This is a genomic window from Sphingomonas sorbitolis (assembly GCF_036663875.1).
Classification (GTDB): domain Bacteria; phylum Pseudomonadota; class Alphaproteobacteria; order Sphingomonadales; family Sphingomonadaceae; genus Sphingomonas.
This window is the reverse complement of the sequence record NZ_JAXOJS010000003.1, coordinates 54,913-111,387: the sequence shown is the minus strand read 5'-3', so window position 1 is coordinate 111,387 and position 56,475 is coordinate 54,913. Positions and strand designations below refer to the sequence as shown.

53 protein-coding genes and 4 tRNA genes (2 of these 57 cut by a window edge) are annotated in these 56,475 nt (G+C 65.2%); 30 read left to right on the top strand and 27 right to left on the bottom strand.

The genetic code is table 11. The features are described 5' to 3' along the window. The 3 genes in view from U1763_RS09790 to U1763_RS09780 are tightly spaced (at most 42 nt apart) and all read right to left on the bottom strand, a layout consistent with a single transcriptional unit that may run on beyond the window. Positions 1-205, bottom strand: the 5' portion of a protein-coding gene (locus tag U1763_RS09790; RefSeq protein ID WP_332755067.1) for a glycoside hydrolase family 43 protein. Its footprint begins 1,463 nt before the window's first position; the window shows 205 of its 1,668 coding nt (coding positions 1-205); its start codon is at positions 203-205; its stop codon lies beyond the left edge, outside the window. Between the two features lie 42 nt (positions 206-247). Further along, positions 248-2,050, bottom strand: a complete 1,803-nt coding sequence (locus U1763_RS09785; protein WP_443026908.1) for an IlvD/Edd family dehydratase — start codon at positions 2,048-2,050, stop codon at positions 248-250. A 25-nt stretch (positions 2,051-2,075) separates the two neighbouring features. Then, positions 2,076-3,221, bottom strand: coding sequence for an aldose epimerase family protein (locus U1763_RS09780; protein ID WP_332755066.1), 1,146 nt, complete (start codon positions 3,219-3,221; stop codon positions 2,076-2,078). A 134-nt stretch (positions 3,222-3,355) separates the two neighbouring features. Between U1763_RS09780 and U1763_RS09775 the strand changes: the two genes are divergently transcribed. From U1763_RS09775 to U1763_RS09765, 3 genes are all read left to right on the top strand, one after another. Beyond that, complete coding sequence (locus U1763_RS09775) at positions 3,356-4,681, top strand: sugar MFS transporter (protein ID WP_443026907.1); 1,326 nt, start codon at positions 3,356-3,358, stop codon at positions 4,679-4,681. Between the two features lie 473 nt (positions 4,682-5,154). Further along, positions 5,155-6,561: a hypothetical protein gene (locus tag U1763_RS09770; protein ID WP_332755065.1), complete on the top strand. Its 1,407-nt coding sequence runs from the start codon at positions 5,155-5,157 to the stop codon at positions 6,559-6,561. A gap of 501 nt (positions 6,562-7,062) precedes the next feature. Further along, complete coding sequence (locus U1763_RS09765) at positions 7,063-7,377, top strand: hypothetical protein (protein WP_332755064.1); 315 nt, start codon at positions 7,063-7,065, stop codon at positions 7,375-7,377. A gap of 434 nt (positions 7,378-7,811) precedes the next feature. On the opposite strand, the gene U1763_RS09760 is transcribed toward U1763_RS09765, so the two are convergent. Beyond that, positions 7,812-8,972: a hypothetical protein gene (locus U1763_RS09760; RefSeq protein WP_332755063.1), complete on the bottom strand. Its 1,161-nt coding sequence runs from the start codon at positions 8,970-8,972 to the stop codon at positions 7,812-7,814. On the opposite strand from U1763_RS09760, the gene U1763_RS09755 reads away from it, so the two are divergent. Further along, positions 8,962-9,393 carry a hypothetical protein gene (locus tag U1763_RS09755; RefSeq protein WP_332755062.1) on the top strand — a complete coding sequence of 144 codons (432 nt, stop codon included), beginning with the start codon at positions 8,962-8,964 and terminating at the stop codon, positions 9,391-9,393. The genes U1763_RS09760 and U1763_RS09755 overlap by 11 nt on opposite strands. 389 nt (positions 9,394-9,782) lie before the next feature. On the opposite strand, the gene U1763_RS09750 is transcribed toward U1763_RS09755, so the two are convergent. The 3 genes from U1763_RS09750 to moaA form a co-directional block, all read right to left on the bottom strand. Next, a tRNA-Asn gene (locus U1763_RS09750) sits at positions 9,783-9,857 on the bottom strand. 88 nt (positions 9,858-9,945) lie between these two features. After that, the gene (locus tag U1763_RS09745) at positions 9,946-10,725 is read right to left on the bottom strand and encodes an NAD kinase (RefSeq protein ID WP_132738563.1); all 780 of its coding nucleotides are present in this window, start codon (positions 10,723-10,725) and stop codon (positions 9,946-9,948) included. Next, positions 10,722-11,735 carry a GTP 3',8-cyclase MoaA gene (gene moaA, locus U1763_RS09740; protein ID WP_332755061.1) on the bottom strand — a complete coding sequence of 338 codons (1,014 nt, stop codon included), beginning with the start codon at positions 11,733-11,735 and terminating at the stop codon, positions 10,722-10,724. Before moaA ends, U1763_RS09745 begins: the two co-directional genes overlap by 4 nt. A 124-nt stretch (positions 11,736-11,859) precedes the next feature. Here moaA and U1763_RS09735 point away from each other — a divergent pair, with 124 nt between their 5' ends. Together U1763_RS09735 and U1763_RS09730 are read left to right on the top strand one after the other, a co-directional pair. Further along, positions 11,860-13,533 (top strand): bifunctional diguanylate cyclase/phosphodiesterase, encoded by a 1,674-nt coding sequence (locus U1763_RS09735; protein WP_332755060.1) that lies wholly within the window; start codon positions 11,860-11,862, stop codon positions 13,531-13,533. Beyond that, a complete protein-coding gene (locus tag U1763_RS09730; RefSeq protein WP_332755059.1) occupies positions 13,530-13,949 on the top strand; it encodes a YybH family protein in 420 nt (139 codons plus the stop codon). The genes U1763_RS09735 and U1763_RS09730 overlap by 4 nt, the downstream gene beginning before the upstream one ends. 25 nt (positions 13,950-13,974) lie before the next feature. Here U1763_RS09730 and U1763_RS09725 read toward each other — a convergent pair whose 3' ends face one another. Further along, positions 13,975-15,159: an alpha-hydroxy-acid oxidizing protein gene (locus U1763_RS09725; protein ID WP_332755058.1), complete on the bottom strand. Its 1,185-nt coding sequence runs from the start codon at positions 15,157-15,159 to the stop codon at positions 13,975-13,977. A gap of 98 nt (positions 15,160-15,257) precedes the next feature. On the opposite strand from U1763_RS09725, the gene U1763_RS09720 reads away from it, so the two are divergent. The 3 genes from U1763_RS09720 (at position 15,258) to U1763_RS09710 (ending at position 20,418) form a co-directional block, all read left to right on the top strand. Then, positions 15,258-17,363 (top strand): prolyl oligopeptidase family serine peptidase, encoded by a 2,106-nt coding sequence (locus tag U1763_RS09720; RefSeq protein ID WP_332755057.1) that lies wholly within the window; start codon positions 15,258-15,260, stop codon positions 17,361-17,363. A 16-nt stretch (positions 17,364-17,379) separates the two neighbouring features. After that, positions 17,380-19,158, top strand: a complete 1,779-nt coding sequence (locus U1763_RS09715) for a DUF885 domain-containing protein (RefSeq protein WP_332755056.1) — start codon at positions 17,380-17,382, stop codon at positions 19,156-19,158. Positions 19,159-19,272: 114 nt separating this feature from the next. Beyond that, a complete protein-coding gene (locus tag U1763_RS09710; protein ID WP_332755055.1) occupies positions 19,273-20,418 on the top strand; it encodes a CaiB/BaiF CoA transferase family protein in 1,146 nt (381 codons plus the stop codon). A gap of 100 nt (positions 20,419-20,518) precedes the next feature. On the opposite strand, the gene U1763_RS09705 is transcribed toward U1763_RS09710, so the two are convergent. The 4 genes from U1763_RS09705 to U1763_RS09690 form a co-directional block, all read right to left on the bottom strand. Continuing rightward, the gene (locus U1763_RS09705; RefSeq protein WP_332755054.1) at positions 20,519-20,767 is read right to left on the bottom strand and encodes a hypothetical protein; all 249 of its coding nucleotides are present in this window, start codon (positions 20,765-20,767) and stop codon (positions 20,519-20,521) included. Between the two features lie 317 nt (positions 20,768-21,084). After that, positions 21,085-21,160: transfer RNA gene (locus U1763_RS09700), tRNA-Ile, on the bottom strand. 135 nt (positions 21,161-21,295) lie between these two features. Next, entirely contained in the window at positions 21,296-21,562 is a 267-nt protein-coding gene (locus tag U1763_RS09695; protein WP_031393308.1) for a hypothetical protein, read from the bottom strand. A 154-nt stretch (positions 21,563-21,716) separates the two neighbouring features. Beyond that, positions 21,717-23,120, bottom strand: coding sequence for a M20/M25/M40 family metallo-hydrolase (locus tag U1763_RS09690; RefSeq protein ID WP_332755053.1), 1,404 nt, complete (start codon positions 23,118-23,120; stop codon positions 21,717-21,719). 122 nt (positions 23,121-23,242) lie between these two features. On the opposite strand from U1763_RS09690, the gene ettA reads away from it, so the two are divergent. Further along, positions 23,243-24,922: an energy-dependent translational throttle protein EttA gene (gene ettA, locus U1763_RS09685; protein ID WP_056050793.1), complete on the top strand. Its 1,680-nt coding sequence runs from the start codon at positions 23,243-23,245 to the stop codon at positions 24,920-24,922. Between the two features lie 171 nt (positions 24,923-25,093). After that, positions 25,094-25,396, top strand: coding sequence for a CYTH domain-containing protein (locus U1763_RS09680; RefSeq protein WP_332755052.1), 303 nt, complete (start codon positions 25,094-25,096; stop codon positions 25,394-25,396). Here the strand turns inward: U1763_RS09680 and U1763_RS09675 are convergent, their stop codons facing one another. Further along, entirely contained in the window at positions 25,397-25,903 is a 507-nt protein-coding gene (locus U1763_RS09675) for a Uma2 family endonuclease (RefSeq protein WP_332755051.1), read from the bottom strand. Between the two features lie 149 nt (positions 25,904-26,052). Between U1763_RS09675 and U1763_RS09670 the strand changes: the two genes are divergently transcribed. Further along, on the top strand, positions 26,053-27,246 hold the full coding sequence (locus tag U1763_RS09670) for a sensor histidine kinase (protein ID WP_332755050.1): 1,194 nt from the start codon (positions 26,053-26,055) through the stop codon (positions 27,244-27,246). Between the two features lie 195 nt (positions 27,247-27,441). Here the strand turns inward: U1763_RS09670 and U1763_RS09665 are convergent, their stop codons facing one another. Next, positions 27,442-28,326 carry a diacylglycerol/lipid kinase family protein gene (locus U1763_RS09665; RefSeq protein WP_332755049.1) on the bottom strand — a complete coding sequence of 295 codons (885 nt, stop codon included), beginning with the start codon at positions 28,324-28,326 and terminating at the stop codon, positions 27,442-27,444. A gap of 91 nt (positions 28,327-28,417) precedes the next feature. Here U1763_RS09665 and hemB point away from each other — a divergent pair, with 91 nt between their 5' ends. The 3 genes from hemB to U1763_RS09650 are packed head-to-tail and all read left to right on the top strand — an operon-like array spanning position 28,418 to position 32,161. Next, positions 28,418-29,410, top strand: coding sequence for a porphobilinogen synthase (hemB, locus tag U1763_RS09660; protein ID WP_332755048.1), 993 nt, complete (start codon positions 28,418-28,420; stop codon positions 29,408-29,410). Then, complete coding sequence (locus tag U1763_RS09655) at positions 29,407-29,946, top strand: GNAT family N-acetyltransferase (RefSeq protein ID WP_332755047.1); 540 nt, start codon at positions 29,407-29,409, stop codon at positions 29,944-29,946. The genes hemB and U1763_RS09655 overlap by 4 nt, the downstream gene beginning before the upstream one ends. After that, entirely contained in the window at positions 29,939-32,161 is a 2,223-nt protein-coding gene (locus U1763_RS09650) for a spermidine synthase (RefSeq protein WP_332755046.1), read from the top strand. The genes U1763_RS09655 and U1763_RS09650 overlap by 8 nt, the downstream gene beginning before the upstream one ends. A gap of 142 nt (positions 32,162-32,303) precedes the next feature. On the opposite strand, the gene U1763_RS09645 is transcribed toward U1763_RS09650, so the two are convergent. Beyond that, entirely contained in the window at positions 32,304-32,813 is a 510-nt protein-coding gene (locus U1763_RS09645) for a hypothetical protein (RefSeq protein ID WP_332755045.1), read from the bottom strand. Between the two features lie 94 nt (positions 32,814-32,907). Here U1763_RS09645 and U1763_RS09640 point away from each other — a divergent pair. From U1763_RS09640 to U1763_RS09630, 3 genes are all read left to right on the top strand, one after another. Continuing rightward, positions 32,908-32,984: transfer RNA gene (locus tag U1763_RS09640), tRNA-Arg, on the top strand. A gap of 50 nt (positions 32,985-33,034) precedes the next feature. Further along, positions 33,035-33,111 (top strand) — tRNA-Arg (locus U1763_RS09635). Between the two features lie 294 nt (positions 33,112-33,405). Further along, positions 33,406-34,356, top strand: a complete 951-nt coding sequence (locus U1763_RS09630; RefSeq protein WP_332755044.1) for an alpha/beta fold hydrolase — start codon at positions 33,406-33,408, stop codon at positions 34,354-34,356. 225 nt (positions 34,357-34,581) lie between these two features. Here U1763_RS09630 and U1763_RS09625 read toward each other — a convergent pair whose 3' ends face one another. The 5 genes from U1763_RS09625 to yaaA form a co-directional block, all read right to left on the bottom strand. Continuing rightward, positions 34,582-34,932 carry a DUF952 domain-containing protein gene (locus tag U1763_RS09625; RefSeq protein ID WP_332755043.1) on the bottom strand — a complete coding sequence of 117 codons (351 nt, stop codon included), beginning with the start codon at positions 34,930-34,932 and terminating at the stop codon, positions 34,582-34,584. Further along, positions 34,929-37,694 (bottom strand): DNA gyrase subunit A, encoded by a 2,766-nt coding sequence (gene gyrA / locus U1763_RS09620; protein ID WP_332755042.1) that lies wholly within the window; start codon positions 37,692-37,694, stop codon positions 34,929-34,931. The genes U1763_RS09625 and gyrA overlap by 4 nt, the downstream gene beginning before the upstream one ends. Before the next feature lie 121 nt (positions 37,695-37,815). After that, the gene (locus U1763_RS09615) at positions 37,816-38,094 is read right to left on the bottom strand and encodes a hypothetical protein (RefSeq protein ID WP_332755041.1); all 279 of its coding nucleotides are present in this window, start codon (positions 38,092-38,094) and stop codon (positions 37,816-37,818) included. Positions 38,095-38,364: 270 nt separating this feature from the next. After that, a complete protein-coding gene (locus U1763_RS09610; RefSeq protein ID WP_332755040.1) occupies positions 38,365-39,051 on the bottom strand; it encodes an SDR family NAD(P)-dependent oxidoreductase in 687 nt (228 codons plus the stop codon). Beyond that, complete coding sequence (yaaA, locus tag U1763_RS09605) at positions 39,048-39,797, bottom strand: peroxide stress protein YaaA (protein WP_332755039.1); 750 nt, start codon at positions 39,795-39,797, stop codon at positions 39,048-39,050. Before yaaA ends, U1763_RS09610 begins: the two co-directional genes overlap by 4 nt. 163 nt (positions 39,798-39,960) lie before the next feature. Between yaaA and U1763_RS09600 the strand changes: the two genes are divergently transcribed. Then, entirely contained in the window at positions 39,961-41,253 is a 1,293-nt protein-coding gene (locus U1763_RS09600; RefSeq protein WP_332755038.1) for a hypothetical protein, read from the top strand. 224 nt (positions 41,254-41,477) lie between these two features. On the opposite strand, the gene U1763_RS09595 is transcribed toward U1763_RS09600, so the two are convergent. Next, a complete protein-coding gene (locus tag U1763_RS09595; RefSeq protein WP_055880606.1) occupies positions 41,478-41,945 on the bottom strand; it encodes an Lrp/AsnC family transcriptional regulator in 468 nt (155 codons plus the stop codon). Positions 41,946-42,112: 167 nt separating this feature from the next. On the opposite strand from U1763_RS09595, the gene U1763_RS09590 reads away from it, so the two are divergent. Both U1763_RS09590 and U1763_RS09585 read left to right on the top strand, forming a co-directional pair. Further along, positions 42,113-44,095: a sensor histidine kinase gene (locus tag U1763_RS09590; RefSeq protein ID WP_332755037.1), complete on the top strand. Its 1,983-nt coding sequence runs from the start codon at positions 42,113-42,115 to the stop codon at positions 44,093-44,095. Next, on the top strand, positions 44,092-45,075 hold the full coding sequence (locus U1763_RS09585; protein ID WP_332755036.1) for a polysaccharide deacetylase family protein: 984 nt from the start codon (positions 44,092-44,094) through the stop codon (positions 45,073-45,075). The genes U1763_RS09590 and U1763_RS09585 overlap by 4 nt, the downstream gene beginning before the upstream one ends. Positions 45,076-45,347: 272 nt before the next feature. On the opposite strand, the gene rpsI is transcribed toward U1763_RS09585, so the two are convergent. The 3 genes from rpsI to U1763_RS09570 form a co-directional block, all read right to left on the bottom strand. Further along, entirely contained in the window at positions 45,348-45,905 is a 558-nt protein-coding gene (gene rpsI, locus U1763_RS09580) for a 30S ribosomal protein S9 (protein ID WP_082441435.1), read from the bottom strand. After that, the gene (gene rplM / locus U1763_RS09575; RefSeq protein WP_060524218.1) at positions 45,905-46,384 is read right to left on the bottom strand and encodes a 50S ribosomal protein L13; all 480 of its coding nucleotides are present in this window, start codon (positions 46,382-46,384) and stop codon (positions 45,905-45,907) included. The genes rpsI and rplM overlap by 1 nt, the downstream gene beginning before the upstream one ends. Before the next feature lie 124 nt (positions 46,385-46,508). After that, on the bottom strand, positions 46,509-47,561 hold the full coding sequence (locus U1763_RS09570; RefSeq protein ID WP_132738490.1) for a COX15/CtaA family protein: 1,053 nt from the start codon (positions 47,559-47,561) through the stop codon (positions 46,509-46,511). A gap of 314 nt (positions 47,562-47,875) precedes the next feature. On the opposite strand from U1763_RS09570, the gene U1763_RS09565 reads away from it, so the two are divergent. Both U1763_RS09565 and U1763_RS09560 read left to right on the top strand, forming a co-directional pair. After that, positions 47,876-48,259, top strand: coding sequence for a MerC domain-containing protein (locus U1763_RS09565; protein ID WP_056047781.1), 384 nt, complete (start codon positions 47,876-47,878; stop codon positions 48,257-48,259). Positions 48,260-48,301: 42 nt separating this feature from the next. Continuing rightward, complete coding sequence (locus tag U1763_RS09560) at positions 48,302-48,769, top strand: Fur family transcriptional regulator (protein WP_132738487.1); 468 nt, start codon at positions 48,302-48,304, stop codon at positions 48,767-48,769. Positions 48,770-48,805: 36 nt separating this feature from the next. On the opposite strand, the gene U1763_RS09555 is transcribed toward U1763_RS09560, so the two are convergent. Then, positions 48,806-49,342: a GNAT family N-acetyltransferase gene (locus tag U1763_RS09555; protein ID WP_132738484.1), complete on the bottom strand. Its 537-nt coding sequence runs from the start codon at positions 49,340-49,342 to the stop codon at positions 48,806-48,808. A gap of 92 nt (positions 49,343-49,434) precedes the next feature. Between U1763_RS09555 and dxs the strand changes: the two genes are divergently transcribed. After that, positions 49,435-51,357 (top strand): 1-deoxy-D-xylulose-5-phosphate synthase, encoded by a 1,923-nt coding sequence (gene dxs, locus U1763_RS09550; RefSeq protein WP_332755035.1) that lies wholly within the window; start codon positions 49,435-49,437, stop codon positions 51,355-51,357. Next, positions 51,354-51,521, top strand: a complete 168-nt coding sequence (locus U1763_RS09545; protein ID WP_332755034.1) for a hypothetical protein — start codon at positions 51,354-51,356, stop codon at positions 51,519-51,521. The genes dxs and U1763_RS09545 overlap by 4 nt, the downstream gene beginning before the upstream one ends. 159 nt (positions 51,522-51,680) lie before the next feature. On the opposite strand, the gene U1763_RS09540 is transcribed toward U1763_RS09545, so the two are convergent. Further along, positions 51,681-52,352: an RBBP9/YdeN family alpha/beta hydrolase gene (locus U1763_RS09540; RefSeq protein WP_332755033.1), complete on the bottom strand. Its 672-nt coding sequence runs from the start codon at positions 52,350-52,352 to the stop codon at positions 51,681-51,683. Positions 52,353-52,568: 216 nt separating this feature from the next. On the opposite strand from U1763_RS09540, the gene U1763_RS09535 reads away from it, so the two are divergent. The 5 genes from U1763_RS09535 to U1763_RS09515 all read left to right on the top strand — a co-directional run bounded on the left by U1763_RS09535 (position 52,569) and on the right by U1763_RS09515 (position 55,868). After that, on the top strand, positions 52,569-53,369 hold the full coding sequence (locus U1763_RS09535) for a TlyA family RNA methyltransferase (RefSeq protein WP_332755032.1): 801 nt from the start codon (positions 52,569-52,571) through the stop codon (positions 53,367-53,369). 251 nt (positions 53,370-53,620) lie between these two features. Then, on the top strand, positions 53,621-54,139 hold the full coding sequence (locus U1763_RS09530; protein ID WP_443026917.1) for a TspO/MBR family protein: 519 nt from the start codon (positions 53,621-53,623) through the stop codon (positions 54,137-54,139). A 28-nt stretch (positions 54,140-54,167) separates the two neighbouring features. Next, positions 54,168-54,467, top strand: coding sequence for an accessory factor UbiK family protein (locus U1763_RS09525; protein WP_132738472.1), 300 nt, complete (start codon positions 54,168-54,170; stop codon positions 54,465-54,467). Between the two features lie 97 nt (positions 54,468-54,564). Further along, positions 54,565-55,071, top strand: a complete 507-nt coding sequence (locus U1763_RS09520) for a type III secretion system chaperone family protein (protein WP_165886520.1) — start codon at positions 54,565-54,567, stop codon at positions 55,069-55,071. 2 nt (positions 55,072-55,073) lie between these two features. Further along, positions 55,074-55,868 carry a pyrroline-5-carboxylate reductase family protein gene (locus U1763_RS09515; protein WP_443026906.1) on the top strand — a complete coding sequence of 265 codons (795 nt, stop codon included), beginning with the start codon at positions 55,074-55,076 and terminating at the stop codon, positions 55,866-55,868. A gap of 407 nt (positions 55,869-56,275) precedes the next feature. Here U1763_RS09515 and U1763_RS09510 read toward each other — a convergent pair whose 3' ends face one another. Next, on the bottom strand, positions 56,276-56,475 hold the final stretch of the coding sequence (locus tag U1763_RS09510; RefSeq protein ID WP_243643313.1) for a MarR family transcriptional regulator. The gene runs 289 nt beyond the window's last position; 200 of the gene's 489 nt are visible here — the last part of the coding sequence; its start codon lies off the right edge, out of view; the stop codon is at positions 56,276-56,278.

Here is a 56,475-nt window from a genome sequence, read left to right as displayed (position 1 = left end):
AGTCGTCGCCGACGCGCGTTACCGAGGGATCGGGATAATAGCCCGACAGGATAGGATTGCGGTACGCGTTCGGTGCCACAACGACGCGCTCCTGCGACCGGCCATCATAGCTGAAGCGGTCGAAGCGCGCAGTTTGCGCGGCTGCCGCCTGGGCCACAACCAGTGCTGACAGCGCCGTCACGAGGCGCGGTATGGATCGAGTCATAGGAACTCCTGGTCTGAACGGATCCGTACCGCGCGGGTGACCTCAGTGATTGTCGCGGGGCAGGCCCATGGTCTGTGCGATGCGCTGATATTTCTCGGCGCCTTCGAGGATCGCACCCGTCTCCATCTGGCCGACGGTGGCGCGCTGGATTTCCTGCCAGGGCGTCTGCGATCGGGGATACGCATAGCCGCCAGCTTCGGTGAGTGCCCGGCGACGCTCGGCGAGGTCCTCGTCGGAGATCAGGACGTTTGCCGATCCCTTGGCGAGATCAATGCGGACACGGTCGCCGGTGCGGATCAGCGCGAGGCCGCCCATTGCTGCGGCTTCGGGAGACGCGTTGAGGATCGAGGGGGAGCCCGACGTGCCTGACTGCCGGCCATCACCGATGCAGGGAAGGGCATGGACGCCTTCACGGATCAGATAGGCGGGCGGACGCATGTTCACGACCTCGGCTGCGCCCGGATAACCGATCGGGCCGGCGCCGCGCATGAACAACAACGTGTCGGTGGTGATGCCGAGCGAGGGGTCGTCGATCCGGTGGTGGTAATCCTCGGGGCCGTCGAACACGACCGCGGGGCCTTCGAACGCCTCTGGATCGGCGGGGTTCGAGAGATAGCGCGCGCGGAACTCCGGTGAGATCACGCTGGTCTTCATGATCGCGCTGTCGAACAGGTTGCCGCGCAGCACGATGAAGCCGGCATCTTCCAGCAACGGCGTGGCGAACGGACGGATGACGCGCTCGTCCTCGATCGTCGCGGTCCGGCAATTGTCGCCGATCGACTTGCCGTTCGCGGTCATCGCGTCTTCGTGGATCAGGCCCTGCTTCATCAGCTCGGCAACCACCGCAGGCACGCCGCCGGCATGATAATAGTCCTCGCCGAGATACTCGCCGGCGGGCTGCAGGTTGACCATCAGCGGCACCTTGTGGCCGTGAATCTGCCAGTCGTCGATCGGCAGGTCGACGCCGATGTGGCGTGCGATCGCGGCGAGATGGATCGGTGCGTTGGTCGAGCCGCCGATCGCCGAATTAACGACGATCGCGTTGTGGAACGCTTCCTTGGTGAGGATGTCCGAAGGCTTCAGATCTTCGGAAACCATGTCGACGATCCGCTTGCCGGTCTTGTACGCGACCTCCTGGCGGTCGCGGTACGGCGCGGGGATCGCGGCCGAGCCGGGCAGCTGCATGCCGAGCGCCTCAGCGAGGCTGTTCATCGTCGTCGCGGTGCCCATCGTGTTGCAGTAACCCGTTGATGGTGCCGACGAGGCGACGAGCTTGATGAAGCCCTCGTCGTCGATCGCGCCGGTCGCGAGCAGCTCGCGCGCCTTCCACACGATCGTCCCCGAACCGGTCCGCTCGCCCTTGTGCCAGCCGTTGAGCATCGGCCCCACCGACAGCGCGATCGCCGGGATGTTGACGGTTGCCGCCGCCATCAGGCAGGCGGGCGTGGTCTTGTCGCAGCCGATCGTCAGCACCACGCCGTCGAGCGGATAGCCGTAGAGCACCTCGACCAGCGCCAGATAGGCGAGGTTGCGGTCGAGCCCGGCGGTCGGGCGCTTGCCGGTTTCCTGGATCGGGTGGACCGGAAATTCGAGCGCGATCCCGCCGGCTTCACGAATGCCCTCACGCAGGCGTTCGGCGAGGACGAGGTGGTGGCGGTTGCACGGGCTTAGGTCGCTGCCGGTTTGCGCGATGCCGATGATCGGCTTGCCCGAGCGCAGTTCCTCCAAGGACAGCCCGAAGTTCAGATAGCGCTCGAGATAGAGCGCGGTCATGTCGATATTCTCGGGGTTGTCGAACCACGCGCGGCTTCGGAGCGGCTGGGGAAGCTTAGGCATGTCAGTCATCGGAGAGCTTTCTGGAGATCGACTATCAGCGCGCGACGGAGAGGCGGTAGATCATCGCATGGTGATAGGGTTTGCCTGGGTCGACGCGGGCGGAAATGAAACTGAGCTTGTTCGGCGCATCCGGGAATTTCTGTGGTTCGAGTGCGATGCCGTCGCCCATGCGATACAGATGGCCCTTCTTGCCGACGAACGTGCCGTCGAGGAAATTGCCGGTGTAGAACTGTACGCCGGGTTCGGTCGTGAGCACGTCGAGGACTCTTCCGGACACGGGATCCTCCAGCCGTGCGGCCAGTTCGGGTTTGGCCGTAAGGCCCTTGTCGAGCGCGAAATTGTGGTCGTAGCCATGGCCGTAGCGGATCTGCTGGTCTCGGCCGTCGCGAATACCCTCGCCGACGATCCGGCCGCTGCGGAAGTCGAATACCGTGCCTTGGACGGGTTGCAGCGCGCCGGTCGGAATCAGTTTATCGTCGACGGGTGTGATCGCCTTGGCGGGGATCGTCAGCCGGTGGCCGTTCGCGCCCATCGCCGAGCCCTCGCCGCCGAGATCGAAGATCGCATGGTTGGTCATGTTGACGATCGTCGGCGCGTCGGTCTTCGCGTCATACGCAATGCCGAGGTTGCCGGCTTCGTCGAGCGTGTAGGTGACGGTGACGTCGAGGTTGCCCGGATAGCCCGACTCGCCGTCGGGGCTGCGATGACCGAGCACGAGCGTCGCGGTCGGTCCGCTCTTCACCGACACGACCGTCCAGGCGACCTTGTCGAAGCCTTTGCCGCCGCCATGCAGCGAGTTGACCTTGTCGTTGAGCGGTAACTGGTAGGTCTTGCCGTCGAGCGTGAAGCGGCCACCGGCGATGCGGTTGGCGTAACGCCCGACCGTCACGCCGAAGAAATTGGGATGGTCGACATAGGAGGCGAGGTCGTCGTAGCCGAGCACGACATCGGCGATCTTGCCGGCGCGGTCGGGCCCCATCAACGATTGGAGCGTCGCGCCATAGGACAGGATCTTCGCGGAAACGCCGTGCGCGTTGCTGAGCGTCACCGCCTCGATCGCGGTGCCGTCCTTCAGCGTTCCGGCGGGCGAGCGCTTCGCCTCTGCCGCGTCGGCTGCGTGCGCCGAAAGCGCTGCCAGCAAGGTTGCCACGATGATCCCCGTCTTCCTGATTGCACGCATTCCGGTTCCCATCCCTGATCGCCGACGCCGTTGACGCGCCTTGTTCTGCTATATAGTCAGACAATATATTTCTGGGCAAGCCGTGCGGGAAAAGACTGTTCCAGTCACCGACATGGCGCGGAGGATGAACGAATATGGCCATGCCGATACAGCCGACACAGACGCAGACCGGCGCTGCACCCGTCACCGCGACGGGCAGCCCCAGTTACCGCTCCGCGCTGACGCTGCTCGCCAGCCTGTTCTTCATGTGGGGCTTCATCACCGTCATCAACAACACGCTGCTGCCGCACCTGCGCAGCGTGTTCGACCTCAGCTATACGCAGACGACGCTGATCGAGAGCGTCTGGTTCATCGCGTATTTCTTTGCCTCGATCCCGTCCGCCAAGCTGATCGAGCGGGTCGGCTATCAGCGCGCGATGGTGTTCGGCCTCGGCCTGATGGCGGTCGGCGCGCTGATGATGGTGCCCGCCGCGCGGTTGCCGAGTTACGGCGTGACGCTGTTCGCGCTGTTTGTGATCGCCAGCGGCATCACCTTGCTGCAGGTCGCCGCCAATCCCTATGTGGCCGTCGTCGGTCCTCCCGAGACCGCGTCGTCGCGATTGAACCTGGTGCAGGCGTTCAACTCGGCGGGCGCGACGCTCGCGCCGTTGTTTGGCGGCTATTTGATCCTGGGCCGCTCGACCTCTGGCACCGCGGTTGCTGGATCGACCGCGGTGCTGACCCCGGCCGAGCGGCTTGCCGATGCACAGTCGGTAGTGCTGCCGTATCTGATCGTCGCGGGCGTGCTGGTCGTGCTCGCGATCGTCATCGCGCGCTTCCCGCTGCCGGCGATGGGCGCATCGACGCAACGCTCGGCGAAGGCGGACCGCAAGGGCCTGTCGCTGTGGTCGCACCGTAACCTCGTGCTCGGCATCCCGGCGATCTTCATCTACCTGATCGCCGAGATCGGCGTCGCCAACCTGTTCATCAACTTCGTCAGCCAGCCGCAGATCGGCAATTTGACGCATGAACAGGCCTCGCATTACCTATTCGTCCTGTGGGGCGGGATGATGGTCGGCCGGTTGATCGGCAGCGTCGTGATGCGGACGATCCCGGCGGAGCGCGTGCTGGCGGTGGCGAGCATCGGTGCGTTCGTCGTCATGCTGATCGCGACCTTCACCACCGGCCATGTCGCGATGTGGGCGCTGATCTCGGTCGGGCTGTTCCACTCGATCATGTTCCCGACGATCTTCACGCTCGGCATCCGCGGCCTGGGACCACTGACCGAGGAAGGGTCGGGGCTGCTGATCATGGCGATCGCCGGCGGTGCGCTGGTGATCGTCCAGGGCTGGCTCGCTGACACATATGGGTTGCAGATCTCGTTCCTGCTGACCGCGGCTTGCGAACTCTACATCCTGTTCTACGCGGTGTGGGGCTCACGCGTGACCGACGCGCTGCCCGATCCCGTCACCATTCACTGATCTATCGGGGGATGCGGCGAACGCTTCGATGCGTGATTGCCGTGTCTCCGGATGCTCGGAGTAATCGTTCTAGCCGTACCCCGCGGAGCCGTACCTGGACGGTTCCGCGCGAGGCTTCGCGGTGGCGATTTTTCGGCTGTCGTATCTGCGCGGCATGATCCTGGTGTTTGTCAGGTGCCTTATCCTGGATGAACTCTCAGCGAAAATTTACCAACGGTTTACCCCGCAGCACTACTTCTCAGGTCGTGGGCCATCCTTAACCGGCGGGTAATCCGGGTCCATGGCTTGAGAAGGTTTGTTGCATGATCGCCTTGGATCACCAGGAAAATTTTGGGAATTTGGGTACAGCTGTGGAGCTGCCCGATTTCGATCGCAGGCAACTCCTCGCGTTTTTCTCGAGCGCGCCCATTCTGGCATTGGGGGGCTGTGGTGGCGGGAGCGGCGCAGCACCGGCCACAGATAGCGTGACGGTCGTGCCTGCTTCCGCCGTTGCGCCGGTCGCGACGCCGGTAGCGGTGGTGACACCAGCCCCATCAACGACTCCAGCGAGTTCATCGTCCAGCCTGTTTTCCGCGCAGTCGGCCTGGAACGCGACGCCGGTCAATCCCGTACTCGGCAGTGATACCCTGCCGAGCGCCAACCAGACCCCGTGGGTCGAGGAAGGCGCATACTCCTCCAAGATCTTCCGCGCGGTGGCCAGCGACAGTCCGATGACCGTCACCACGGACGATATCGCCAACCAGCTCGAAGCGGGCACCGTGACGATCCCCCGGTTTCCCGCAGCGACCATGCCGGCGACGGGGCAGGATGGCCATTGTGAGATCCTGGACACGATCGACGGTACGCTTCACAGCTTTTACCAATTGCGTAAGACAGCCGGTAGTTGGCACGCGGGCAAGTACGCGCGGTCATCGTGGCAGGGCAGCGGCTGGGGCACGGTCGCCAATCCGGACAATGTGCGCGCGGCTGGTTGCTCGACGGCCGGTGGCCTGTTGCTCGCGTCCGAACTTGGTCTCGACATCGTGCCCCACGCGCTTGCGATCGGGATGGACAAGAACGCCTTCATGCCAGGACCGATCTGGCCGGCGACCCTCGAGGATTATACCGGGGGAACCACCTATAAGGGTGTGGCGGGGCAGCGTTTCCCGATGGGGGCGCTTCTCATGCTCCCAGCCAGTTTCGACGTCGACAAGCTGGGCCTCGCGGAATCGAGGGCGATCGCGCGGACGTTGAAGAAATATGGCGGGTATATCGTCGACGCGACGGTCGGGTCGATGAACATCTACGCCGAGACCGGCAGCGGCTGGAACAAGAGCATGGTCGACGGCAAATACACCGCCGCGTTCAGTCCCGACATGCAGGCGATCAAGGCCGCGATGCGCCAGGTCGTGTCGCAGAGCGGCTATCTGGACCGAGATGGCACGCCGTTCACGTCGACCCCGTTCCGCGCGATGAACCTGCTGTCGATGCGCGGTCTTTGGCAGAGCTATAATGGCTCGAAGGTGTTCGGCCGGTACGATGCGGCGGCCGACCTCTTCCAAGCCGAGGCGACCGCCGACGCCCGCACCATTCGACAGATTCTCTACACGCACGACGACAACGATCCCGACCGCTTCAAATGGAAGAAGCAGAGCTGGAACCTCAATCCAGAGCCGGGTGCGAAATACAGCGTTCGCGCGATCGGTGACGGTGACATCATGGCGACGCTCAGCGTGAAGAAGAGCGACTACAAAGCCAATTACGGCACGACCGGAAAGCTGGCACCCGGACAGTCGGCGACGTTCACATGGCCTACCGATTCGGGCACCGTTACCGAAATCTATCTCGACAAGCCCGCCGGTGCCGCGGCCAACATCCGGCTCGAATTGGTCAAAGCCTGAGCGAAATTCGGCGGGCTGCAGGGGAGGGCGGTGACATCCAGCGCCTGACGGTTGCAGCGTAGCCGCGCCCGCCGCTTCACTTTCCGGGAACGGGAATCGGCAGGGTTTCCAGTCCTCCAGATTTCGGACTGTCTGGGCGGGCGTCTAAGTCGTCTGCATCCATGACATCGGGGTGACGCAAGGCATCGCTTTATCCGTAGCGCTCGCGGAGGGGACGGGTGGCGAACGAGACTGGCCAAGCGGGCTTCGGCGTCGTCGTCATCCTGGTAAGTTGCGCTGTGAAGCCGAAAAAAAAGTTTGATATGTGTTACATAGGCTGAAGAAGCCGTTTCAGAGCGGAGTCGGTATGGTGCCGTTAACCCGGCGGCGTGCATGGAAGCACGACCCGGCGGCGCGTAACCTGACGACGGTGCCTTCTTTGGGACAATTTACTACCACGAGGAATCACGGATGGGTCTGTTGCGTGCTATCTGTTCGATAGCGATTATCATATCCGCGTTGGTGGGCTACCGGCTGTACAGTAGCGGCGTTTCGATCTGGACGCTGGTCCCGCTGATGGTCGGCGTTGCTGCCCTGCTCGCGGTCGTACCCTTCGTCGCAAATACACGCCCACGGCGGACCCGCGTGATGAACGCGTGTTTGGTTTTTGCCGTCGGGGGTGGCGTTTCGTCCGTTCTCGCAATCGCGTCGCATCTGACGGCGACCAGCGTCCTGTCAGCGGTATTTCCGCTGTTCGGGCTCGCCTTGTCGGGCTGGGCATACCGGACCCGGGGTCGCTATCGCGTCGCGCGGTATGCAAACTATTACCAGGAATAGTCGGTCCAGATGAGGATCGCAGACTGTCCGATATGTCGGGAGGCCAGTGGAAACTGGCCAAGGTCTGCAGACCCGCGTCATCGCGAGATTGGCGCATCGAAGTGCGGCCGGTACACCTGATACAGTTCGGTGCCGACGCCACGTCAGCGAGAGACGCCGTGGCACTAATCTCGCTCGGGTCAATTCAGGGTGCCCTGCCAAGCCGGAACGGGATATGCCGTGCAGGTCGCGGCGAACTGTATTCAATCGTGCTCGTCACACGTGTTCGCCGCGACAATGCGTCAAAATGGGACCCGCGGGGGATTGATTACCGCATGGGGCAGTGGCAAATTACACCAATCGCAGCGGGTTGAGCTTTCCCAAGACGCCTCCCCGCTGCGGTGTCACCCTTATTAGCTCGTCCTTGGTCGCTGCGTCGTCCCCGGCCGCTTGAGCTAGGCCTTGACCAGTTCCAACCGGATGCTTGCCGTTGCACCGGCGGGCTTGTCGACGAAGATTTCGGTCACGGTCGCCGGATCGGTCGGCCAGGTGAACGCCACGGAACCACCGGGCGCAAGCTTTGTGGTCGCCGCATATCGTTTGAAACTCTTGGCGTTGACCGCGAGCGTGGCCGTTATGTCGCCCGCGCCGATCGCTTTCACGAGATACCGCACGCCGGGTTCGGGGTTGAGGTTCCAGCTTTGTTTCTTGTACCCGAACCGGTCGGCCTCATCATGTGTGCTCAATACCTGGCGGACGGTGCGCGACTCGGCGGTCGCCTCGGCCTGGAACAGATCGGTCGCCGCATCATACTTACCGAACGACTTCGACCCGTTATAGCTCTGCCACGGCCCGCGCATCGACAAGAGGTTCATCGAGCGGAACGGCGTGGGCGTGTAGGGCTTGCCGTCGCGATCGAGGAAACCGTCTTGCGCCAATAGCTGGCGCAATCCCGCCTTGATCGCCTGCATGTCGGGACTGAACGCAGCCGTGTACTTGCCGTTGACGTAGCTCTTGTTCCAACCGCTGCCGATCTCCGCGTAGAAGTTGAGCGAACCGACCGTCGCGTCGACGATATACCCGCCGTATTTTTTGAGAGTCCGGGCGATCGCCCTCGATTCCGGCAGGCCGAGTTTATCGACGTCGAAACTAGCGGGCAGCATCAACAGCCTGCCCATCGGGAAGCGTTGCCCCGGCACGCCCTTGTACGTGGTCGCGCCGGTATAGTCCTGGAGCGTTGCCGGCCAGACCGGCCCCGACAGGAACGCGTTTTTATCCATGCCGATCGCCAAGGCGTGCGGCACGATATCCAGTCCCAGTTCGGACGCGAGCAGAAGGCCGCCGGCCGTCGAGCAGCCAGCCGCGCGCACATTGTCTGGATTGGCCACCGTGCCCCAGCCACTTCCCTGCGCGGACGTACGGGCATACTTCCCCGCGCGCCATGTCCCCGCGGTCCGACGCAGTTGGTAAAAGCTGTGCAGCGTACCGTCGACCGGGTCCAGGATCTCGCAATGGCCATCCTGACCGGTCGCCGGCATGGTCGCTGCGGGAAACCGCGGGATCGTCACCGCACCGGCCTGAAGCTGGTTGGCGATGTCGTCCGCAATGACGGTCATCGGGCTATCGTTTGCCGCGGCGCGGAAGATCTTGGACGAGTATGCGCTCTCTTCGATCCAGGGAACCTGCTTCGCGGTCGGCAGGGTGTTGTTGCCGAGCCGGGGTTTGATCGGCGTCGAGTTCCACGGAGATTGCGCAGAAAACAAGCTGGGCGTTGTGCTCGTCTTCGAGGTCGTGGACGCTGCCACTGTCTTTGCCGCCGTTGCCGACACCGCGTTCTGTGTGGCGGGCGAACCGGTCACGACCGTTATGCCGTCCGTTGCGGAGGCTGCGCCCGTTGCAGGCGTTGCGTCGCTACCGCTACCGCTACCGGCCGACCATGCAAGAGCGGGGACGCTGGAGAGAAAGGCAAGTATGAGTCTGCGGTCCACATCGGGCAGATTTGCTGCGGTGCCCGAATCGTCAAAAACTTTGTCGTGATCCACACCGATCATGAAACGAACCTTCTCTTGCCAGAGGCCTGGATTTCTCGCGGACGACGTGAATGGCCCGTAGGCTTCGGGTAGGTGCTGGCGGGTTAACCCTCGGTAAATAAATGCAATAGCCGAGAGATCCGGCTTCAGTCTTGGACGCTGGCAAGTGTTTTGCGAAGAGCGGGCCGCGCGAGTTGTCGCTAGCGACGGTCATGCTGGCGCTAATTCCTTGGGCGCAGAGTACGGCGGAGCGGATGACAATCTGATCGTGCGGTGACAACAGACCGGCCGTATCAACGCGTGAGAACGAACCGCGAATGTCATAATGTGTGTAATAACGGCGGGGCGTTGCCACCATCCAATCTCAGCAAAGGCCGAGGATTTCCTGGCAAAAAATGGCTCCCTGAGTAGGATTCGAACCTACGGCCACTCGATTAACAGTCGAGAGCTCTACCGCTGAGCTATCAGGGAACGTTGCCGGAGGCGGCTCTATAAACGGCCAGTCGGACGATGCAAGCGGGTTTCTCCGCAAAAATGCAAAGCCCGCGATAAACCGCGGTCAGGAGACGAACTGCTCCATCGTGATCCGGTCGTCGAGCGCGTGCTCAGGATCGAACAACAGGGTGAGTTCGCGCGCGCGGTCCATGCAGATGTCGACCTGCGCGACGTCGCGGATCTCGCGCTGGTCGGCGACCGCGGAGACGGGACGCTTGCCGGGATCGAGCACGCGGATGCCGATGCGCGCCTTGTCGGGCAGGATCGCACCACGCCAGCGCCGCGGGCGGAACGGGCTGATCGGGGTCAGCGCGATCATCCCCGAACCCAGCGGCAGGATCGGACCATGCGCGGAGAGGTTGTACGCGGTCGAGCCCGCGGGGGTGGCGACGAGGATGCCGTCACAGGCGAGTTCGGGCAGGACGATGCGGTCGTTCACCGTTACTTCGAGGTTTGCGGTCTGGCGGGTCTCGCGCAGGAACGACACCTCGTTGATCGCGGGCAGCGTGTGCGTGCGCCCGTCGACACCGAGCGCGGTCATGCTCAGCGGGACGACCTTGAACGGTTTCGCGCGCTCCAGACGGTCTGTGAGGCCGTGGTGGCGCCATTCGTTCATCAGGAAGCCGACCGTGCCGAGGTTCATCCCGAACACGGGTACGGGCGGCTTGCGGCGCTCGAGCATCGCGTGGAGCGTCTGGAGCATGAAGCCATCGCCGCCGAGCGCGATGATTACGTCGGCGTCCTCGACAGGTACCCAGTCGGCCATGTCGGCGAGCTGAGCCTCGGCGGCACGAGCAGGCGGGGTGTTGGACGCGACCAGCGCCCGCCGCTCGTATCGGCTCATCCGCCGGTGACGCTCATGTGGCGTGCGACCGCGGGGCCTTCGCCCTGGCCGATGCGGAAGTCGTGCGCCTTGGGCTTGGCGAACAGGCCAGCGTCGATCGCTTCGTCGAGGCCAGCGGTGCCACCTTCGCGCAGCGCGGCCTTGAGATCGACTTGATCGTCATGGCCGAGGCACATGTAGAGCTTGCCTTCGGTGGTCAGGCGGACGCGGTTGCAGCCGTCGCAGAAATTGGCGGTCAGCGGCGAGATCAACCCGAGCCGCGTGCGCGTGCCGTCGACATTCCAATAGCGTGCCGGGCCGCCGGTCTTGTGCGCGTCGCGGGCGAGCGTGAACTGCTGGCCGAGGTCTTCGAACACCTTGGTCAGCGGCAGGAAGCGGTCGGTGCGGTCTTCGTCGATCGCGCCGAGCGGCATCGTCTCGATCAGCGACAGGTCGAAGCCCTCGTCGCGGCACCACGCCAGCATCGGCGCGATCTCGTCCTCGTTGAAGCCCTTCAACGCGACCATGTTGATCTTGATCGCCAGCCCTGCGTCGCGCGCCGCGTAAATGCCGCCGATCACCTGCGACACGTCGCCGTGGCGGGTGATGTAGCGGAAGCGCTCGGGGTCGCGGCTGTCCATGCTGACGTTGACGCGGCGGATGCCCGCATCGACCATCGCCTCGGCATGCTGCGCGAGGCGCGTGCCGTTGGTCGTCATCGTGAGCTCTTCCAGCCCCGATCCGATGTTGTGACCAAGCCGCTGGACCAGCTCGGCGACGTCCCGGCGCACCAGCGGCTCACCGCCGGAAAGACGGATCTTGGTCACGCCGCGCGCAATGAAGCGCTCCGCGATGATCGCGATCTCTTCGAGGCTCAACAGCTTCGATCGCGGCAGGAACGTCATCTTCTCCGACATGCAGTAGCGGCAGCGCAGGTCGCAGCGATCGGTGACCGAAATCCGCAGATACTTGATCGTACGACCATGCGTGTCGCGCAACGGCTTCTGGTTGAGGGCGGGCGCGAGCGTCATGCCTTCAGAGCTAGGACCGGACTGTCCCGGGAACAAGGCCGGATCGGCTGGTAATGGATTGGCGGGGGGCGATACGCCAGCTAGGCTCGCACCGATGGAGCAGGGTGCGACGGATATGGAAGACATGCAGACGGCAACGACGCTGTTCGCGGTATCGTTCCGTCAACGCGGTGAAATCGCAGAGATTTTGGCGTGCGCGGGGGGCGGCGCGGACTGGCACGCGCAGGTCGTGAGCGATGCCGAGGCGATCGAAAGCCGCTTTCTGGCGAGCGGTGCGGCGGTCGCGCTGATCGATGCGCGCGGGGCGTTCGAAGAGGGGCTGGCGGCGACGCTGTCGCTGGGCGGGCTGATCGCGACCAATGGCGCCGCGCTGCTGGTGCTGGTGTCGCGCGGCGACGTCGGCGCGGTCGGCGAGTTCTTCGATGCGGGCGCGACGCAGTTCCTCACGAGCCCGGCGAGTGACGGCGAACTCGTCCAGGCGTTGCGGTTTGCCGGCCGCCATGCGGTGCGCACCGCAGGCAGCGCGATCGATCGGCGCAGGATCCCCGGCGTGTCGTTGTACGACCGCGAGACCGGTGATGTCCGCCGCTGGATCGTCGGGCGTATCGCCGCCGACCTACCTGTTGCGGTGGTGCTGGTGTCACTGTCGCGGCTCGATATCGTCAATGCCGCGCATGGCCGGCCTGCGGTCGATGCGCTGATCGAGGCGGCGGTGCGACGGACCGAGACGATCGCGCATGCCGCGATCGGCGTCGATTCGATCGTCGCGCGGCTAGGCGGGTCCGAATTCGCGCTGGCGATCGAGGCGTCGGGGGCTGCGGTGACCGCGGCGATCACCGCGCTCGATGCGGCGCTCGCACGGCCGTTCCGGGTGGCGGATACGCGTGCGGTGCTCGGCTGCCGGTTTGGCGTGGCACAGCGCCAGCCGGGCGACGATGCGGCGGCGCTGCTGCGGCGGGCGAGCGAGGCGCTGGCGGAGGCGAAGGCGAGCGACGGATCGGTGCTGCACGTCGCGCTGCCCGATGGTGTCGCGCCGATCGATGCGCTCGCGATCGACCTGCACCACGCGATCGAGCGCGACGAGATTGATCTGCGCTGGCAGCCGCAGGTCGAGATTGCGAGCGGCAGGATCACCGGGGTCGAGGCGCTGGCACGGTGGAACCACGGGACCTTGGGGCCGCTCGGGGCGGATACACTGTTCGATGCCGCCGATCGCGCGGACCTCGGCATCGCGTTGTCGGATCATATCCAGCGGCTGGTGCTCGCGCGTGCGGTGGCGTGGCCGGAGGCTCTGGGAACGCTGCGCGTGTCGCTCAACCTGACTGCGGCGGATATCACGCGACCGGGGTTTGCGGCGCTGTTCCTCGCGCGGATCGACGAGAGCGGGTTTCCGCGGGGGCGGCTGACCGTCGAGATTACCGAGACGGGGCTGATCGAGGATCTGGCGACGGCGTCTGCCTTGCTTGCCAAACTGCGTGGGGCGGGGTGTCGCGTTGCGATCGACGATTTCGGGACGGGCTATTCTAGCCTCGCCTATCTCAAGTCGCTGCCACTCGATTACGTGAAGATCGACAAATCGCTGGTGCGCGATATCGACGGCAGCGCGCGTGACCGCGTGGTGGTGGCGGGCGCGATCACGATGGCGCGCTCGCTCGGCCTCGCAGTGGTGGCCGAGGGGGTGGAGACGCCGTCGCAACTCGAATTGCTCGCCGCGGGAGGGTGCAGCCTGTATCAGGGGTTCCTGCTGTCCGAACCGGTCGGCGAGGCGGGGTTGCTCGAACTGATGGCGAGGGAATGATGCAGGCCTTGATCGTTCCCTTCGCGCTGATCGCTGTCACGGCGGCGGCGCCGGTGCCCGCCGAGACCGCGATCCGCCAAGCGATGGAGGCAAGCGCGGCGGGGTGGAATGCGGGTGATCTCGCGCGGTTCATGGCGGTGTATGCCGATGATGCGGTGTTCGTGACGCCGAAGGGATTGCTGCGCGGCAAGCCGGCGATCGCCGATAAATACCGACCGAGTTTTCGCGGCGTCGGCAACGCGCGCGGCACGCTGTCGTTCGCATTCCTGGAGATGCGCGGGATCGATCCGCGTCACGCGATGCTGTTCGCGCGCTGGACGCTGACTGGGCCATCGACGACCGAAAGCGGCATGACGACGTTGGTCTTCGCGCGGCGTGGTACAGCGTGGCAGATCATCGCCGATCACAGTAGTTGATCCTCCCCCTGGCGGGGAAGATCGGTCAGCGCTGACGGATCGCACCGGCGGCGCGGACGTCGGCGATCGTCGGGTAGCCGTTGACCGCCATCAGCAGGTCCGCCTCCGCGAGCAGGCATTTCAACACATGCGCCGCGCCCGTCGCGCCGCCCAGCGCGAGGCCGTAAGCATAGGGGCGGCCGACGCCGACCGCGGTGGCACCGAGCGCGAGTGCCTTCACCATGTCGGTGCCCGATCGCACGCCGGAATCGAACAGCACCGGCGTCGAGCCCGACGCCGCTACGATGTCCGGCAGCATGTCGATCGCCGCGATCCCGCCATTCGCCTGCCGCCCGCCATGGTTCGAGCAATAGATCGCGTCGGCGCCCGCATCGATCGCGCGGCGTGCATCGTCGGGGTGGCAGATGCCTTTCAAGACCAGCGGCAATTTGGTCAGCGAGCGCAGCCAGGGCATGTCGGCCCAGGTCAGCACCTTGCCGAACACGCCTGCCCATTGCCGCACCGCTGCCGCGCCGTCCTCCTCGGGCGGGCGGTCGAGCATCGCGCGGAATACCGGGTCGCTGAAATAATTGGCGAGCACTTGGCCGCGGAGCTGCGGGAAGTTCGCGGTGTTGAGGTCGCGCGGGCGCCAGCCGGTCACCCATGTGTCGAGTGTGACGACGATCGCCTTGTACCCGGCAGATTCGGCGCGGCGCACGAGGCTTTCGGTCAGCGCATCGTTCTTCGGCGTGTAGAGCTGGAAGAACTCTGGCGTATCGCCGAACCGCGTGGCGACGTCCTCAAGCGGATCGTTCGACAGCGTCGACTGGCACAAGGGTACGCCGGTGATCGCCGCTGCCTGCGCTGCCGCGAGATCGCCATGGCCATCCTGCGTGCAGATACCGTTGATCCCGACCGGGGCCATGAACAGCGGCGTCGGCAGCATCATCCCGAACAGCTTGATCGACAGGTCGCGGTGGGTGCAGTCGACCATCATCCGCGGCGTCATGCCCCAGTGCGCGAACGCATCGGCATTGTGGCGCTGGGTATGCTCGTCGCCGCAGCCACCCTGGAGATAGGCGAGCGTCGCGGGGGGCAAGGCCGCGGACGCGCGTGCCTCCAGCGTCGCGAAATCGACCGGCACGCTCGGCACCACGCCGTTCAGCCCGGCGAAGTAGATCGCGTTCTGGTAATCGCCGAAATGCGGCGCAGTCTTCGGGGCCACGGCCATCATCCTCTCCTATGTTTTGCGGGCCTTATACGGCGCTACCGGTGACGAAGTCATTCCTTGTGCCTAAGGATGCGCGACCGATTACAGAAAGTCCGACGATGTCCCTTCGCCTGCCTCTTCTCGCTCTTCTCGCATTGTCGACGAGCGCGATCGCCCAGACGCCAGCCGCCGATCCGAACACGTATCTCGAGAATATTCACGGCGCGCGGGCACTGGGGACGGTGAAGCAGTGGAACACGCGGTCGCTCGCCGCGCTGGAGGCCAAGCCGGGCTTTGCGCGCTACCGCCAGCGTGCGCTCGACCTGTTGCAGGCCGACCGCCAGATCGCGACGCCCGACGACGTGGTCGGCGACCAGGTGCTGAACCTGTGGCAGGACAAGGCCAACGTGAGGGGCCTGTGGCGGGTCGCGTCGCTGGCGTCGTTCAAGAGCGGCAAGCCGGTGTGGCGGACGCTGATCGACGTCGATGCGCTGGGCAGGGCGGAGGGCAAGAGCTGGGTGTGGAAGGGCGTGACGTGTCGCTCGCCGTCCTATGACCGCTGCATGGTCGCGCTGTCGGACGGCGGCGGCGATGCGGTGGTCGAGCGCGAGTTCGACATTCCTTCGGGCAAGTTCGTGACCGACGGTTTCGTCGTGCCGATCTTCAAGACGCGGCTGAGCTGGGCCGGGCCGGACGCGCTGTATGTCGCGACCGATTACGGCGCCGACAGCCTGACCAAGTCGGGCTATCCGCGCACCGCAAAACTGTGGCGCCGCGGTACGCCACTGACCGCCGCGACCGAGATCGCCAGCGCGACGCAGGACGACGTAGGGATCAACGTCAGCGTGTTTCCGGATGGCGAGCAGCGCTATCCGCTGGTCGTCCGCGACACCGACTTCTTCCATTCGAAGCGAAGTCATATCGCGCAGGACGGTCGGCTCGTGCCATCGCCGCTGCCCGACGATGCGGTGATCAACACCGTGCTCGACGGCCGGCTGATCGCGACGCTCGCCTCCGACTGGCGCGGAGTGCCGGCGGGGGCGATCGTCGCCTACAGCATCGCCGACGTGCTGGCTGGCCGTGCGCCGACGATCGAGCGCGTGCTGGTGCCGACCGCGACACAGGCGGTGGAGCAGGTCGATTCGAGCAAGTCGGTGCTGTGGGTGAAGATGCTCGACGACGTGTCCGGCCGGCTGGTGTCGCTCGCGCGCGGTGCGGACGGCAGCTGGACGCAATCGGTCGCGGCACTGCCTGCATCCTCGACGATCCATCTCGATGCGACCGCGGGGAAAGACGATCTCGCCTTCGCGATGGTCGAGAGCTTTCTCAGCCCGCCCGCACTCTATGCGATCCGTCCGAACGCCAAGCCGGTCGCGGTCGATACGCTGCCGGCGCGGTTCGATGCGTCGGCGATGCAGGTCGAACAGCGGTTCGCCACGTCGAAGGACGGGACCAAGATTCCGTATTTCCTCGTCCGCAAGAAGGGCACGACCGGCCCGGTGCCTGCGCTCGTCCATGCCTATGGCGGGTTCCGCAATGCGCAGACGCCGACCTATCTGGTCGACCAGCCGTACCGGTCGGGCCCGGCGGGGCTGTTCTGGGTCGAGGAGGGCAACGCGTTCGTGCTCGCCAACATCCGTGGCGGCGGCGAATACGGGCCGCGCTGGCATCAGGCGACGCTGCGCGAGGACCGGCAAAAGGCGTATGACGATCTCCACGCGGTCGGCGACGATCTGGTTTGCACCGGTGTCAGCGCGAAACGGAAGATCGCGGTGTCGGGGCGGTCGAACGGCGGTCTGCTGGTCGGCGTTGCGATGGAGCAGCGGCCGGACCTGTATGGCGCGATCCTAATGGGATCACCGCTGCTCGATATGCAGAAATACTCGCATCTGTCGGCGGGGGCGTCGTGGATGGGGGAATATGGCGACCCGGACAAGCCGGCGGACTGGGCGTTCATCTCGAAATACTCGCCGTATCAGAACCTCACGCGCGGGGTGAAATACCCGGTGCCCTTCATCTACACCTCGACCGAGGACGACCGCGTCCACCCCGGCCACGCGCGGAAATTCGCGGCGCGCTTGGAGGCGTATGGTGATCCGTTCTTCTATTATGAGAACCCCGAGGGCGGCCATGCGGCGGGCGCCGACAAGATCGAGGACGCCAAGCGCGCGGCGCTCGTCACCGTCTATCTGAACTCGCAACTCGTCACCGCGCCGCAGCGCTGATCATCAGGAATTCATGATGCGTAATTTCCGTCTGCTACTCGGCGCCGCGATCCTGGCGCTCCCCGTTTTGTCGATCCCCGCGCCCGTGTTGGCCGCGCAACCCGAGACGAGCGCGTTCGCGTCGCTGTCGAAGCGCTATGTCGATGGCCTCGCCCGGCTCAATCCGTCGTCGGCGACATCGCTCGGCGATCACCGGTTCGATGCGCAGGTCACCGACATGTCGGCTGCGCGGCGCGCCAAGCGCGAGGCGTTCTCGAAGGCGATGCTCGCCGACCTCCAGCGGATCGACCGGAAAGCCCTGTCGCGCGAGGAGCAGGTCGATGCGGCGTTGCTCGACAATGCGCTGCGCTACGACATCTGGGACACCGAGACGCTCGGCGGGTGGGCGTGGGATCCGCAGGTCTATAACGACATCGCCGGCAGCTCGCTCTACTCCCTCGCCGCGCGCGATTTCGCGCCGTGGCCGCTGCGTTTGAATGCAGCGACAGCACGGATGGAGGCGCTTCCCGCACTGCTGGCGCAGGCGCGTGCGAACATCGTGGTGGCGCGCGTGCCCTCGATCTATGCGACGACGGTGGCGAAGCAGAACAGCGGCATCGTCGACATCGCCGAGAGCATGCTCGCGCCGCACAAGAGCGAGTTGTCGGCAGCGGAAGCCAAACGTTTCGACGCCGCGCTCGTGAAACTGAAGGCGGCGGTCGCCGAGCATCGGGTCTGGCTCGACAAGACGCTCGTCCCCGGTGCGAAGGGCGACTTCCGCCTTGGTGCGGCGCTCTACGACAAGAAGCTCCGCTTCGCGCTCCAATCCGACCTGACCCGCACCGAGATCAAGCGTCGTGCGCAGGCTGCGATCGTCGACACCCGCGCGCAGATGTACGCGATCGCGCGGCAGATATTCGGTGCCAAGAAGGACGCGCTCCTGCTCCCCGACACGCCGTCCGACGCGCAGCAACAGGCGGCGATCCAGCTCGCGCTCGAACTCACCTACGCCAAGCGGCCTGCACGCGACGGCATGATCGACGCCTCGACCAAGGCGCTGGCGCAGGCGACTGCCTTCGTCCGCGACAAGGGGCTGGTCGGGATGCCCGACGGTCCGGTGAAGATCATCACGATGCCCAAGTTCCAGCAGGGCGTCGCGGTCGCCTATTGCGATTCACCGGGCCCGCTGGAGAAGAATCTCGGCACGTTCTTCGCGGTGTCGCCGATCCCCGACGACTGGACCGAGGCGCAGGCGACGTCGTTCCTGAGCGAATATAACGACTATATGATCCACGACCTGGCAGTGCACGAGGCGATGCCGGGGCATTTCCTCCAGCTCGCGCACGCCAATGCCACGCAGTCGACGCTGCGCGCGGTGCTCGGCTCGGGGCCGTTCGTCGAGGGCTGGGCGGTGTACGCCGAGGGGATGATGGCGGACGAGGGATATCTGAACGGCGATCCGCTGTTCAAGCTGACCGTGCTGAAAATGCGGCTGCGCTCGATCTCGAACTCGCTGCTCGACATCGGCATCCACACCGAGGGCATGACGCGCGAGCAGGCGATGCAGCTGATGACGCATACCGCGTTCCAGCAGGAGCGCGAAGCGGCAGGTAAATGGGTCCGCGCCTCGCTCGGTTCGACGCAGCTGCTGAGCTATTTTACCGGCTATTCGGAGCATATGGCGCTGCGGGACGAGGTCAGGAAGCGTGAAAGCGCGGCGTTCGACCTGAAGCGCTATAACGACGCGCTGCTCGCGCATGGTTCGCCGCCGGTCCGCTATGTCCGCGAGCTGCTGCTCGACCTGCCGATCGGCTAAGTGCCGGTTGCTTGACCGGGTCTGCTAATGCTGTGACCCTGCTCCGCTAATAAGAAGCCATCGGAGAGGTATCATGGCGGCGGGAGATGGTCTGCGCGGGACGAGGCTGCGGCGATGAGTGGCCCACTCGCCGGGATCCGGATCGTCGAGCTTGCCGGGATCGGCCCGGCGCCGTTCGCCTGCATGATGCTCGCCGATCACGGCGCGGAAGTGATCCGGATCGAGCGCCCGGACGCGAAAAGGGGCGGGCCGGGCGGCGATCCTGCCAAGGACATCCTCCTGCGATCGCGGAAAACGATTGCGGTCGATCTCAAGTCCGCCGCGGGGATCGGTGTCGTCCGCGATCTGGTCGCATCGGCGGATGGCTTCGTCGAGGGGTTCCGGCCTGGTGTGACCGAACGATTGGGGCTCGGGCCGGACGTGCTGCTCGGGACCAATCCGCGGCTCGTCTATGGCCGGATGACCGGCTGGGGACGGGATGGGCCGTACGCGCAGGCGGCGGGACACGACATCAACTACATCGCGCTGGCCGGCGCCCTGCACGCGTTCGGGCGGGCAGGCGAGAAGCCGACGCCGCCGATCAACATGGTCGGTGATTTCGGCGGGGGTGCGATGATGCTCGCATTCGGCATGGTCAGCGCGCTGCTCCACGCGCGGACGACCGGGCAGGGGCAGGTGATCGACTGCGCGATGACCGATGGTGCCGCGCTGTTGATGAGCATGATCTGGAGCTTTCACGGGCAGGGCCTGTGGCGCGACGAGCGCGGCGTGAACCTGCTCGATAGCGGCGCGCATTTCTACGACACCTATGCCTGCGCAGACGGCAAATACGTGTCGATCGGTGCGATCGAGCCGCAATTCTACGCCGTGCTACGCGAGAAGGCGGGGCTGGCGGCAGATCCCGCGTTCGATCGCCAGATGGATCCGCGCGGCTGGCCTGCGCTGAAAGAAAAGCTGGCGGCGGTGTTCGCGACCCGGACCCGCGATGATTGGTGCGCGATTCTCGAACACACCGATGCGTGTTTCGCGCCGGTACTGTCGCTGGCTGAGGCGCCCGCGCATCCGCACAATGCTGCGCGGGGGACGTTCGTCGAGGCGGGTGGTGTGATCCAGCCAGCGCCTGCGCCGCGCTACTCGGTAACACCGACCACCACACCGCAAATGGCGGGCGAACAGACCGATACGGAGAACGTGCTGGCGGAGATCGGCTATACGACCGCAGCTATCGCGGCGTTGAAGACCGGCGGGGTCGTCGCCTGAGGCTCAAGGTCAGCGGTTCGGTGCGATCGGGTTCAGCCGGTTACCGGATAGCTGGCACGAGACAGAATGCGGGCCGGTGCTTGCACACCGGCCCAGTAGATTAGTTGCTGTCCGAGTTGTCGCTATCGCCGTCGATGGCGAGATACAGACCACCGCCAACTGCGATCGCGGCGAGCGCGATGATGATGATGCCGCCATCGCCGCCGACCTTGCTCTTGTCTGCGGTCTGCGAACCCGAGCGAGCAGCCTTGCCGACCGACAGGCTGGCAGCCGGAGCAGCACTTGCAGCGACAGGTGCGGCAACGAGGGCGAGGCCAGCAGCCGCCATGGCGAAGGATTTGATAAACATTACAAAGTCTCCCGAGAGCACGGCGAACACCGCCGTAGCCACCAAAAACCTACATGCAGGGTCGATTGTTCACAAACGTTAAAGACCGGGACTCTAATATTTATAAAGTTGTGGTGGGTAGTATGTCCGCCACAGTTCACCGCAAGCTGCTCCCGGCTAGATATGGCGGGCAAGCTGTTGTTATTCGCGAATTTAAAGCCACGAGAACCGCCGCAAGGTTTTTAGCGAACCGGGGTTTTCGATGAATCAGGGTTGTCGATGGATCAGGGGGGCAGCGGCTCGGCGCAAATTATATGCGGCGCGAAATGCGGAGCGGTTGGTGGGCCCGGCAGGAATCGAACCCGCAACCTAGCCGTTATGAGCGGCCAGCTCTAACCGTTGAGCTACAGGCCCCACCGGCGCCTGCGTTAGCGCAAGCGATCATCGGGCAAAAGGGCGCAAAGCAAATGCGCAAAGAAAAAGGGCGCTCCCGAAGGAACGCCCTTTCCGACACTAAATCCTATCGAGCGTAGAAACGCCCGACAGATTTTAGTTCATGTTGTCGGTCTTCTCGTCGGCAGCGTCACGGACGTTGTCGGCAGCTGCGTTCATGTTGTCAGCAGCGTTCTCGAGCACGTCGGTAGCGACTGCGTTCGAGGTGTTGTCCGCCATGGCGTCCATGTTGTCAGCCTGCATTTCCATGTTGTCAGCCAGCATGTCCGCGTTGTTCTCAACGGCGGCGGCTTCTGGCGACTTGCTGCAGGCTGCGACGGACATCAGGCCGGCGGCAGCAGCGATCAGAACGATCTTCTTCATTCGAATGCTCCCAAGCATAGTTTCACTCGCGGCCGACCCGATTGCCGTCGCGAAGTCACGTCAAATAGCGGACCCCTGCGGGCGGTCAATCCGCTAAATTCATCTGTCCGCAAGGTTTGCGGCAGAACGATGACGTTTCGGTTGCAGCGACTGGTCACTTTCCGGGCACGATCGGACCGATTTCCTCAGGCGCATTGGCGACCGTCGCGATCATCGCGGTCCAGGCCGCGACGTTCTGACGGAGCTGTTCGGGGTCGATCAGATCCAGTGTGTCCTCGGGCGTGTGGTGGTAGTCGAAGTAGCGCAGACCCGACTGGTTTAGGTCGATTCCGGCTACCCCCGTGGCGATTACCGGGCCGACATCGGTGCCACCATGGGGGGTGTCGGCACCACGGACGATCCCGAGCGGGGCGAGCGCGACAGCTAGGCGATCCTCGATGGGCTTGGCGGCGGCTGGCAGGCTGCTTTCGAACCGCCAGACGCGATCGGCACCGAAATCCGATTCGGCGGCGGTGGCGTGACGCTCGCCGGCATGTGCCTTCGCGTAGGCGGTTCCGCCGAACCCGCCGCTCTCCTCGTCGCCGAACCAGACGACGCGGATCGTGCGACGTGGGCGCTGGCCGCTGTCCATCACGATCTTGGCAGCGGCAGCGGTGATTGCGATGCCCGCGCCGTCGTCGATCGCGCCGGTGCCGAGATCCCAGCTGTCGAGATGGCCACCGACCAGCACGATGCCCGCCTTGGGGTCGGTGCCCGGAACCTCTGCGACGACGTTACCCGATTCCTGCATCCCGGCCTGCTTGTCCTCGAGCACCAGCTTCAGCGTCACCGGCTTGCCGAGCTTCACCAGCCGCTCGACATGCTCGGCGTCCGCGACCGACAGCGCGGCGGCGGGGATCGGCGTCACGCCCGCGTCGAAATTGGTGTTGCCCGCGTGCGGCCCGCGGCCGTGATCGGTGCCGATCGACCGGATCACGATCGCCGCCGCGCCCTTCTTGGCGGCGACGTTCGGTCCGACGAAGCGCGCGGTGCCCTGCGATCCATAGCTCGACCCGTCCTGGGTCGGCTGCATCGCGTTCGAGACGAACGCGATCTTGCCTTTCAGGCTGCCGTCGGCGGCGAGCGCCAGATCGTTGTACGTCGCGAAATACACGATCGGCAGCGTCAGCCCGCCCGGCGGTGTCGCGCCCGAATTGCCGAGGCCGACCAGATGCAGCTTCTGCGCATAGGGTGCGACCAACTCCCCGCTCTCCGTGCCGCGCGACCATACCGGCAGCTGGTATGGCTCGACCCGCACGTTCTTGAACCCCAGCGCCTTCAGCTTGGCGACCGACCAGGCGCGCGCCCGCGGTGCCGCCTCGGTGCCGGTCATGCGCGGGCCGACCTCGGTCGTGATCCCCTCGACGATCTTGTAGGCGGTGTCGTCGGTCAGCGCCTTGTCGCGGAGTGCAGCGACCTTCGCATCCGCCGCAGTCGGCGGGGCGGCGGTGCGCTGCGCCACGACGGGAACGGCGGTGATGACGGCACAGGCCGCCAGAAGTGGTGCGATACGCGTCATCGGCTATTCCCCTTGGTAGTCGACCTACCGTTAGGTCCGAGCGCGCGCGTTGCCAACCTTCGCGCCTGCCCTTACATGCGCAGATCAATCCCGCCCTCACGAACACCCGAACGGAGACCCACGTGGCCGGCCAATACGCCTATGTCATGAAGGACATGACGAAGACCTTCCCCGGCGCGCCCAAGCCGGTGCTGTCGAACATCAACCTGCAATTCTATCATGGCGCCAAGATCGGCATCGTCGGGCCCAACGGTGCGGGCAAGTCGACGCTGATCAAGATCATGGCCGGCATCGACAAGGATTATACCGGCGAGGCATGGCCGGGCGAGAACGTCACCGTCGGCTATCTCGAGCAGGAGCCGCAGCTCGACGCCTCGAAGACGGTGCTGGAGAACGTCAAGGACGGCGCGCGCGGCGTTGCGGACATGGTCGACCGTTTCAACGCGATTTCGGCCGAGATGGGCGATCCCCAGGACGACACCGACTTCGACGCGCTGCTCGAAGAGATGGGCACGCTCCAGGAAAAGATCGACGCGGTCGACGGCTGGACGCTCGACAACCAGCTCGAGGTCGCGATGGAAGCGCTGCGCTGCCCGCCGGGCGACTGGCCGGTCGACAAGCTGTCGGGTGGTGAGAAGCGCCGCGTCGCGCTGACCCGCCTGCTGATCCAGAAGCCGGGGATCCTGCTGCTCGACGAGCCCACCAACCATCTCGACGCCGAAAGCGTTCAGTGGCTGGAGAACCACCTGAAGGATTATGCCGGCGCGGTGCTGATGATCACCCATGACCGCTATTTCCTCGACAACGTCGTCGGCTGGGTGCTCGAACTCGATCGTGGCAAGTATTTCCCGTACGAGGGCAATTACTCGACCTATCTCGAGAAGAAGGCCAAGCGCCTCGAGCAGGAGGATCGCGAGGAATCCGGTCGTCAGACCGCGATCAAGAACGAGCTCGAATGGATTCGCCAGGGCGCCAAGGCGCGGCAGACCAAGTCCAAGGCGCGTATCGCCAACTTCGAACGCCTCGTTTCCGCACAGGAGAACCGCTCGCCGGGCAAGGCGCAGATCGTCATCCAGGTGCCCGAGCGTCTCGGCGGCAAGGTCATCGAGCTCGAGAACGTCTCCAAGGCTTACGGCGACAAGCTGTTGTTCGAGAACCTTTCGTTCACGCTACCCGCGGGCGGTATCGTTGGCGTCATCGGTCCCAACGGCGCCGGCAAGTCGACGCTGTTCAAGCTGATCACTGGGCAGGAGACGCCGGACAGCGGCACGATCGACAAGGGTTCGACCGTGCGGCTCGGCTATGTCGACCAGAGCCGCGATCATCTCGACGACAAGAAGAACGTCTGGGAGGAGATCTCCGACGGCCTCGATTCGATGAAGGTCAACGGTTTCGACCAGTCGACGCGCGCCTATGTCGGGGCGTTCAACTTCAAGGGCCAGGACCAGCAGAAGAACGTCGGCAAGCTGTCGGGCGGCGAGCGCAACCGCGTCAACATCGCCAAGATGTTGAAGCGCGGCGGCAACGTGCTGCTGCTCGACGAGCCTACCAACGATCTCGATGTCGAGACCCTGGGCGCGCTCGAGGAAGCGATCGAGAACTTCGCCGGGTGCGCGGTGGTCATCAGCCACGACCGCTTCTTCCTGGATCGTCTCGCCACGCACATCCTGGCGTTCGAGGGCAACAGCCATGTCGAATGGTTCGAAGGCAATTTCGAATCCTACGAAGAGGACAAGCGCCGCCGTCTGGGCGATGCAGCGGATCGTCCGACCGCGCTGTCCTACAAGAAGCTGACTCGCTGATCATGGCGTGCTGAGAGGCTTGACGAGGAACTGGCGGCTCACAAATACTCGCATGTCGAGCGTGAGCGGTGGTTCCTCGTCGATCCTCTGAAGCGGCCGTCGCTGGATGGCTGCCGATCGATCCTGATCGAGGATGTCTACATTGCTGATATCCGGTGCCGGCTGCGTCGCATGACCGACAGCGTCGGCGAGCGCGTGGTGCTCAAGCTGTCAAAGAAATACGACGTCCCCGATCCGCTCGCGCGGCCGCTGGTGACGACGTATCTGACGCTTGAGGAATACGCGCTGTTCGCGGCGCTGCCCGGGCTTGAGCTCGCGGAAATCGAGCAGTCGGATGCCGCCTCGCTGGACGCGGTGCAGGTGCCCGAATGGGCCCGGTCCGAGGTCACGTATGATCCGAACTTTCAGGGCGGCACGTTGGCGTTGCTCGATCCGGCAGGCGCACAGAGTTTCGTCCGGCAGGCGATGCACTGACTAAAGCGCGGTGGTGTTTACCCTCAAGTCCGGGATCGTCGTTGACTCGATTCCCGTGTCGAAGGGCACATCACGCGACTGGGTGAAGCGATCACCGACTGGCGCCCACATCTGGTGGATCATCCCGGCGCGGACGTTGACTACCCAATATTCAGCAATACCTTCGCGCGCATAGATCTTGCGCTTGCGGCCGAGGTCGTTGCGCAGCGTAGTATCGGCAACTTCGATCACCAGTGCGAGCGATGCAAGCGGGATCAGGCCCTCGCCCTCCGGCTCTGCGGTCACGGCGATATCGGGCTCCGGGACGTTGTAGGGCGGCATCGAAACCGATCCTTCGACCAACGCCTCCAGATTGATCGGCAGATTATCGAGCGCATCAGCGATCAGGCGGAACAGCCGTGACTTGATCCGCGCGTGCGGCCGGTGCTGCGCGTTCATGTAGACGATTTCCCCGTCCAGCAGCTCGGTCTTGCCATAGCCCTCGAACGCGCCGGCGGCGTCGAGCATCAGATAGTCCTCGACCCGAAGCTTTACGGGGAGCGGCACGGTAGTAAGAGGCACCATCTCGTTCATGGGGGCGATCTACCATGATCTGCGAGAGTCCCCAAGGCGTTCCGATCACGCCCCCGGACGCGTCCAGTATAGCGGAGTTCAACGTGGCTATCGTCGAAAACTCTCCCGGCGGGGATACTGCTCCGGGCGCGGGCGAGCTTCAGTATCGCCTTCGCCAGCAGTCGATCCTGGCCGATTTCGGGATCGAGGCTTTGCGCGCGCGCGATTTGCAGCCGATGTTGCAGCGCGCGACCGAGCTGTGCGGCGAGGGGATGCGCTCGAAATATTGCAAGTTCCTCGAATATCGCCCCGAGCAGGATACGCTGCTCGTGCGGGCCGGCATCGGCTGGGAGCCGGGCGTGGTCGGGTCGACCGAGATGCGCACCGATCTCGGCTCGCCTGCCGGGTTCGCGCTGGAGACGGGGCTGCCGGTGATCTCGAACCATCTCGAGAACGAGCAGCGGTTTCGGACGCCCGAGTTCATGGCGCGGCACAATATCCGGCGCGCGATCAACGTACTCGTCGAGACATCGGGCAAGCGCTTCGGCGTGCTTGAGGTCGACAGTCCCGATGAAGGGCAGTTCGAGCCCGCCGATTTCGCGTTCATGCAGGGGTTCGCCAATCTCATCGGCGTGGCGATCGAGCGGCAGCAGGCGGAGCAGCGGCTGAGCGAAGCGATGGAGCACCAAGAGCTGCTCACGCGCGAGGCCAGCCACCGCGTCAAGAACAGCCTCGCTTTGGTGTCGGCGATGCTCAATCTGCAGATGCAGGAGGACGACGATCCGCGGATTCGGCGGCTGCTCGGCGACGCGCAGGCGCGGATCACCGCGATCGCGCAGACGCACGACCAGCTTTGGCGCGGCGATCAGGTCGGTATCGTCGCGCTGAACGATCTGGTCTGCGGGATCGCGACGGGGCTGGGCGAGCAATCGCTCAACCACCGTATCGACTGCGATATCGAACCCATCCTGATCAGCGCGGACGTCGCGATCCCGATGGGGCTGCTGGTCACCGAGCTGGTCACCAACGCGATCAAATATGCCTATGGCGACGACGGTGGCGTGATCCTGATCACCGTGCGCAGCGCGGATGGGCGGATCGTGCTGACGGTGTCCGACGAGGGCGGCGGATTGCCAATGGACTTCGACTTGAAGGCGGCGTCGCGCAAGAGTCTCGGGATGCGGATGATCGGCAGCCTTGCGCGCCAGTTGCGCGGGACGGTGACGATCGAGAACGCTGCGGTAGGGACGTGCGCAACGCTCGACGTGCCCGATCCGCGGGTTGAGGAGGCTGCTTAGGCAGCGTCTCTAAACTGAGCGCTGCACTTCGCTACTGCGACCTTTCCAATTGGGCCCCGGCCTTCGCCGGGGTGGTGCGATCTAAGACGATGTTGCCCGGTAATTGTTTCCCCGCGAAGGCGGGGATCCAGACTGGGCTCCCGCCTTCGCGGGAGAACAAGGAAGTTAGAGGTGACGCTCCTTGAGACCGCGCCCTCAGGCCGGCGCCATCACCCGGATGATCCCGGCTGCCACCTTCGCCGTCACGGGCGTCTTCGCCAGCACCTCGCCATCGATCGAGATCGGCAGCGGCGGGATCGTGTTGATCTTCAGGCTCTTGCCGCGGAAATCGCGCACCTTCTCATGCCGCGATTCGAGACGGAACACGCTGGAGAACCAGTTCTGCACCAGCCGGCGTTTCACATGGCCCATCACCGCCTGCACGACGATCTCGCCCGAATCGACTGCTGCGGCGTCGACCAGTTCGGTGCCGCCGTGATACGGCCCGTTCGAGATCCGCACTTCGACGACGCGGATCTTCACCGCGGTCGGGCCTTCGCCGACGATCAGCGTGAACGGGCGGAAGCGCATATATTGATACGTCGCCCAGGCCAGATAGCCGACCTTGCCGAAGATCTTCTTCAACCCGTGCGGGACGGTCTCGGCGATTTTCGGGCTGATGCCCATCGCGGCGCAGTTCGCGAAATAATCGCCGTCGATCATGCCGAGATCGATCCGCCGTGGCTTGCCGGTGCGAATGACTTCGACCGCGCCCTCGATATTCAGCGGAATGCCAAGCGTGCGTGCGAAACTGTTGGCGGTGCCGAGCGGGAGCACGCCAAGGATCACGTCGTGGCCGACCATCAGGTCGACCAAGCCGCTGACCGTGCCGTCGCCGCCGCCGAGGATCAGCAGGTCGGGCTTCTTCGCCAGCGCGCGCAGGACGGTGGACTCAAGGTCCTTCGGATCCTCGACCGCATGCGCATCGACCTCATAGGGCAGCCCCGACATCGCCGCACAGGCGCGCTTGAACAGCTTCTGGCCCTTGCGCGACTTGGCATTGACGACGAGCGCCGCGGACTTGATCGTATCGTTCGACATAAGGCCCCCAACGCACGGCATGCGGTTTCGCACCCGTAACGCTCTTGCGTAACGCTTGATCCGTCCGCGCGCATCCCGCAAAGCTCGCCGCATGACCGCAAGCTATCCCGCGCTTCGCCTCCGTCGCACTCGCGCCTCCGCCTGGAGCCGCCGCCTCCATGCCGAGACCGTGCTGACTCCCGCCGACCTGATCTGGCCGCTGTTCGTCACCGAAGGAGAGGGCGTCGAGCAACCGATCGCCAGCCTGCCGGGCGTGTCGCGATGGTCGGTCGACGGGATCGTTGCGCGGGGTCGCGAGGCGCGCGATCTCGGCATCCCGTGTATTGCTCTGTTCCCGTATACGCAGGTCGAGCGCCGGACCGAGGATGGCCGCGAGGCGCTCAACCCCGACAACCTGATGTGCCAGGCGATCCGCGCGCTAAAGGACGCGGTGCCCGAGGTCGGCGTGCTGACCGACGTCGCGCTCGATCCCTACACCAGCCATGGCCATGACGGGCTGGTCGATGACGCCGGCTATGTCGTCAACGACACCACCGCGGAGATGCTCGTCGCGCAGGCGCTCAATCAGGCGAAGGCGGGGGCGGACATCATCGCGCCATCGGACATGATGGACGGCCGGATCGGCATGATCCGCAGCGCGCTGGAGGCGGACTCGCACCACAATGTCCAGATCATGTCCTACGCCGCCAAATATGCGAGCGCGTTCTACGGCCCGTTCCGCGATGCGGTCGGCTCGCGCGGGCTGCTCAAGGGCGACAAGAAGACGTACCAGATGGACAATGCCAACGCGGAAGAAGCCCTGCGCGAGGTCGCGATGGACTTGGCCGAGGGCGCCGACACAGTGATGGTCAAGCCCGGCCTGCCGTATCTCGACATCATCGTTCGCGTTCGCCAAGCGTTCGAGGTGCCGGTGTTCGCGTATCAGGTGTCTGGCGAGTATGCGATGATCGAGCATGCCGTTGCGGCGGGCGCGGCGGAGCGCGACGTCATGGTCCTGGAGACGCTGATGGCGTTCAAGCGTGCTGGCTGCTCGGGTGTGCTGACCTATCACGCGGCGCATGCGGCCAAATTGCTCGGCGGATGATCGAGACCGAGCGGCTGACCTTGCGCGGCGGGCATGATGACGATGCCGCCGCGCATCACGCGATGTGCGCCGATCCGGCGGTGATGGCGTATCTCGGGCCGGCACCGTCGCCGACCGATTCCGCCGCTTGGGTGAAGCGCCAGAACGCGATCCTCGCCGACTATGGCGCGTGCTTCTGGGCGCTCGAACGACGCGATACCGGCGCGTTCATCGGCTGGTGCGGGATCAAGCCGGGCCCGGTCGGGACGCCGATCGACGCTGAACCGGAAATCGGCTGGAGCCTCGTGCGCGAGCATTGGGGGCAGGGTTACGCACGTGAGGCAGTCGATGCGGCGCTCGCCTGGGGCTGGCGGGTGTTGAACCTCCCGACGGTCTGGGCAATCACGGTCCCTGCAAACACGGCCAGCCGCACACTTATGGAACGGCTCGGCATGAACCGTGTGGTCGACGGCAATTTCGATCATCCCAAACTGGCTGAAGACGACGCTCTCCGCCGCCACATCCTCTACCGGATCGACCGTCCCGCTTATGTCTGAAACCCCGTTGATGGCGCGCTGGTGCCGGACGATGTTCGTCGCGACGATCCTGACCGGATCGTTCCTGCTGTTCCTGGTTCAACCGATGGTGGCGCGGATGGCGTTGCCGCGGCTCGGCGGCGCGCCGGCGGTGTGGAACTCGGCGATGCTCGTGTATCAGGCGCTGCTGCTCGCGGGCTATGCGTACGCGCACTGGCTTGGGCGGGTGCGACCGCGTGCGCAGGCGGCGATCCACCTCGGCGTGCTGATCGTTGCGGCGTTGTGGTTGCCGATCGGGCTGGTCGCGATGGCACCTTCGGCGGAGGCGCAGCCGGCGCTGTGGGTGCCTTGGCTGCTCGGGCTGTCGATCGGACCGCTGTTCTTTGCGGTCTCCGCGCAGGCGCCGCTGATCCAGCGCTGGTTCAGCGATGCGAGCGGCGGCGGTGATCCCTATGCGCTGTATGCCGCTTCCAACCTCGGCAGTTTCGCGGGCCTCATCGCCTACCCGCTGCTGGTCGAGCCGTTGATGGCGGTGCACGGCCAGAGCCTGCTCTGGAGCGGCGGGTATCTGCTGCTGATCGTGCTGGTGCTCGCCTGCGCCACGCGGCTGCCGAAGACTGCGGCGGTCGACCACGTCGCCGCGACCAGTGCGCCGCCGGGGGCCAAACGGATCGCGCACTGGATCGCGCTGGCGCTGGTGCCGTCGGGGCTGATGCTCGCGACGTCGACCTATATCACCACCGACATCGTCGCGATGCCGCTGCTGTGGGTGATCCCGCTCGGGCTGTATCTGTTGAGCTTCAGCGTGGCGTTCGCGAACGATCGCTGGCTCGCCGACCTGCTGACACGGATCGCCCCGATTACGATATTGCTGTTCGGCGGGATCATCATGGGCGGGGTGAACGAGCGCCCGTTCTTCAGCGCGGGCATCGCGCTGGTGCTGCTGTTCATGATCTCGGTCGCTCTGCACACCACGCTGTACCGTAAGCGTCCTGCGCCCGATCGGCTGACCGGCTTCTATTTGGCGATGTCGGCGGGTGGGGCGCTTGGCGGGGTGTTTGCCGCGCTAGTCGCGCCGGTGGTGTTCGACTGGACCTATGAGTATCCGTTGCTGATTCTGGCGGCTGGCGCACTGGTGCCGCAGAAGTATCTGTTCGGCCAGTTCCGCAGCATCTGGATGGCGCAGGGGCCGACCAGGTGGATCGCGCTCGCGGCGATAACCGTGGCCCTCGTTGTCGTCGCCGGATTGCGGATCACCGACCCCACCGGTGTGTTCGGTGAAAGCCGGCAAGGTCTGGACTTCCTTGTCATCGCGACGCTCGGCTTTGCCGTCATCGGCGCGCGCGTCCCCTACATGATCGTGCTGTCGGGCGCGCTCGTGCTGTTCGGCGGGTATCGCAGCCTCGAGCTCTCGATCGAATCGGGCGCCCGCGTCCGGAGTTATTTCGGCGTCTATACCGTGCGTGACGAGCCCGGCCCGAATGGCGGCACGCGCGAGCTCGATCATGGCACGACCGTCCACGGCATCCAGTTGCGCGGCTCAACCGACCGCGAGCGCACGCCGACCACCTATTACGCGGCAGGCTCGGGCGTCGGGCAGGCTATGCAGGCCGCACCGGCGTTATACGGTCCGGCCGCGCGGATCGGCGTCGTCGGGCTTGGGACGGGGACGCTGTCGTGTTACGCGAAGCCAGGCCAGCGCTGGCGGTTCTACGAGATTGACCCGGCGGTCGTCCGCATCGCGCGCGATACTGGCCAGTTCACCTATCTGTCGCGGTGCCTGCCAAACCCGGAGATCCGGTTGGGCGATGCCCGCGTGGCGCTCGCGCACGATGCGTCGAACAATCTCGACCTGCTCGCGCTCGATGCGTTCTCGTCGGATTCGGTGCCGATGCATCTGATGACGCGCGAGGCGTTCGCGACTTATGGCAGGGTGCTGGCACTAGACGGGCTGTTGCTCGTGCACATCTCGAACCGGTTCATCGATCTCGAACCGGTGATCGCCGCCGCGGCGCAGGAGGGCGGCTGGATCGCGGTCGAGATGAAATACCGGCCGTCGAGTTTGCTGGTCGATCGGGCGTCGGCGTCGGACTGGGTGGCGCTGTCGCGCGACCCGCGGGGAATTGCGGCGTTGCGGGCGAAGGATCTGGATTGGGTCCCGCTGACACCGCGGAAAGGCTTTGCGGCGTGGACCGACGATTACTCGACGATCCTGCCGCTGTTGAATGGGTTCTGAGCTTCTTGATCCTCCCCCGCCAGGGGGAGGTGGCGCGAAGCGACGGAGGGGGAGGGCACGGAACGTTGGTTGCGCTTACCTCCCCCTCCGACTGGCAAGCGCCAGCCACCTCCCCCTGGCGGGGGAGGATTGAGAGCGTACGCTACGCGGACGGCATGCTTGCCTGGATGCGGGTGATCGTCGCGCCCTGACGATCGCTCTCCGCCTGCGCCTTCGCGCGGATCGCCGCTAGCGCCGGATAATCCGGCTGGAGCTTCGCCGCACGGTCGGTCGCCAGCGCCTCGATATCGGTCACCAGCGACGAGCCCTGCGCACGCCAGTCGTCTAGACCCGCCAGGGCGGTCTGCGCGGTAATCCACGCGTCGCTGCCGACCGCCGCACCGCGTGCCGATCGTGCCAGCGTCTCCGCCTTCGCCGCGTCGCGCGCAAAACCGGTCGTGATGGCATCGAGCTTGGCCGAGATCGTCGCAATGTCCTTGTCGAGCGCGGGATCGGGGGCCGCCACCGCCGCCTTCACCTCGGGTTCGGCAAATCCCAGCTTCTCGACCGGGCGCTTCCCGAGCGACGGATAGGTGTTCGGATCCTCGCTGCAGGCACCGGTTGCGAGGACCAGCGCGAACGATGCGAAGCGGAGCGAAGAGGCATGTTTCATGCCTGCCGCTCTATGCCGCCAAGCGTTCGTACACAACTTTCTCGCGGCAAACCCTTGCGCCCCCGAAAATGCCTGCTATCAGCGCCCCTCCAGTGCACCCATAGCTCAGCTGGATAGAGCATCAGACTACGAATCTGAGGGTCGGGCGTTCGAATCGCTCTGGGTGCACCAGGATTTTCCGCTTCATAGCGGGCTTGTCGAACCGGACACGGAACGGCGATGCACCCATAGCTCAGCTGGATAGAGCATCAGACTACGAATCTGAGGGTCGGGCGTTCGAATCGCTCTGGGTGCACCATTCTTCATCATCGGGTTTTCGGCCACGCGGCGATGCGATCGAGCAATTGCGGCGTCGCGTCGCGTCGAGCCGAGTGCCCATCTGTACGAGCACGTGCATCATTCCGCCCTTCTGTCGATCGACTGTAACGCGGGCTTTGCCTGGCGGTCGTGTCCGGTATCGTGCGAGCTTGTCTATCTGCGGGCGCACCGCTTTCGTGGGTCGGGCGTTCGACCCGGGCGGCGAGCCTCGAATGTGTTGCGACTTTGGACTTGGTTGCGCGTTCGGGGCACAAGCGAAGTGAAGGAGATGGTGATGAGGCGGACGGGCAAGGGATTGATCGGTGGCGCGGTGCTCGCGGCGGTGTCGGGGATCGCGCTGTCGCTCTATTCTAGCCGGGTCGCGCGGCGGGCCGAGGAACTGGTGCCTGCGGAGGGGCGCTTCCTCGATGTCGCGGGCGCCCGGCTCCACTATATCGATGTGGGGTCGGGGCCAGCGATCGTGATGGTGCACGGCCTTGGCGGGCAGTTGCGGAACTTCAGCTACGCGCTCGTCGACCTGCTCAAGGACGACTACCGCGTGATCGTCGTCGACCGGCCGGGCTCGGGCTATTCGACCGCGACCGGCAACCCGACGCCGGGGATCGTCGCGCAGGGCGCGATCATCGCCGACTTCATCCAGAAGCTCGGGCTCGATCGGCCGTTGCTCGTCGGGCATTCGCTTGGCGGCGCGATCGGCGTGGCTGTAGGGCTGGACCATCCGCACCTGGTCCGCGCGCTCGCGCTGATCGCGCCGCTGACCCGACCGCAGGAAGAGGTGCCGGAGAGCTTCCGTGGCCTCGCACGTGTGCCGGCGGGGGCGCGTCGCGGGTTTGCACAGATCATCGGGACGCCGCTGAGCCGGCTGACCTCTGCAAAGACGCTCGAAGGTATTTTCGCGCCCGAGGCGGTGCCCGAGGATTTCGCGATTCGCGGCGGTGGTGCGCTGTCGCAGCGGCCGATCGCGATCGCGGCGGCGGCGGCGGATCTGGGCGGCGTGAACGACGATCTGACGCCGATGGTCGAGCGGTATGGCGAGATTGGCGTGCCGACCCGGATCCTGTTCGGGCGGCAGGATGCGATTCTCGATCCTGCGTATAACGGCCACCGGACGGCGGCGGCTATCCCGGGGGCGAAGATCGATACGATCGAAGGCGGGCACATGATCCCGGTGACGGCGCCGGAGGCTTGTGCGCGGTTTGTGAGGGCTGCGTTCGCGGCGGGGTGAGGGCAAACAGACCAACCTAACCGACATAGTACCACCCCGGCGAAGGCCGGGGCCCAGTTGGAAAGGTCGATGTAATGGAGCGATGCGCTCCGTCAGCTACCATCCCCACCTAGGCCCCGGCCTTCGCCGGGGTGGTGGCAGACGATTCGGCATCTAGCGGTCGTTAATTCAACTGCACTCCTGCTTCCTTGTTCGCGGGAGAACAAGCTTGAGTTTGAGTGCCGGTCAGCCCGCGACGGGGAGCTTTATCTTGCCCGCATCGTCGCGCTCCAGCGGGCCGTAGGACAACACGACCTCCAGCAGCAACGGCCCGCCGTAGATGTGCGGGAACAGCTGTCCCCCGCGCGACTCTTCCCACTTCACGTCATCACCGAGCGCTTCGAGATCGATCGCGGCCACGTGAAGGTCCGACTGACCCGCGAAATGCTTGTCGACCGTTTCCGTCAACTGCTCGGCAGTGGACAGGTGGATATAGCCGTCAGCCACATCCACCGGCGCGCCCGCAAAGCTCCCGCTTTCCAGGGTCGCCAGCTGCTCCCCCGTCAGCACCTTATAGGCGATCGGATCGCGGCTCATTCGCCATCCTCCGGGCCCGCAGCAGTATCCTCGCCGATCGTCGCGCCGGTATCCGGAGCGACCTCCGGCACGGCGTCCGCCAGGTTGATCTCGGCGTCTTCCTCGGTTTCCTCGATGCGTGCGGCGGAGACGACGTGCTCGCCCTTCGCCACGTCGAACAGCTTTACGCCCGCCGAGTTGCGGCTGATGACGCGGAGTGACGCGAGTGTCGTGCGGATCAGTTTCGCCTGGTTGGTCACCAGCATCAGCTGATGGCCCTTAGCCGCGGCGAAGCTTGCGACGACGGGGCCATTTCGCGCGATGTTGTCGATGTTGGTGATGCCCTGGCCACCGCGGCCGGTCTGACGATAGTCGTACGCACTGGACAGCTTGCCGTAGCCGTTCTCGCAGATCGTGAGGATGAACTGCTCGCGGTCCTTGAGATCGTTGTAGCGATCGAGCCCCAGATCATGGTCGCCCTCCCGCTCGCCCTTCCAGGGCGCGAATTTAAGGTAGGTTTCGCGATCGGCGGGGGTGGCTTCGACCCGGTGGAGGACCGACAGCGAGATAACCTCGTCGTCGTTCTTCAGCGTGATGCCGCGGACGCCTGTTGACGTACGGCTCTGGAACTCGCGGACGTCATCACCGGCGAAGCGGATCGCCTTGCCGAGCTTGGTGGCGAGCAGGATGTCGTCATGCTCACTGAGTAGCGCGACGCCGATCAGCTTGTCCTCGGAACCCTCCTCGAAGCGCATCGCGATCTTGCCGTTCGACGGTACGTTGGTGAACGCATCCATCGAATTGCGACGTACCGTGCCGCGCTGCGTCGCGAACATCACGTGCAGGCGGCTCCACTCGCTCAGATCCTCCGGCAGCGGGAGTACAGTCGAGATCGTCTCGCCCGGCGCCAGCGGCAGCAGGTTGATCATCGGCCGGCCGCGCGTGGCGGGGCCACCCTCGGGCAGGCGCCAGACCTTGTAGCGATAGACCTTGCCGAGGTTCGAGAAGAACAGCACCGGGGTGTGCGTCGAGGTGACGAACAGCTCGGTGACGACGTCCTCGTCCTTCGTCGACATGCCCGCGCGACCCTTGCCGCCACGCGCCTGCGCGCGGAACGTGTCGAGGCTGGTGCGCTTGATATAGCCCTGCATGGTCACGGTGACGACCATGTCCTCGCGCTCGATCAGGTCCTCGTCGTCGATGCCGTTGGCGGCAGCGGCGATCTCGGAACGGCGCGGGGTGGCGAATTCGTCGCGGATCGCGATCAGCTCGCCGCGCATCACTTCGTACAGCTTCGCACGGTCGCCGAGGATGTGGAGCAGCTCGCCGATCGTCGCGGCCAGCGCCTTCAGCTCGTCGCCGATCTCGTCGCGGCCGAGAAGCGTGAGGCGGTGCAGGCGGAGATCGAGGATCGCGCGGACCTGTGGCTCGGACAGCTTGTAGATGCCGTCGGCCTGCTTGTCCTCTACCGCCTCGACCAGCGCGATGTACGGCGCGATCTCCTCGACCGGCCATTCGCGCGCGAGCAGCTTGCCGCGTGCGTCGGCGGGGCTCGACGAGCCGCGGATGATCTTGACGACTTCGTCGAGGTTGGTGACCGCGATGACGAGGCCGAGCAACAGATGCGCGCGCTCGCGGGCCTTGGCGAGTTCGAACTTCGAGCGGCGGGTGATGACCTGCTCGCGGAAGGTGATGAACGCGCCGATGATGTCGCGCAGGTTGAGCAGTTCAGGACGGCCGCCGCGGATCGCCAGCATGTTGGCGGGGAAGCTCGACTGCGCGGGCGTGTGCCGCCACAGCTGATTGAGCACCACGTCGACGGTCGCGTCGCGCTTCAGGTCGATGACGATGCGGACGCCCATCCGGCTCGATTCGTCGCGGATGTCGCTGACGCCTTCGATCCGCTTGTCCTTGGCCGCTTCGGCGATCTTCTCGACCAGGCCGTTCTTGCCGGTCTGGAACGGGATCTCGGTGAGGACGATCGAGCGACGGTCGCCCTTGCCCTCCTCGACGATGTGGCGCGAGCGGACGATGATCGAACCGCGGCCGGTCTCGTACGCCGACTTGGCGCCCGCGCGGCCGAGGATGATCGCGCCGGTCGGGAAGTCGGGACCGGGGACGATCTCGAACAGTTCCTCGGTCGTGATCGCGCCATTGTCCATGTACGCGAGGCACGCGGCGATGACTTCGCCGAGATTGTGCGGCGGGATGTTGGTCGCCATGCCGACCGCGATGCCGCCCGCGCCGTTGACCAGCAGGTTCGGGAAGCGCGCCGGCAACACCGAAGGCTCGCGCTCCGAGCCGTCATAGTTGGGCGTGAAGTCGACCGTATCCTTGTCGAGATCGCCGAGCAGCGCGTTCGCCACCTTGCCGAGACGGGCCTCGGTGTAGCGCATCGCCGCGGGTGGATCGGGATCCATCGAGCCGAAATTGCCCTGGCCGTCAATCAGCGGCACGCGCATCGACCAGTCCTGGGTCATGCGGGCCAACGCGTCGTAGATCGAACTGTCGCCGTGCGGATGGTATTTACCCATCACGTCACCGACGATGCGCGCGGACTTGCGGTAGGGCTTGCCGGCGACGAAGCCGCTTTCGTGCGCGCCGTACAGGATGCGGCGGTGGACGGGCTTCAGGCCGTCGCGGACGTCGGGTAGCGCGCGCGCGACGATGACGCTCATCGCATAGTCGAGATAGCTCGACTTCATCTCGTCGACGATCGAGATCGTGGCGATGCCGGCGGGCTCGCCGCCCTGGGGTTCGGCGAGTATGGTCTCGTCGGTCAAATCTGAACGCTTTCGGCTTGTTGCGGTATGATGACAGACCTTAGCCGAGGGGGGGGCACCTTACTACCCCCGCGCACGCGTACGCACGCGAGGGAGAAGGGTTTCATCGTTAATTTCGGGGTTATTTGCAGGCGGTCTTGGTCTTGTTGCCGGCGAGCGAGCAATCATAGGTGACGGTCTTGCCGTTCGCGAGCTTGGCGGTGACCATGCGGCCTTTCTTGACCGTGGTGGTGCGCTTGGCGACCTTGGTGTTTCCCATCGGTGTGGTCGTCTTGGTGGTCGTCGTGTGCGTCGCGACGGTCTTCGGCTGGACGGTCTTGGCCTGCGTCGCGGCGATCGCGGCGGTGCCGGACAAGAGCGCGCCGCCGGCGAGGATCGCGAGGGGGAGAGACTTGGTCATGGGATATCCTCTCAGTTTCGGCCTTGGTGGACGATGGTCGGAGAGTGCGCCGGGGGACCTGAACGGATTGTGGCGGATAGGTGAAATCCGCGTCATGCTAAGGGTGCGGAGCTGAAGAGCGCCGGACGTCCGCCGTAGGGACTTAGGTGGCGGCCCCTGAATCGCCCACTCGTTACCCCAGCGAAAGCTGGGGTATCCCCGTTTGGCGGGCGGCGTTCGCCACACGATGATATCCCAGCTTCCGCTGGGATGACGTGAAGGAGGAGGGCACTATGGGGTAACTTCCGCCCCATCCCACGCGAACAGCTTGCCGCTGTCCGGCGCGCGCAGGCCGTCGATCACGTCGAGCAACTGCACCGCGGCGCGGTCGGCCTTGAACAGGTTGCCGGGGGTGACGTTGGCCTGGAACGGCTTCGACAGCCCGGTATCGACTGTGCCCGGATGCAGCCCGACGACGATTCCGCTGGAGTTGCGTCGCTTGTCCTCGATCGAGATGGTCTTCACCAGCTGGTTCAGCGCAGCCTTCGACGCACGATACCCGTACCAGCCGCCCAGCTTGTTATCGCCGATACTTCCCACGCGAGCGGAGAGCACCGCGAACACGATCCGCCCCGCCTTCGGCGTCGTCGGCAGGAAGTGCTTCGCCACCAACGCCGGCCCGATCGCGTTGATCGCGAAGTTGCGCGCCATCCACACCGGATCGAGCTCGCGCATCGCCTTCTCGGGACCCTTGTCGCCGTCGTGCAGCAGTCCCGTCGCGACGATCACCAGCGTCGGAGACCCAACCCGCGAAGCCGCTGCCGCAATGCTCGCCTCGTTCTCCAGATCGAGATGCCGGTCGCCGCTTTCGGACCGCGCGAACCCGTAGACCTTTTCGAAAGCCCCTTCCTCGATCAGCGCCTCTTCCAGCGCCTTGCCGATCCCGCCCGACGCGCCGATGACGACCGCGCTGCTCACTTGCGGACGAACCGGAACTGCGCGTCGCTGCTGCCCGCCGCGTCATAGGCATAGCCGTCGCTGTCGAACCCCTTGATCCCCTCGATGTCGTCGACGCGGTGCTCGACCAGCCACCGGGCGACCATCCCGCGTGCCTTCTTTGCATGGAAGCTGACGAACTTCTGCGCCTCGCCCTCGCGGAAATCGATCGCGATGACGCGTATGGACGAAGGCAATTTCCCGTCCGCCGCCGCCCAATATTCCTGGCTCGCGAGGTTTAGGATCGTCCCCGATCCTTCCGCCTCAACATCGTCGGCGAGCAGCTTGGCGATCCGGTCCCCCCACCAGTCGGTCAGCTTCGTCTTCCGCGGCGCCCAGCGCGTGCCCATCTCCAGCCGGTAGGGCCGCATCAGGTCGAGCGGCCGCAACAGGCCGTACAGCCCCGACAGCATCCGCACGTGATCCTGCGCGTAATCCACCGCCGCCTCGTCAAGCGTCTTCGCTTCCAACCCGGTATAGACGTCGCCCGCAAACGCGAACATCGCCGGCCGCTCGGGCAGCGTATCGAAATCGCGATACCGGTCGGCGTTGAGCTTCGCCAGCGCGGGCGAGATATGCATCAGCTCCGACAACCTCTTCTGCGTTAGATGCGCGGCAGCATGTGCCAGCGTTTTCGCCTCGTCGGCAAACCGTGGCGTCGTAGGCTCGAGCTTGGGCAGCGCGCTCTCGTAATCGAGCGTCTTGGCGGGCGAAAGGACAGCGATCATCCTCGCGATCTAGCGACCGCCGTGAGCGCGTTCAATCGACGTTCACCAGCTAATTTGCAGGCAGGGGATCCGGACCGCTTGCTTGAACGTATGCACCACGGACCATATAGCGTCGCGGCGCGCCACTTACGTAAGCGGGCCGACGCAGAGGGAGAGTTTCCGCATGAAGACCATTTCCAAGCTTGCACTGGTTGCGGCGTTCGCGACCGGCGCAAGCAGCATGGCGATCACCACGCCCGCCTTCGCCAAGGACAAGAAGGCTGACGCCGCTCCGACGGTTAAGCTCAGCCCCGAAGTCCAGAAGCCCGGCCTTGCCGCGCAGACCGCGCTGGCGGCCAAGGATTACCCGACCGCGCAGACCGCGATCGACCAGATCGATGCCGCCGCGAAGACCGATTACGAGAAGTATATCGGTGCCGCGCTCCGGTATCAGCTTGAGTCGGAGAAGCTCGTCGCTGCGCAGACCGCCAACCCCAACGCACCGATCAACGAGACGACCCTCGCCACGCCGCTCGACGCGCTGATCGCCAACCCGGCCACGCCCGCCGCGGATCGTGGTCGCTATGCCTATCGCCGCGGTGCGCTGGCGTTCAACGGCAAGCAGTATCCGATCGCACTTCAGTATTTCTCGAAGGCGAAGGAACTCGGCTACACCGATCCCAACCTGTCGCTGCAGATCATCAAGGCGAAGATGGATAGCGGCGACGTCGCTGGCGCCACTGCCGATCTCGATGCCGCGATCACGCAGATGACCGCGTCGGGCCAGAAGGCGCCCGAGGAATATTACCGCTACGCGATAGCCAAGTCGTACGCAGCCAAGCGCAAGCCAGAGACGATGGCTTGGCTGAAGAAGTGGATCACCGCGTATCCGTCGGCAAAGAACTGGCGTGACGTATTGATCCTGTCGGGCATCCAGAAGGATGCGTTGATCACGCTCGACGAACCGCAGAAGGTCGACATCTTCCGTCTGATGCGCGCAACCAACTCGCTCGCCGACCAGACTGACTATCTGCAATATGCGGACAGCGTGAACCGTCGCGGCCTGCCGAGCGAAGCGCAGGCAGTGATCAAGGAGGGTCTCGCTTCGGGCAAGATCCCGGCCTCGAACACGATGGCCAAGGGTTTGCTCGCAGATGCGACCAAGAACATCGCGGCGGACGGCCCCTTGTCGAGTCTCGAAAAGCGCGCTGCGACGGCCCCGAACGGCAAGCTCGCCGCGGGTACGGCAGATGCGTACCTCGGTCAGAACAACTACGCCAAGTCGATCGAACTCTATCGCCTGGCGCTGACCAAGGGCGGCATCGACGCGGATGACGTGAACCTCCATCTCGGCATCGCGCTTGCGCGCTCGGGCGACAAGGCGGGCGCGGCGACGGCATTCTCGGCGGTGAAGGCATCGCCCAAGGCGGACATCGCGAGCCTGTGGACGACTTGGCTCGGCGCTCCGGCTGCGTAAGCGGTCGGGTCTCTGGCTAAAGAACGGGGTGGCAGCGATGCCGCCCCGTTTTTCGTTTGAAGATGGGAGCTTCGAAGCTCGATCCTCCCCTGTCAGGGCCCTGTCAGGGGAGGTGGCAGTCCGCAGGACTGACGGAAGGGGTGTTGCGCCATCAAGAGGGTGTCCCCCCTCCGTCTGGCAAGCGCCAGCCAACTCCCCTTGCAGGGAAGGATCGAAGTGGCCCCTTAGTCGACCACCACCGGGATCCCCGACAGCGCCTTCGCCGTGCGGATCGTCAGCGACGTCTTCACGCTCGCCACGTTCGGCGCCGGCGTCAGATGCGTCGTCAGGATTTCCTGGAAGCTCTTCAAATCCGCCGCGACGATCTTCAGGATGAAGTCGATCTCGCCATTGAGCATGTGGCATTCCCGGATTTCAGGAATATCCGCGATATGATGCTCGAACGCGGCGAGGTCGTGCTCGGCCTGGCTGCGCAGCGACACCATGGCGAACACCGTGATCGGAAAGCCCAGTCGGCTCGCATCGAGATCGGCGTGATAGCCACGGATCGCGCCTGCCTCTTCGAGCGCGCGGACGCGGCGCAGGCAGGGTGGAGCGGTAAGCCCCACCTGGTCGGCCAGGTCGACATTGGTCATCCGACCGTCGGCCTGCAACAGCGACAGGATCTGCCGATCGATCCGGTCAAAACTCATTTCACGCAACTCCCGATAGGCATCGCAAACCAAGCGATTCATTCCTCATAGCGATAAGATTGTTGCGGCGAAACGCAATTGTCCCACTATGCGACGAACTCGTATCCGCACCAAAATGGATTGTTCCTTCGATGAGTCGGCGGCGTTAAGGAATCGGTACGGAGAGCGTGGTACGCCCACCTAAGCCGGGGAACGATGTGCGGTTCGACGATAGCCTGAAGACGATCCTCGCTGCCGACATGGCCACCGGTTTCGGCGCGCAATCCGCGTGGCGGCAACTGGTCGACCTGATGGGCCGCGGGCGGACGGCGGTCGATGAACCGGCGATCGCGCGGTTGCGGCTGTTGCGCCAGGCGGTGCCGGTCGAGGTGCGTGCCGCCAGTGCCCGCGCGCTCGCTTTCGCCCGGCCCGATGCGAACCTGGTCGGGTTCTTCGCCGAGGACGCGCTGGCGATCGCCGCACCGGTGCTGCGGACCGCGACTCTGGAGCCCGACGAATGGCTGGCGATCCTGCCGCGGCTGACGCCGGCTAGCCGTTCGGTACTGCGCCATCGCCGCGACTTGCCCGCATCGGTCCATCGTGGCTTGCAGAGCTTCGGTCCGACCGACTTCGTGCTGCCGCAACCCGATGTGCCGGCCGAGCCCGAGCCTGTCGAAGCCGAGCGGGTCGTTGCAGAGCCGATCGCTATCGAGCCAGCGCCGATCGCAGAGCCGACTGTCGCTGAAGAGGCGCCGTTAGCTGAAGAGCCGCCTTTAGCTGAAAACCTGGTTGTCGAGGTGTTCGACACATCTCCGGTCGACACGCCCTTTGCCAAGGCACGCGAACCGTCGCTCTATTCCGCACCTCCCAGCGAAACTCCACTCAGCGAAACTCCGTTCATGGCGCTCGGCGCGGTCGCCCGCGGCCTGCCGTTCGTCGCCGAGGCGTTTCGCCATGCCAAGCTCGCCGAGACGGAAGCATCCGTCGCTGAACCGCCTGAACCGGCGCCAGCAGACCGCTTCGAAATATCTGACCTCGTCGCACGGATCGAGGCGTTCAATCGCGACCGCACCGTCGACGCCGCCACGCCAACACCCGCGGCGGCCGAGATCGAGGGCTTCCGCTTCGAAACCGACGCGCAAGGCGTCATCCGGATGGTCGATGGCGTCGCCCGCTCCGCGCTGATCGGCGTGTCGCTCGCCTATGCAGCGCAACAGGGCGAGGCGCATCTCGATGGCGTCGCGGCTGGCGCATTCCGTCGTCGTTCACGGTTCAGCGACGCGCGGCTCGAGGTCGGCGGGCTTTCGGACGCGTTCGGATCGTGGCGGCTGTCGGGCGTGCCTGCGTTCGAACATGCATCCGGCCGCTTCATCGGTTTCCGCGGCACCGCGCGCCGCCCACGTCGCGACGAGACCGCGGCGCCGGCAAAGCCCGCATCGTCGCCGGTCGCCGATTCGCTCCGCCAGCTGGTCCACGAACTGCGCACGCCGACCAATGCGATCGCCGGGTTCGCCGAACTGATCGAGACGCAGTTGCTCGGCCCCGTCTCGCCAACGTATCGCGACCGCGCGACAGCGATTCGGACGCAGGCGGGCGACCTGCTCGCCGCGATCGATGATCTCGACACCGCGGCGCGGATCGAAGGCCATGCGCTCGATCTGCGACCGACGACGGTGCCGGTCCGTGCGTTGCTCGACCGCGTCACCACGGACCTCCAGCCGCTCGCCGCATTACGCGGGGCGAGCCTGTCGGTGGCGATGCCTGCGAGTGACTGCGATATCCTCGGTGACGATCGCGCGGTCGAGCGGCTGGTCGGTCGCCTGCTCGCCGCGCTGGTGTCGGCCGGGCGCCAGGGCGAGCAACTCGGGATCGTCGTGCGGCCGGTGGGCGACACGATCACGATCGAGTTCGATCGCCCCGCCGCGCTCGCTGCGCATGCGACCGACGTGCTGCTCAGCATCGACGCCGAACAGGAGAACGACGGCGCACCACTACTCGGCACCGGCTTCGCGCTGCGTCTCGCGCAGAATCTCGCGGTAGAACTCGGCGGCGTCCTGACGATCGGCGCGGAACGCCTGACGCTGCAACTTCCCGCTGCCGATGTCGTGGAAGCGGAGTGCCCGACCGCCGATGTCGCGGAAGCGGAGCGCACCGCCGACGATCAGCGGTGACCTACCGCCCGCCGCGGCCAACCGACGCGCAGCGGGTAATCTGGCCTGAGGATTTTGGTACCCGCTTCACTGTCTTCGTGGACGTCGAGGAAGAGTTCGACTGGCGCGCGCCGCTCGATCGCCGCAACCGCGCGACGACCGCGATGGCGGCGTTTCCCGACGCGCACCGTCGGTTCGCGGAGCGCGGTGTCGCGCTCAACTGCATGGTCGACCACCCGATCGCCACCGATCCCGCTTCGGTGGCGGTCCTGTCGCGCGTCCTCGAAGATGGGCGGTCGGAGATCGGCACGCAGTTGCACGCCTGGGTCAATCCGCCGTTCGAGGAGGTGGCGACATCGGCGTCAAGCTACGCGGGCAACCTGCCGCGGACGCTGGAGGCGGCCAAGCTTGAGACACTCACGGCCGCGATCAAGACCGCATTCGGCACCGCCCCGCGTGCGTATCGCGCTGGTCGCTATGGCATCGGCCCGAACAGTTTCGAACTGCTTGCAGGGCTCGGCTACCGGATCGATAGCTCGATCCGCCCCGGCTACGATTATAGCGGCGATGGCGGTCCGGACTTCTCGCTGGCGGATGCCGGAGCGTATCGCGAAGGCGGTATCGTCGAACTGCCGCTAACCACCGTTTTCACCGGCCGCGCGCGAAGGGGCGGCGGCAGGCTGTACACTGCGCTAGGCCGCCTACCGAAGGGCAGGGGGGTATTCGCGCGCGCGCGCCTGTTGTCGCGGATCGCGCTGACGCCCGAGGACATGCCGATCGAGGCTGCGCTGGAGGCGGTTGCGGTCGCGGCGGGCGAGGGGTTGCGGCTGTTCAACCTGTCGTTCCACTCGCCGTCGTTGGCGCCGGGTAACACACCTTATGTCCGCGACGCCGCAGACCTGAAGCGTTTCTACACGTGGTGGACGACGATGCTCGACGAGTTCGACCGTCGCGGCATTCGCAATGCGTCGCTCGGCGAGATCATTGCCGCGCTAGGCTAGGCCGTCGCGTCCGAACGATCCTCCCCCGCCAGGGGGAGGTGTCGCTGAAGGTGACGGAGGGGGAGGGCACGGAGCAGCCGTTTTCCCTACCCCCCCTCCGGCTGGCAAGAGCCAGCCACTTCCCCCTGGCGGGGAGGATCGCCGCAGACGCCGCTTTCTATTTTGGGCTCCTGTGCGCGGGAGAACGATGTCGTCCTGCACCAATGCCCAAAACCAGAAAGGGCGGCCCGTTGCCGGACCGCCCTTCTGGTACGCAGATACTGAAAGCGAGATTAGCGCTTCGAGAACTGGAAGCTACGACGGGCCTTCGCCTTGCCGTACTTCTTGCGCTCGACGACGCGGCTGTCGCGGGTCAGGAAGCCTGCTGCCTTCACCGATGCGCGCAGCACCGGCTCGAAGCGAGTCAGTGCCTGGCTGATGCCGTGCTTGACCGCGCCGGCCTGGCCCGAAAGGCCACCACCCTTGACGGTGCAGACGACGTCGTACTGACCTTCGCGCTCGGTGATCCCGAACACCTGGTTGATGACGAGACGCAGCGTCGGACGTGCGAAATACACTTCCTGGTCACGACCGTTGATCGTGATCTTGCCGGTGCCGGGCTTGACCCAGACGCGCGCGACGGCGTCCTTGCGACGGCCGGTCGCGTAGGCGCGGCCCTGCTTGTCGAGGATCTGCTCGCGCAAAGGCATCGGCTCGCGGACGGGCTCGTTCGAGACCGGCGCTGCGATATCGCCTTCGCTGGTCGGCAGAGCCTGCTCGGCGGGGGCAGCCGGCGCGGGCTGGTTGGTCAGGCTCGCGAGATCGGCGAGCGACTGGCGGTTGTCGGACATTATGCGCCCACCTTGTTCTTGCGGTTCATGCTGCCGATGTCGAGCACGGCAGGGTTCTGTGCCTCGTGCGGATGCTCGGTGCCCTTGAAGATACGCAGGTTGCGCATCTGCTCACGACCCAGCGGGCCGCGCGGGATCATGCGCTCGACAGCCTTTTCGAGAACGCGCTCCGGGAAGCGGCCGTCGAGGACCTTGGCGGCAGTGATGCCCTTGATGCCGCCGGCGTACCCGGTGTGCTTGTAATAGATCTTCTTCGCGGCCTTGTTGCCGGTGAAGCGGATCTTGTCGGCGTTGATCACGACGACGTTGTCACCGCAATCGACATGCGGGGTGAACGACACCTTGTGCTTGCCGCGCAGGACGTTGGCGATGATCGATGCGGCACGACCGACGACGAGACCTTCCGCGTCGACGATATGCCACTGCTTCTCCACCTCAGCCGGCTTCGCCGACTTGGTGGTCTTCATGAGCGCCTTCATGGGCGTTAGACCTTCCAGATTGAATGCAAGCGCACCAAGGGGAGGCCCCGCAGCACGAATGCCGGCCTAATGCTGAAAGGGGGGCTTCAAGTCAAGCTTTCCGCCGGTTTCCTGACGGGTATTATTATACCCGCTGCTTCAGGCGGGGTGCGGTGCCTACGGCGTGGGCGGCGAACATCGCGGCGATCAGGAGGAGTGCGGCGTTGCCTTGATGCGCGACCGCGACGTCGATCTGCACGCCGGTCATCAGCGTGGCGATGCCGAGCATGATCTGTAGCGTGACCAGCCCGACGACGAAGAACCCCGCGCTGCTGCCGGTCTTGGTTGCCTTGATCGCCAGCCAGATCAGGCCGGCGGCGGCGGCGAACGCGAACCAGCGGTGGATGAACTGCACGACGATCGGGTTGTCGACCGCGTTGCTCCAGGCGGGATTCACCATCGGCACGTCGGCCGGGAACAGCCCGTCGCCCATTAGCGGCCAGCTTGCGAAGGCATAGCCCGCGTCGAGCCCGGCGGTGAACGCGCCATAGACGAGTTGCACGAACAGCAACGCCAGCGCGAGGATCGCCACCGGCCGCATGCGGGCAGGGGCGGCGAGCGGGTTGCGGTTCAGCGCCATCAGGTCGAGCGCGGTCCACACGATCCCAGCGAGGATCGTCAGCGCGGTCAACAGGTGGACGGCGAGTCGAATGTGGCTGACGTCGGTTCGCACCGACAGGCCGGAGGCGACCATCCACCAGCCAATCGCGCCCTGGAACGCACCGAGCGCCAGCAGCGCCGACAGTCGCCAGCCATAGCCGACGGGGATCCGCTTGCGCACCGCGAACCAGATCAGCGGCACCGCGAAGACCAGCCCGATCACGCGGCCCCACAGCCGGTGCAGATATTCCCAGAAGAAGATCGCCTTGAACCCGGACACGGTCATGTCAGCGTTGAACGCGGCATATTCGGGGATGCGCTTGTAGGCGGCGAACTCGGCCTGCCACTGCGCGTCGTTGAGCGGCGGGATGATCCCGCTGATCGGCTTCCACTGCGTGATCGACAGCCCCGATTCGGTCAGCCGCGTGATTCCGCCGATGACGACCATCGCGACGATCAGGCCCGCGACCGTGTACAGCCACAGGGCGACCGCACGAGGACGGGCTTTGGTGAGAAAGGCGGCACTGGGTTGAAGCATTGCGATGAGATAGTCCTTTGCGCAGCCCGGCGCCATTCCTTCATGGTGAGGCATTGCTTCATGTTGCCGGACTGGCGGAGGTGCAGGGGGCGCAGCGTCCTGCCGCTCCTCCCGTCATCCTGACGAAAGTCAGGATTCAGAGTTACGCACGCTGCCGCCTGAGGCTCTGGATCCTGACTTTCGTCAGGATGGCGACGGATAGCCACTACGCGATCTCTGGCGGCGATCCGACCTGACGAACCTAAAATTCCTCGCAAGAAAATCTGCAATGTAATGTTGTATCCTTTCAACTGCCCATCTATATCCGACGGACGATGACGCCTTCGGCTACGCATACCCACCGCTTCGCCGGCCTCGATCGCTATGCGATCGGGCTGTCGGGCCTGTGCATGGTGCATTGCCTCGCGACCTCCGTACTGGTCGCGCTCATGTCGACGGCGGGCGGTTTCCTGCTCGATCCGATCTTCCACGAAGTCGGCCTGACGATCGCGATCGGCCTCGGTGCGCTCGCGCTTGGACGCGGCGTTCTCAACCACGGCTATATGATGCCCGCCGCAATGGGCGCGCTCGGGCTCGGCATCATGGCCGGCGCGATGACGCTGCCGCACGACAGCGGTGGCGGCGAGACGTTGTGGACGATCGTCGGCGTCGGTCTGCTCGCGTTCGGTCACGATCTCAACCGCCGCGCGGAGAGTTAAGTCGGGTTGCTGGAACCCCTCCGGCATCCTACTTCATCCAGCATGGCGCACGCTCACACCCACACCGAACCGCAAGGCGCCGACCTCACCGTCGCAGCAAAATCGACACTCGAAAAGGCTGGCGAACAGTGGACCACGATGCGCGCCAGCGTGTTCGCGGCGCTGGCCAGCTTCGAGAAGCCGGCGTCTGCCTACGACATCGCCGAAGCCGTCTCGAAATCCGAAGGCCGCCGCGTCGCCGCGAATAGCGTGTATCGCATCCTAGACCTGTTCGTCGGCGCGAACCTCGCACGGCGTGTCGAGAGCGCCAACGCGTACGTCGCCAACGCGCATCCCGATTGCCTGCACGACTGCATCTTCCTGGTCTGCGACTCGTGCGGCCAGACGACGCATCTCGATAACGACACCATCACCAAGGGCGTCCGCAACGCGGCTGAGGCGGCCGGCTTCTCTCCCGTACGCCCGGTGATCGAAGTCCGCGGTCGCTGCGCGGAGTGCGAGGCGAAGTAACCCCGACCACTCAATCCTCCCCCGCCAGGGGGAGGATCAGGTTCTACCCAAATCCTTCCCCATCCGGATCATCGGCACCGGCACATCTCCCGACGTCTCGATCCGCTCGATCGGCAGATACCCGCAAGCCCGGTACAGTGGTTCTCCCGCGAGCGTCGCCATCATCTCCGCCCGCGCAAACCCCGCTTCGCGCGCCGCCGTCTCGCAAACCGACAGCACCAACCGCCCGACACTCTGCCGCACGAAATCTGGATCGGTATACATCGCGCGTATCCGTGCCGCGTCGCGCGCCGGGTCGAGCAGCGCCGCATCCCGCAACGCCGTACTGTGATCGCCACCGTACAAAGTCGCCCGCCGACTCCACCCGCCACACCCGGCTAGCCGCCCCTCCGTCTCGACCAACAGATACGTCCCGTCCGCGATCAGCTGCGTATCGAGCCCCATCACCGCACGGCTTGCCTCGACCTGCGCCGGCGTGAGGAAATCCCGCTGCAACGCGCCGATCGCCCGCGCCATCAGCGCCGAGATCGCCGGGATATCCGCCGCGACGGCAACACGGTGCGTAAAGTTCATAATTGTGCACTTCCCGAGCGATTTCAGCGCGAATGCTACGTCAAGACACGGTAACAATCGACACGATACGCGCGCTGCATTAAGCCTGCATGATGGCCGACCTTCCCGCGACACCGCTGCTCGACACCGTTTCGACACCCGCCGACCTCCGCAAGTTGCGCCCGGACCAGCTCCGCCAACTCGCCGACGAACTGCGCACCGAGACGATTTCGGCGGTTGGGACCACCGGCGGCCATCTCGGCTCGGGTCTCGGCGTGGTCGAATTGACCACCGCGATCCATTACGTGTTCGATACCCCGCGCGATCGGCTGGTGTGGGACGTTGGTCACCAATGCTATCCGCACAAGATCCTTACGGGGCGTCGCGACCGGATTCGGACGCTGCGCCAGGGCGGCGGGCTAAGCGGCTTCACCAAGCGCAGCGAGAGTGAATACGACCCGTTCGGCGCGGCGCATTCCTCGACCTCGATCTCGGCCGCACTTGGCTTTGCGGTCGCCAACAAGATCGCGGGGACGCCCGGCAAGGGCATCGCCGTGATCGGCGACGGCGCGATGTCGGCGGGTATGGCGTACGAGGCGATGAACAATGCCGCGCAGGCGGGCAACCGCCTGGTCGTCATCCTCAACGACAACGACATGTCGATCGCGCCCCCGGTCGGCGGGCTGTCGGCGTATCTGAGCCGGATCGTGTCGAGTCGCGAGTTCCTCGGCTTCCGCGAGCTGGCTCGGAAACTCGCCAAGAGGCTGCCACGGCCGATTGCCAGCGGGATGCGCAAGACCGACGAGTTCGCGCGCGGCATGACGATGGGCGGCACGCTGTTCGAGGAACTCGGCTTTTATTATGTCGGCCCGATCGACGGCCATAACCTCGAACATCTGATTCCGGTGCTCGAGAACGTCCGCGATGCCGAGGAGGGCCCGATCCTCGTCCACGTCGTCACCAAGAAGGGCAAGGGTTACGCTCCCGCCGAGGCCGCCGCGGACAAGTATCACGGCGTGCAGAAGTTCGACGTGATCTCGGGCGTCCAGACCAAGGCGCCCCCAGGCCCGCCGCAATACCAGAACGTGTTCGGCGCGCAGCTCGTTGCCGAGGCCGCCAAGGATCCGCGGATCTGCGCGATCACCGCGGCGATGCCGTCGGGCACCGGGCTCGACGCGTTCGCCAAGGCGTATCCCGACCGGTTCTTCGACGTAGGCATCGCCGAGCAACACGGCGTCACCTTTGCCGCCGGTCTGGCCGCACAGGGGATGCGCCCGTTCTGCGCGATCTACTCGACGTTCCTCCAGCGCGCATACGACCAAGTCGTCCACGACGTCGCGATCCAGAACCTGCCGGTCCGCTTCGCGATCGACCGCGCGGGTCTGGTCGGCGCGGACGGCGCGACCCATGCCGGCTCGTTCGACGTCACATATCTCGCGACGCTCCCGAACTTCGTCGTGATGGCGGCGGCGGACGAGGCCGAACTTGTTCACATGACGCATACTGCGGCGCAGTACGACACGGGCCCGATCGCGGTCCGTTATCCGCGCGGCAACGGCACCGGCGTCGCGCTGCCCGAGACGCCGCAGTTGCTGGAAATCGGCAAGGGCCGCGTCGTACGGGAGGGCAAGACCGTCGCGATCCTGTCGCTCGGCACGCGTCTCGAGGAGGCGCTTAAGGCCGCCGAGATCCTCGAGGCCAAGGGCCTGTCGACGACGGTCGCCGATCTCCGCTTCGCCAAGCCGCTCGATGTCGACCTGATCCGCAAGCTGCTGACCACGCACGAAGTTGCTGTGACGATCGAGGAGAATTCGGTCGGCGGCTTCGGCGCGCATGTTCTGACGATGGCGTCCGACGAGGGGCTGATCGACGGCGGCCTCAAGCTCCGCACGCTTCGCCTGCCTGATGTCTACCAGGATCAGGACAAGCCCGAAGTCCAATATGCCGAAGCCGGTCTCGATGCGACTGCGCTGGTCGACACCGTCCTCAAGGCGCTCCGCCACAATTCGCGCGGGGTTGCCGAAGCGCGCGCATGACCGGGCCGACCAAGGGCCTCTTGATCATCGTTCTGGCGGTGGTCGTGATGGTGTCGTTGAATATTGCGATGTGGCGGCGGATGCGGGGTGGTCTGGCAGCGGCGAAGGCTGAGCAGGCGGCCAATCCCGAGCTGTTTGATGAGGACGGTTCGCGGATTTCTTAAGCTGGCTTTGTGGGCAGGCACCACCCCGGCGGAGGCCGGGGCCCAATTGGCAAGCGTTAATAACGAAGCGCGGTCCCCCGTTACTACGACCTCACCAATTGGGCCCCGGCCTTCGCCGGGGTGGTGTATCGTTTGGGGGGCGTCACCCTCCCAGATAAGTCACCCACCCAGATAATGCGTCTGCGCTGCATCGGTCGCGCTCACCGCAAGGATCGACCGCGCCTTGCTCGGCGGCAGCGCCTGCCCCCGGCCATCGCCACTCGCCGCGATCACCCGCTCCAGCAGATCCTGCCCCTCGCGCCACCAGCCGATCCCGCTTGCCGCGTTCAGATGCCCCTGCGGGCCGGCGTCGACGAAGTGGCTGCCCCATTCCGCCGCCATGCTGTGCGCGCGCTGCGGCGTGACCCAGGGGTCGTCGCTGCTCGCCACCACGATCGACGGGAACGGCAAGGGCGTGCGCGGCGTCGGCGAAAAGCCTTTCAACTCCGCCTGCGCGCCGCCGCGATCGACATCCGCCGGCGCCACTAGCAATGCGCCCGCTACCGGCCAGCCATAAGGCTGCGGGCTGAGTTCGGCCCACCATGCCACCGCTAGGCAGCCGAGGCTGTGCGCGGCGAGGATCACCGGTGCGTCGGCGCGGCGGATCGCCTCGTCGAGTCGCGTCACCCAGGCGTTGCGGTGCGGCGTGTTCCACATGCCGAGTTCGACGCGCACCGTGTCGGGGCGGGCGTCCTCCCATAAAGTCTGCCAATGTGACGGGCCCGAACCGCCGAGACCCGGCACGGTCAGGATGGTCGGCTGGACGGAATCATACGGTGCGAAACTACCCACAGCGCTTCTCCTTCTCCAAGGCCCCGTTTCGGGGTGGCCCGTTTCGGGGTGGAAAGCGTGACCGGGGGGACGCTCTAGGGGACGCCGGCTGATCACGCTTCCCAAGCCTCAACGTAATCCTACTTGATCGGTAGGCAATAGCATTGCGGCGAAAGGAAGGCAGCTTGCGGCGATCGGATCGGGGGGCGATAGGCGGGGTATGGGAAAGTTGCGCGCATGGTAAAGATACGGGCAGACCAGTTGCTGGTCGACAAAGGCCTTGTCGAGTCGCGGACGCGCGCGCAGGCGCTTATCATGGCGGGCCTCGTGTTCGCGGGGACCAAGAAGGTCGAGAAGCCCGGCCAGACGCTCCCCCACGACGTGCTGCTCGACGTTCGCGGGCGCGATCACCCCTGGGTTTCGCGCGGCGGGATCAAGCTCGCGCACGGCCTCGCGCATTTTGGCTGGGACGTGACCGGCGCGGTCGCGATCGACGTCGGCTCCTCGACGGGCGGTTTCACCGATGTCATGCTCAAGAATGGCGTGGCCCGCGTGTACGCGGTCGATAGCGGCACCAACCAGCTCGCCTGGTCGCTACGCCAGGACGACCGCGTCATCGTCCACGAACAGACGAGCGCCCGCATTCTCACGCCCGCGCACATCCCCGAACCGATCGACCTGATCGTGTGCGATGCGAGCTTCATTGGCCTGGCCAAGGTCCTGGAACGGCCGATGTCCTTCGCCAAGCCCGATGCAAGGCTGATGGCGCTGGTGAAGCCGCAGTTCGAGGCGGGCCGCGAGGAGGTCGGGAAGGGCGGCGTCGTCCGCGATTCCGCGATCCACCAGCGCGTCTGCGACCAGGTCGCGGCATGGCTAACCGGGCAGGGCTGGCATGTCGAGGGCGTGGTCGAGAGCCCGATCACCGGCCCCGAAGGCAATGTCGAATTCCTGATTGCCGCTATGCATGGCGAGAGGCCAGCATCGGACGTACCGGTTTCGGAAGCGCCGGCGGATCCGCAAAGACCCCCGTCATCCTGACGAAAGTCGGGACCCAGGATACCGCACGCGGTCTTTCGTTACACTGGATCCTGACTTTCGTCAGGATGACGGAGAGTGGTGGATGTCGTTCGAAACTCTAGCCAACGTTCCCCACCGTGCCGGAATGAACCACTAGCGGAACGATTATCGCCAACGCACGGTTTACCGATCGCAAAATGCGCGCCAGGACGAGCGCGCGTAGAGACGGAAGGATTTGTGTGGGCGGTATCGCTTCGAAGGGCCAGTTGAGGATGTCGTTCCTCCGCTGGGCGGTCGTGACCGTGCCCCTGATCCTGTTGCTCGGTTTCCTCTCGGGTCGCTCGGTCAGCGTCGGTAGCGACAATGCCTGGTACATGGCGCTCGCCAAGCCTGCGCTGAACCCGCCGGGCTGGGTGTTTCCCGTAGTCTGGACGACGCTCTACATCCTGATCGGGCTCGCACTGGCGATGATCCTCAACGCACGTGGGGCGCGGTTGCGTGGGCTCGCGGTTGCGCTGTTCGTCGGGCAGTTCGCGTTCAACCTCGCCTGGACACCGATGTTCTTCGGCGCGCACAGGATCGGCGCATCGGTGCTGGTGATCGTCGCGATGCTCGCCTTGTCGATCACCGCGACCTTCGTCTTCGCGCGGATACGGCCCGCCGCGGCTTGGCTGATGGTGCCGTATATGGTCTGGATCAGCTTTGCCGGCGTGCTCGCGTTCAGCATCGGGCAGTTGAACCCCGGCGCCGAGACACTTGCACCCGCCAGCCATACGTCCCAAATGCTGTGACGAACTGATCTTACGGGAATTTGAAGCAATGCAGTCCGAAAACCGCGTGTTCGACGATATCGTCAAGGTCTTGAACGGTGCGGCCGGTACGCTTGCGGGCGTCGGACGCGAAGCCGGTTCGGGTGCGCGCGAGCGGGCTCGCGAATGGCTTGGCGGTCTCGACTTCGTCAGCCGCGAAGAGTTCGATGCGGTCAAGACAATGGCCGCCGCAGCCCGCGACGAAAACGACGTGCTCAAGGCACGGCTCGATGCGCTCGAGGCCAAGTTCGCCGCGCAATCCACGGTAAATGCGCCGTCCGGGGCGTCATACGAGGCGGCGGTCGACTGACTTTTCCACAGTTTTCCGCAGAAACGGGTTCGATGGGGTTGCCGTGGCGTTTTTGCCTCGGCAGCCTTTGTCGTGCGATAAGGACCGCCAGGACCCTATGATGCTCGACCAAGTAGACCACGACCACGAAGACGCCGCCCCGATCGACATGCTCGAGAGCTACTATGCCGCGCATGGCTGGGAGCACGAGCGTCACGAGGATGAGATCGTTGCGACCGTAAAGGGTAGCTGGACGACGTACGAACTCCGCGCGCTGTGGCGCGAAGACGATAGCGTCCTGCAATTCCTCGCTTTTCCCGACATCAAGGTGCCCGATGAGCGGCGCCAGGCTGTCTATGAGACGATCGGGCTGGTCAACGAGCAGCTCTGGATCGGCCATTTCGAGCTATGGTCGTCAAGCGGCATATTACTGTTCCGGCATGCGGCGATGGTTGACGGTGGCGATGAAGGAACGATGTCGCTGGACGCCGCCGAACTGCTAGTCGAATCGGCGATAGAGGAATGCGAGCGTTTCTACCCCGTGTTCCAGTTCGTGTTGTGGGGCGGCAAGAGCCCCAAGGAGGCAATCGCTGCGGCGCTGATCGAAACGCACGGCGAGGCGTGAGCGTGAGTTTCCCCGAAGGCCCGCTGTGGCTGATCGGTTGCGGCAACATGGGCGGCGCGATGCTGCGCCGCTGGACCGCCGCGGGGCTTGATCCGGCGACCGTGACGGTGATCACGCGGAGCGGGAAGGGTGCCCCCAAGGGTGTCCGCACGCTGACCGCTCTGCCCGACGAGAAGGCGCCTGCCACGCTGATGCTTGCGCTCAAGCCGCAGCAGATCGAGGCTGCGCAGGCGTTGCTGGCGCCGATGAAGGGCGCACCGACGCTACTGCTGTCGATCCTCGCCGGGGTCGATCATGCTGCACTGTCGAAGCGGTTCGCGGCTGAGATGATCGTCCGCGCGATGCCCAACCTACCGGTCGCGATCGGCAAGGGCGTGACGTCGCTCTACGCCCCCGGCGAACCTATCGCGGCGGCAGAAGCCTTCGCTGCGCCGCTCGGCCATTACGAATGGATCGCCGACGAAGCGCATTTCGATGCGGTAACCGCACTCGCAGGCTGCGGCCCTGGCTTCGTGTTCCGCTTCGCCGACGCACTCGCCAAGGCGGGCGCTGCGCTCGGCCTGCCGGCGGACCAAGCCGCACGCTTGGCGATCGCCACGCTAGAGGGCTCGGCGATCATGGCCGCCGATGCGGACGTGTCGCCCGCCGTGCTCGCGGACCGCGTGGCGAGCCCCGGCGGATCGACCCGCGAAGGTCTGAACGTCCTCGACCGCAACGATGCGCTGGTAACGTTGCTCAAGGAAACGCTAGCCGCCTCCGAACGCCGCAACGCTGAAATGGCGGCCGCCGCGCGTTAGGCCGTGGAGGGTAGGCGGGTCGTCACTCCAGCTTCAGCCGCTATCCGAACCTTGCCGTGCCATTCCAACCTTACCCCGTCATTCTAACCTAACCGCGTCATTCTAACCTTACCCGTCACTCCGCCCCTATCCCGTCACCCCAGCGAAAGCTGGGGTATCCCAGCGTGGCTCGCGACATCTGCCAAACCATGAGATCCCAGCTTTCGCTGGGATGACGGTTGAGGAGTGGGCAAGAATGGATGCGGGGTGAAGAGCAGTGGCGGCGGCAGCAGCTGACAGTCAGGCAGTCATCAGTCGGGCAAGTCTCAGTAAGGCGTGCATCAGACTTTGGTCCGGCAGGCATCGGGTATCGAGCAACATTCCGGCACGCAACGCGCTTCAGGCATCAGCACTCGGCGCCCGCGCGCTTACCCGCGCAGCCCGATCACCTGCGACCGCTCGCTCTCCGGCACCAGGCCCTCCAGAACCGCCCAGAAGCCCGACACCGCGCTCTGTCCCGCACTCGCATACGCCGCCGACATCTGTACCCGCGCCGCCTCGAACAGCTCTCGCTCCATGATCGAGCCTTCCGGCGTCAGCCGCAGCAACCGCTGTCGCCGATCGCGCT

Bases quoted from the DNA above. Each gene is read 5' to 3' on its own strand.
- hemB (WP_332755048.1), top strand. From the start codon at position 28,418: ATGACCGCAAGCTATCCCGCGCTTCGCCTCCGTCGCACTCGCGCCTCC.
- U1763_RS09555 (WP_132738484.1), bottom strand. From the start codon at position 49,342: ATGAACTTTACGCACCGTGTTGCCGTCGCGGCGGATATCCCGGCGATC.
- U1763_RS09760 (WP_332755063.1), bottom strand. From the start codon at position 8,972: ATGACCGTCATTGCGGACGACATCGCCAACCAGCTTCAGGCCGGTGCG.
- U1763_RS09675 (WP_332755051.1), bottom strand. From the start codon at position 25,903: ATGCTCGACGCCGCCGGCGCGTTCGAGGGCTATGGCAAGACCGAGCTG.
- U1763_RS09775 (WP_443026907.1), top strand. From the start codon at position 3,356: ATGGCCATGCCGATACAGCCGACACAGACGCAGACCGGCGCTGCACCC.
- U1763_RS09665 (WP_332755049.1), bottom strand. From the start codon at position 28,326: ATGTCGAACGATACGATCAAGTCCGCGGCGCTCGTCGTCAATGCCAAG.
- U1763_RS09645 (WP_332755045.1), bottom strand. From the start codon at position 32,813: ATGAAACATGCCTCTTCGCTCCGCTTCGCATCGTTCGCGCTGGTCCTC.
- yaaA (WP_332755039.1), bottom strand. From the start codon at position 39,797: ATGATCGCTGTCCTTTCGCCCGCCAAGACGCTCGATTACGAGAGCGCG.
- U1763_RS09565 (WP_056047781.1), top strand. From the start codon at position 47,876: ATGACGCCTTCGGCTACGCATACCCACCGCTTCGCCGGCCTCGATCGC.
- rplM (WP_060524218.1), bottom strand. From the start codon at position 46,384: ATGAAGGCGCTCATGAAGACCACCAAGTCGGCGAAGCCGGCTGAGGTG.
- U1763_RS09715 (WP_332755056.1), top strand. From the start codon at position 17,380: ATGCGTAATTTCCGTCTGCTACTCGGCGCCGCGATCCTGGCGCTCCCC.
- U1763_RS09705 (WP_332755054.1), bottom strand. From the start codon at position 20,767: ATGTTTATCAAATCCTTCGCCATGGCGGCTGCTGGCCTCGCCCTCGTT.
- U1763_RS09655 (WP_332755047.1), top strand. From the start codon at position 29,407: ATGATCGAGACCGAGCGGCTGACCTTGCGCGGCGGGCATGATGACGAT.
- U1763_RS09530 (WP_443026917.1), top strand. From the start codon at position 53,621: ATGTCGTTCCTCCGCTGGGCGGTCGTGACCGTGCCCCTGATCCTGTTG.
- U1763_RS09735 (WP_332755060.1), top strand. From the start codon at position 11,860: ATGCAGACGGCAACGACGCTGTTCGCGGTATCGTTCCGTCAACGCGGT.
- U1763_RS09630 (WP_332755044.1), top strand. From the start codon at position 33,406: ATGAGGCGGACGGGCAAGGGATTGATCGGTGGCGCGGTGCTCGCGGCG.
- U1763_RS09755 (WP_332755062.1), top strand. From the start codon at position 8,962: ATGACGGTCATCGGGCTATCGTTTGCCGCGGCGCGGAAGATCTTGGAC.
- U1763_RS09535 (WP_332755032.1), top strand. From the start codon at position 52,569: ATGGTAAAGATACGGGCAGACCAGTTGCTGGTCGACAAAGGCCTTGTC.
- U1763_RS09720 (WP_332755057.1), top strand. From the start codon at position 15,258: ATGTCCCTTCGCCTGCCTCTTCTCGCTCTTCTCGCATTGTCGACGAGC.
- U1763_RS09525 (WP_132738472.1), top strand. From the start codon at position 54,168: ATGCAGTCCGAAAACCGCGTGTTCGACGATATCGTCAAGGTCTTGAAC.
- U1763_RS09710 (WP_332755055.1), top strand. From the start codon at position 19,273: ATGAGTGGCCCACTCGCCGGGATCCGGATCGTCGAGCTTGCCGGGATC.
- U1763_RS09730 (WP_332755059.1), top strand. From the start codon at position 13,530: ATGATGCAGGCCTTGATCGTTCCCTTCGCGCTGATCGCTGTCACGGCG.
- U1763_RS09690 (WP_332755053.1), bottom strand. From the start codon at position 23,120: ATGACGCGTATCGCACCACTTCTGGCGGCCTGTGCCGTCATCACCGCC.
- U1763_RS09680 (WP_332755052.1), top strand. From the start codon at position 25,094: ATGACCGACAGCGTCGGCGAGCGCGTGGTGCTCAAGCTGTCAAAGAAA.
- dxs (WP_332755035.1), top strand. From the start codon at position 49,435: ATGGCCGACCTTCCCGCGACACCGCTGCTCGACACCGTTTCGACACCC.
- U1763_RS09570 (WP_132738490.1), bottom strand. From the start codon at position 47,561: ATGCTTCAACCCAGTGCCGCCTTTCTCACCAAAGCCCGTCCTCGTGCG.
- U1763_RS09615 (WP_332755041.1), bottom strand. From the start codon at position 38,094: ATGACCAAGTCTCTCCCCCTCGCGATCCTCGCCGGCGGCGCGCTCTTG.
- U1763_RS09560 (WP_132738487.1), top strand. From the start codon at position 48,302: ATGGCGCACGCTCACACCCACACCGAACCGCAAGGCGCCGACCTCACC.
- U1763_RS09595 (WP_055880606.1), bottom strand. From the start codon at position 41,945: ATGAGTTTTGACCGGATCGATCGGCAGATCCTGTCGCTGTTGCAGGCC.
- U1763_RS09520 (WP_165886520.1), top strand. From the start codon at position 54,565: ATGATGCTCGACCAAGTAGACCACGACCACGAAGACGCCGCCCCGATC.
- U1763_RS09695 (WP_031393308.1), bottom strand. From the start codon at position 21,562: ATGAAGAAGATCGTTCTGATCGCTGCTGCCGCCGGCCTGATGTCCGTC.
- U1763_RS09745 (WP_132738563.1), bottom strand. From the start codon at position 10,725: ATGAGCCGATACGAGCGGCGGGCGCTGGTCGCGTCCAACACCCCGCCT.
- U1763_RS09545 (WP_332755034.1), top strand. From the start codon at position 51,354: ATGACCGGGCCGACCAAGGGCCTCTTGATCATCGTTCTGGCGGTGGTC.
- U1763_RS09650 (WP_332755046.1), top strand. From the start codon at position 29,939: ATGTCTGAAACCCCGTTGATGGCGCGCTGGTGCCGGACGATGTTCGTC.
- U1763_RS09725 (WP_332755058.1), bottom strand. From the start codon at position 15,159: ATGGCCGTGGCCCCGAAGACTGCGCCGCATTTCGGCGATTACCAGAAC.
- U1763_RS09780 (WP_332755066.1), bottom strand. From the start codon at position 3,221: ATGCGTGCAATCAGGAAGACGGGGATCATCGTGGCAACCTTGCTGGCA.
- U1763_RS09600 (WP_332755038.1), top strand. From the start codon at position 39,961: ATGAAGACCATTTCCAAGCTTGCACTGGTTGCGGCGTTCGCGACCGGC.
- U1763_RS09785 (WP_443026908.1), bottom strand. From the start codon at position 2,050: ATGACTGACATGCCTAAGCTTCCCCAGCCGCTCCGAAGCCGCGCGTGG.
- U1763_RS09625 (WP_332755043.1), bottom strand. From the start codon at position 34,932: ATGAGCCGCGATCCGATCGCCTATAAGGTGCTGACGGGGGAGCAGCTG.
- rpsI (WP_082441435.1), bottom strand. From the start codon at position 45,905: ATGTCCGACAACCGCCAGTCGCTCGCCGATCTCGCGAGCCTGACCAAC.
- moaA (WP_332755061.1), bottom strand. From the start codon at position 11,735: ATGACGCTCGCGCCCGCCCTCAACCAGAAGCCGTTGCGCGACACGCAT.